The sequence below is a fragment of the Ralstonia sp. UBA689 genome (genome assembly GCF_002298975.1).
Lineage (GTDB): Bacteria > Pseudomonadota > Gammaproteobacteria > Burkholderiales > Burkholderiaceae > Ralstonia.
This window is the reverse complement of the sequence record NZ_DBMV01000010.1, coordinates 114,192-171,862: the sequence shown is the minus strand read 5'-3', so window position 1 is coordinate 171,862 and position 57,671 is coordinate 114,192. Positions and strand designations below refer to the sequence as shown.

At 64.1% G+C, this 57,671-nt stretch carries 46 protein-coding genes, 1 tRNA gene and 1 pseudogene (2 of these 48 cut by a window edge); 30 read left to right on the top strand and 18 right to left on the bottom strand.

What is annotated here, in order from left to right; translation table 11 throughout:
• Positions 1-1,750 carry the 3' portion of a UvrD-helicase domain-containing protein gene (locus B4F51_RS05440; protein WP_296224073.1) on the top strand. 614 nt of this gene lie to the left of the window's left edge, so only the last 1,750 of its 2,364 coding nucleotides appear in the window; the start codon falls outside the window, past its left edge; its stop codon occupies positions 1,748-1,750.
• Positions 1,751-1,774: 24 nt separating this feature from the next.
• Here B4F51_RS05440 and B4F51_RS05435 read toward each other — a convergent pair whose 3' ends face one another.
• From B4F51_RS05435 to B4F51_RS05420, 4 genes are all read right to left on the bottom strand, one after another.
• Positions 1,775-2,572: a BPSS1780 family membrane protein gene (locus B4F51_RS05435; protein ID WP_296224072.1), complete on the bottom strand. Its 798-nt coding sequence runs from the start codon at positions 2,570-2,572 to the stop codon at positions 1,775-1,777.
• Positions 2,563-3,567, bottom strand: a complete 1,005-nt coding sequence (locus tag B4F51_RS05430; RefSeq protein WP_296224071.1) for a homoserine kinase — start codon at positions 3,565-3,567, stop codon at positions 2,563-2,565. Before B4F51_RS05430 ends, B4F51_RS05435 begins: the two co-directional genes overlap by 10 nt.
• Positions 3,568-3,648: 81 nt before the next feature.
• Positions 3,649-4,071 (bottom strand): hypothetical protein, encoded by a 423-nt coding sequence (locus tag B4F51_RS05425; RefSeq protein ID WP_296224070.1) that lies wholly within the window; start codon positions 4,069-4,071, stop codon positions 3,649-3,651.
• An 83-nt stretch (positions 4,072-4,154) separates the two neighbouring features.
• Positions 4,155-5,066: a TIGR00730 family Rossman fold protein gene (locus B4F51_RS05420; protein ID WP_296224069.1), complete on the bottom strand. Its 912-nt coding sequence runs from the start codon at positions 5,064-5,066 to the stop codon at positions 4,155-4,157.
• A gap of 4 nt (positions 5,067-5,070) precedes the next feature.
• Between B4F51_RS05420 and polA the strand changes: the two genes are divergently transcribed.
• The 4 genes from polA (at position 5,071) to B4F51_RS05400 (ending at position 11,318) form a co-directional block, all read left to right on the top strand.
• The gene (gene polA / locus B4F51_RS05415; protein WP_296224068.1) at positions 5,071-7,887 is read left to right on the top strand and encodes a DNA polymerase I; all 2,817 of its coding nucleotides are present in this window, start codon (positions 5,071-5,073) and stop codon (positions 7,885-7,887) included.
• A gap of 188 nt (positions 7,888-8,075) precedes the next feature.
• Complete coding sequence (locus tag B4F51_RS05410; protein WP_296224067.1) at positions 8,076-9,401, top strand: NAD(P)/FAD-dependent oxidoreductase; 1,326 nt, start codon at positions 8,076-8,078, stop codon at positions 9,399-9,401.
• A 103-nt stretch (positions 9,402-9,504) separates the two neighbouring features.
• On the top strand, positions 9,505-10,383 hold the full coding sequence (locus tag B4F51_RS05405; RefSeq protein ID WP_296224066.1) for a dienelactone hydrolase family protein: 879 nt from the start codon (positions 9,505-9,507) through the stop codon (positions 10,381-10,383).
• Positions 10,384-10,511: 128 nt separating this feature from the next.
• Complete coding sequence (locus tag B4F51_RS05400) at positions 10,512-11,318, top strand: ZIP family metal transporter (protein ID WP_296224065.1); 807 nt, start codon at positions 10,512-10,514, stop codon at positions 11,316-11,318.
• Between the two features lie 67 nt (positions 11,319-11,385).
• On the opposite strand, the gene B4F51_RS05395 is transcribed toward B4F51_RS05400, so the two are convergent.
• The 3 genes from B4F51_RS05395 to B4F51_RS05385 form a co-directional block, all read right to left on the bottom strand.
• Positions 11,386-12,276 (bottom strand): sulfurtransferase, encoded by an 891-nt coding sequence (locus tag B4F51_RS05395; protein ID WP_296224064.1) that lies wholly within the window; start codon positions 12,274-12,276, stop codon positions 11,386-11,388.
• 22 nt (positions 12,277-12,298) lie between these two features.
• Positions 12,299-13,273 (bottom strand): DMT family transporter, encoded by a 975-nt coding sequence (locus B4F51_RS05390; protein ID WP_296224063.1) that lies wholly within the window; start codon positions 13,271-13,273, stop codon positions 12,299-12,301.
• 73 nt (positions 13,274-13,346) lie between these two features.
• Positions 13,347-14,450 carry an aromatic ring-hydroxylating oxygenase subunit alpha gene (locus tag B4F51_RS05385; protein ID WP_296224062.1) on the bottom strand — a complete coding sequence of 368 codons (1,104 nt, stop codon included), beginning with the start codon at positions 14,448-14,450 and terminating at the stop codon, positions 13,347-13,349.
• 431 nt (positions 14,451-14,881) lie between these two features.
• On the opposite strand from B4F51_RS05385, the gene B4F51_RS05380 reads away from it, so the two are divergent.
• From B4F51_RS05380 to folE2, 4 genes are all read left to right on the top strand, one after another.
• Positions 14,882-15,169, top strand: coding sequence for an exodeoxyribonuclease VII small subunit (locus B4F51_RS05380; RefSeq protein WP_296224061.1), 288 nt, complete (start codon positions 14,882-14,884; stop codon positions 15,167-15,169).
• On the top strand, positions 15,166-16,065 hold the full coding sequence (locus tag B4F51_RS05375) for a polyprenyl synthetase family protein (RefSeq protein ID WP_296224060.1): 900 nt from the start codon (positions 15,166-15,168) through the stop codon (positions 16,063-16,065). The genes B4F51_RS05380 and B4F51_RS05375 overlap by 4 nt, the downstream gene beginning before the upstream one ends.
• Positions 16,066-16,122: 57 nt before the next feature.
• Entirely contained in the window at positions 16,123-18,033 is a 1,911-nt protein-coding gene (gene dxs / locus B4F51_RS05370) for a 1-deoxy-D-xylulose-5-phosphate synthase (RefSeq protein ID WP_296224059.1), read from the top strand.
• A gap of 243 nt (positions 18,034-18,276) precedes the next feature.
• A complete protein-coding gene (gene folE2 / locus B4F51_RS05365; RefSeq protein WP_296224058.1) occupies positions 18,277-19,083 on the top strand; it encodes a GTP cyclohydrolase FolE2 in 807 nt (268 codons plus the stop codon).
• Between the two features lie 46 nt (positions 19,084-19,129).
• On the opposite strand, the gene tsaD is transcribed toward folE2, so the two are convergent.
• On the bottom strand, positions 19,130-20,173 hold the full coding sequence (tsaD, locus tag B4F51_RS05360; protein WP_296224057.1) for a tRNA (adenosine(37)-N6)-threonylcarbamoyltransferase complex transferase subunit TsaD: 1,044 nt from the start codon (positions 20,171-20,173) through the stop codon (positions 19,130-19,132).
• Positions 20,174-20,269: 96 nt separating this feature from the next.
• Here tsaD and B4F51_RS05355 point away from each other — a divergent pair, with 96 nt between their 5' ends.
• The 3 genes from B4F51_RS05355 to dnaG all read left to right on the top strand — a co-directional run bounded on the left by B4F51_RS05355 (position 20,270) and on the right by dnaG (position 23,928).
• A complete protein-coding gene (locus B4F51_RS05355) occupies positions 20,270-21,496 on the top strand; it encodes an NAD(P)/FAD-dependent oxidoreductase (protein ID WP_296224056.1) in 1,227 nt (408 codons plus the stop codon).
• A 130-nt stretch (positions 21,497-21,626) separates the two neighbouring features.
• The gene (locus tag B4F51_RS05350; protein WP_296224109.1) at positions 21,627-22,076 is read left to right on the top strand and encodes a GatB/YqeY domain-containing protein; all 450 of its coding nucleotides are present in this window, start codon (positions 21,627-21,629) and stop codon (positions 22,074-22,076) included.
• A 40-nt stretch (positions 22,077-22,116) separates the two neighbouring features.
• Complete coding sequence (gene dnaG, locus B4F51_RS05345; RefSeq protein ID WP_296224055.1) at positions 22,117-23,928, top strand: DNA primase; 1,812 nt, start codon at positions 22,117-22,119, stop codon at positions 23,926-23,928.
• Positions 23,929-24,034: 106 nt separating this feature from the next.
• On the opposite strand, the gene B4F51_RS05340 is transcribed toward dnaG, so the two are convergent.
• The gene (locus B4F51_RS05340; RefSeq protein WP_296224054.1) at positions 24,035-24,415 is read right to left on the bottom strand and encodes a hypothetical protein; all 381 of its coding nucleotides are present in this window, start codon (positions 24,413-24,415) and stop codon (positions 24,035-24,037) included.
• Here B4F51_RS05340 and rpoD point away from each other — a divergent pair.
• The 7 genes from rpoD (at position 24,408) to B4F51_RS05305 (ending at position 33,332) form a co-directional block, all read left to right on the top strand.
• Positions 24,408-26,729 (top strand): RNA polymerase sigma factor RpoD, encoded by a 2,322-nt coding sequence (rpoD, locus tag B4F51_RS05335; RefSeq protein ID WP_296224053.1) that lies wholly within the window; start codon positions 24,408-24,410, stop codon positions 26,727-26,729. The genes B4F51_RS05340 and rpoD overlap by 8 nt on opposite strands.
• Before the next feature lie 124 nt (positions 26,730-26,853).
• Positions 26,854-26,932: transfer RNA gene (locus B4F51_RS05330), tRNA-Ile, on the top strand.
• Between the two features lie 704 nt (positions 26,933-27,636).
• A complete protein-coding gene (locus B4F51_RS05325; protein ID WP_296224052.1) occupies positions 27,637-29,232 on the top strand; it encodes a DUF2957 domain-containing protein in 1,596 nt (531 codons plus the stop codon).
• Between the two features lie 75 nt (positions 29,233-29,307).
• The gene (locus B4F51_RS05320) at positions 29,308-30,579 is read left to right on the top strand and encodes a DUF2957 domain-containing protein (protein ID WP_296224051.1); all 1,272 of its coding nucleotides are present in this window, start codon (positions 29,308-29,310) and stop codon (positions 30,577-30,579) included.
• An 88-nt stretch (positions 30,580-30,667) separates the two neighbouring features.
• A complete protein-coding gene (locus tag B4F51_RS05315) occupies positions 30,668-31,492 on the top strand; it encodes an OmpW/AlkL family protein (protein WP_296224050.1) in 825 nt (274 codons plus the stop codon).
• Between the two features lie 112 nt (positions 31,493-31,604).
• Positions 31,605-32,108, top strand: a complete 504-nt coding sequence (locus B4F51_RS05310) for a hypothetical protein (RefSeq protein ID WP_260801908.1) — start codon at positions 31,605-31,607, stop codon at positions 32,106-32,108.
• Positions 32,109-32,318: 210 nt separating this feature from the next.
• Complete coding sequence (locus B4F51_RS05305) at positions 32,319-33,332, top strand: MBL fold metallo-hydrolase (protein WP_296224049.1); 1,014 nt, start codon at positions 32,319-32,321, stop codon at positions 33,330-33,332.
• A gap of 15 nt (positions 33,333-33,347) precedes the next feature.
• Here B4F51_RS05305 and B4F51_RS05300 read toward each other — a convergent pair whose 3' ends face one another.
• The 3 genes from B4F51_RS05300 to B4F51_RS05290 are packed head-to-tail and all read right to left on the bottom strand — an operon-like array spanning position 33,348 to position 39,693.
• Positions 33,348-34,625: a branched-chain amino acid ABC transporter substrate-binding protein gene (locus tag B4F51_RS05300; protein WP_296224048.1), complete on the bottom strand. Its 1,278-nt coding sequence runs from the start codon at positions 34,623-34,625 to the stop codon at positions 33,348-33,350.
• Between the two features lie 23 nt (positions 34,626-34,648).
• Positions 34,649-37,972 (bottom strand): acetyl-CoA carboxylase family protein, encoded by a 3,324-nt coding sequence (locus B4F51_RS05295; RefSeq protein ID WP_296224047.1) that lies wholly within the window; start codon positions 37,970-37,972, stop codon positions 34,649-34,651.
• A gap of 17 nt (positions 37,973-37,989) precedes the next feature.
• Positions 37,990-39,693 carry an AMP-binding protein gene (locus tag B4F51_RS05290; protein WP_296224046.1) on the bottom strand — a complete coding sequence of 568 codons (1,704 nt, stop codon included), beginning with the start codon at positions 39,691-39,693 and terminating at the stop codon, positions 37,990-37,992.
• Between the two features lie 201 nt (positions 39,694-39,894).
• Here B4F51_RS05290 and B4F51_RS05285 point away from each other — a divergent pair, with 201 nt between their 5' ends.
• Positions 39,895-40,605: a TetR/AcrR family transcriptional regulator gene (locus tag B4F51_RS05285; RefSeq protein WP_296224045.1), complete on the top strand. Its 711-nt coding sequence runs from the start codon at positions 39,895-39,897 to the stop codon at positions 40,603-40,605.
• Here B4F51_RS05285 and B4F51_RS05280 read toward each other — a convergent pair.
• Positions 40,589-41,404, bottom strand: a complete 816-nt coding sequence (locus tag B4F51_RS05280; protein ID WP_296224044.1) for an MBL fold metallo-hydrolase — start codon at positions 41,402-41,404, stop codon at positions 40,589-40,591. The genes B4F51_RS05285 and B4F51_RS05280 overlap by 17 nt on opposite strands.
• Before the next feature lie 253 nt (positions 41,405-41,657).
• Between B4F51_RS05280 and B4F51_RS05275 the strand changes: the two genes are divergently transcribed.
• Positions 41,658-43,139 carry a DEAD/DEAH box helicase gene (locus tag B4F51_RS05275; RefSeq protein WP_414706681.1) on the top strand — a complete coding sequence of 494 codons (1,482 nt, stop codon included), beginning with the start codon at positions 41,658-41,660 and terminating at the stop codon, positions 43,137-43,139.
• Positions 43,140-43,164: 25 nt separating this feature from the next.
• Here B4F51_RS05275 and gluQRS read toward each other — a convergent pair whose 3' ends face one another.
• Together gluQRS and B4F51_RS05265 are read right to left on the bottom strand one after the other, a co-directional pair.
• Positions 43,165-44,118 (bottom strand): tRNA glutamyl-Q(34) synthetase GluQRS, encoded by a 954-nt coding sequence (gluQRS, locus tag B4F51_RS05270; protein WP_296224042.1) that lies wholly within the window; start codon positions 44,116-44,118, stop codon positions 43,165-43,167.
• A gap of 79 nt (positions 44,119-44,197) precedes the next feature.
• Positions 44,198-45,100: a LysR substrate-binding domain-containing protein gene (locus tag B4F51_RS05265; protein ID WP_296224041.1), complete on the bottom strand. Its 903-nt coding sequence runs from the start codon at positions 45,098-45,100 to the stop codon at positions 44,198-44,200.
• Positions 45,101-45,207: 107 nt separating this feature from the next.
• Here B4F51_RS05265 and B4F51_RS05260 point away from each other — a divergent pair, with 107 nt between their 5' ends.
• Together B4F51_RS05260 and B4F51_RS05255 are read left to right on the top strand one after the other, a co-directional pair.
• On the top strand, positions 45,208-45,906 hold the full coding sequence (locus tag B4F51_RS05260) for a pirin family protein (RefSeq protein WP_296224040.1): 699 nt from the start codon (positions 45,208-45,210) through the stop codon (positions 45,904-45,906).
• 71 nt (positions 45,907-45,977) lie between these two features.
• Positions 45,978-46,550 (top strand): flavodoxin family protein, encoded by a 573-nt coding sequence (locus B4F51_RS05255; RefSeq protein ID WP_296224039.1) that lies wholly within the window; start codon positions 45,978-45,980, stop codon positions 46,548-46,550.
• Positions 46,551-46,737: 187 nt separating this feature from the next.
• On the opposite strand, the gene B4F51_RS05250 is transcribed toward B4F51_RS05255, so the two are convergent.
• Positions 46,738-47,586, bottom strand: a complete 849-nt coding sequence (locus B4F51_RS05250) for a sulfurtransferase (RefSeq protein WP_296224038.1) — start codon at positions 47,584-47,586, stop codon at positions 46,738-46,740.
• Between the two features lie 150 nt (positions 47,587-47,736).
• Here B4F51_RS05250 and dnaE point away from each other — a divergent pair, with 150 nt between their 5' ends.
• The 4 genes and pseudogenes from dnaE (at position 47,737) to B4F51_RS05230 (ending at position 52,377) form a co-directional block, all read left to right on the top strand.
• On the top strand, positions 47,737-51,255 hold the full coding sequence (dnaE, locus tag B4F51_RS05245; RefSeq protein WP_296224037.1) for a DNA polymerase III subunit alpha: 3,519 nt from the start codon (positions 47,737-47,739) through the stop codon (positions 51,253-51,255).
• 129 nt (positions 51,256-51,384) lie between these two features.
• On the top strand, positions 51,385-51,585 hold the full coding sequence (locus B4F51_RS05240) for a hypothetical protein (RefSeq protein WP_296224036.1): 201 nt from the start codon (positions 51,385-51,387) through the stop codon (positions 51,583-51,585).
• 129 nt (positions 51,586-51,714) lie between these two features.
• On the top strand, positions 51,715-52,020 hold the full coding sequence (locus B4F51_RS05235; protein WP_296224035.1) for a hypothetical protein: 306 nt from the start codon (positions 51,715-51,717) through the stop codon (positions 52,018-52,020).
• A pseudogene (locus B4F51_RS05230) lies at positions 51,984-52,377 on the top strand (glycosyltransferase). The gene B4F51_RS05235 and the pseudogene B4F51_RS05230 overlap by 37 nt, the downstream one beginning before the upstream one ends.
• 75 nt (positions 52,378-52,452) lie before the next feature.
• On the opposite strand, the gene B4F51_RS05220 reads toward B4F51_RS05230, so the two are convergent.
• Positions 52,453-53,226 (bottom strand): glycosyltransferase family 2 protein, encoded by a 774-nt coding sequence (locus B4F51_RS05220; protein ID WP_296224032.1) that lies wholly within the window; start codon positions 53,224-53,226, stop codon positions 52,453-52,455.
• Between the two features lie 10 nt (positions 53,227-53,236).
• Here B4F51_RS05220 and B4F51_RS05215 point away from each other — a divergent pair, with 10 nt between their 5' ends.
• From B4F51_RS05215 to B4F51_RS05205, 3 genes are all read left to right on the top strand, one after another.
• Positions 53,237-54,478, top strand: coding sequence for an O-antigen ligase family protein (locus B4F51_RS05215; RefSeq protein ID WP_296224031.1), 1,242 nt, complete (start codon positions 53,237-53,239; stop codon positions 54,476-54,478).
• A 92-nt stretch (positions 54,479-54,570) separates the two neighbouring features.
• Complete coding sequence (gene msbA, locus B4F51_RS05210) at positions 54,571-56,238, top strand: lipid A export permease/ATP-binding protein MsbA (protein WP_296224108.1); 1,668 nt, start codon at positions 54,571-54,573, stop codon at positions 56,236-56,238.
• A 46-nt stretch (positions 56,239-56,284) separates the two neighbouring features.
• Positions 56,285-56,881 carry a peroxidase-related enzyme gene (locus tag B4F51_RS05205; RefSeq protein WP_296224030.1) on the top strand — a complete coding sequence of 199 codons (597 nt, stop codon included), beginning with the start codon at positions 56,285-56,287 and terminating at the stop codon, positions 56,879-56,881.
• Positions 56,882-56,895: 14 nt separating this feature from the next.
• Here B4F51_RS05205 and B4F51_RS05200 read toward each other — a convergent pair whose 3' ends face one another.
• A protein-coding gene (locus B4F51_RS05200) for a LysR family transcriptional regulator (protein WP_296224029.1) crosses the window boundary here: on the bottom strand, positions 56,896-57,671 show its 3' portion. 124 nt of this gene lie beyond the right edge of the window; 776 of the gene's 900 nt are visible here — the last part of the coding sequence; its start codon lies beyond the right edge, outside the window — the gene reads right to left on this strand; the stop codon is at positions 56,896-56,898.

Genomic DNA, 57,671 nt, shown 5'->3' with positions numbered 1-57,671 from the left:
GCATTACCAGCGGCGTTTCAAGCACATCCTGGTCGACGAGTTCCAGGATACGAACAAGCTCCAGTACGCCTGGCTGAAGATCCTGGCAGGCTTGGGCGAGCCGGGTGTCACGCCCAACGCCATCTTTGCCGTGGGCGATGATGATCAGAGTATCTACGCGTTTCGCGGTGCCAACGTCGGCAATATGGTCGACTTCGAGCGCGAATTCCGCGTTGAGCACCGCATCAAGCTGGAGCAGAACTACCGTTCGCATGGCCACATTCTCGATACCGCCAACCACCTGATCGCGCACAACACGCGCCGCCTGGGCAAGAACCTGCGCACCGACGCCGGCCATGGCGAGCCCGTGCGCGTCTACCAGGCCGCCACCGATGGGCAGGAGGCCGGCTGGATCGTCGACGAGATCCGCGACCGCATCGCCGCCGGCACGGCGCGTTCGGAAATCGCCATCCTGTATCGCAGCAACGCGCAGTCGCGGGTGATCGAGCACGCGCTGTTTTCGGCGGGCATCGCCTACAAGGTGTACGGCGGCCTGCGCTTCTTCGAGCGCGCGGAAATCAAACATGCGCTGGCGTATCTGCAGTTGCTGGAGAACCCGGACAACGATGCTGCATTCGGTCGCGTGGTCAACTTCCCGGCGCGTGGCGTTGGGGCGCGCTCGTTGGAGTTGCTTCAGGATGCAGCCAAGCTTTATGGCGTCTCGCTGGCGGCCGCGGTGCCGTATCTGACCGGCGCGGCGGGCACGAAGCTGTCGGCCTTTGTGCGTCTGGTCGAGCAGATGCGCGCGGATACGCGCCAGATGACGCTGCCCGAGATTGTCCAGCACGTCATCCACGCCAGCGGCCTCATCACGCATTACCAGGGCGAGAAGGAAGGCCTTGACCGCATCGAAAACTTGCAGGAATTGGTGACCGCTGCGCAGGCTTTCGTGGCCGAAGAGGGCTACGGCGTGGATGCCATCGCCACCGCATTGCCGATGCGGCATGACGCGCTGGTCCGCATCGAGGGCGGCGAGAACGATACCGTCTCCGAACTCGTCACCGACGAGACGCCCGCCGAGATGACCCCGCTGGTTGCCTTCCTGACGCACGCCTCGCTGGAGGCCGGCGACAACCAGGCGCAAGCCGGCCAGGACGCCGTGCAGCTCATGACGGTGCACGCGGCCAAGGGGCTGGAATTCCACGTCGTCTTCATCACTGGGCTGGAAGAGGGTTTGTTCCCGCACGAAAACAGCCAGATGGAGGCCGACGGCCTGGAAGAGGAGCGCCGCCTGATGTACGTGGCCATCACGCGGGCACGTGAGCGGCTCTATCTTTCGTTCGCGCAAAGCCGTGTGCTGCATGGCCAGATTCGCTACCACATCCGCTCGCGCTTCTTCGACGAGCTGCCGGAGGAAACGCTTAAGTGGCTCACGCCGCAGCACAGCGGCTACAACGCCACGCGCCGTGCGCAGAGCGAAAGCGCCTGGGGCAATGATTGGTTTAAGCGCCCGCAGCGCGGCGACGAAGATGCCTACACTGGCACCCGCCCGACCGGCGGCATGGATACCGGCAAGAACTACGCCGATGCCAAGCGTGCGGCCGAAACAGGCTTCCGCGTCGGCCAGTCGGTGTTCCACAACAAGTTCGGGGAAGGCGTCATCACGACGCTGGAGGGTGAAGGCGCCGAGGCGCGCGCCCATATCAAGTTCAACCGCCACGGCACGAAGGTGTTGGCGCTGGGCATTGCCAAGCTGGACCCGATCAACTGAGCATCGATCGGGGCGGCGTGCAGGTCAGGCCGTCGTGTCGGTGGCCTGGCCGGCGGCTTGCGTCACGTTGAAGCAGCCGCGGTAGGTGGCATAGAACGAGCAGTACAGCACCGCCATCACCAGAATCCGGTACGGTGTGGCGATCAGCGGCGCAATGTTGTTGGCGCCACTCGATGCAAACAGCGCGTCGATGAACAGAGGTATCGCGATCAGCAGGATTGCGAACAGCGCACCGTACAGGATGAACGCCGCGCGGTTGCGCCACACGGCCATCCAGCTGAAGAACAGCGCCTTGCCCACCGGAATGCCGTGCCAGGCTACCAGCAGCGGCGCAAACCAGAACAGCACCGCCACCGGGATGTACAGCACCGAGCCCATGACCATGGCCAGATAGAACTCGCGGATGGCGTCGGTGGTGAGCGGCTTGTCGCTGACCACCGTCATCAGCGTATCGACATCGACCAGCGTCATCAGGATGCCGCTGACGACCAGCACCAGCACGCCGTAGATCCCGCCCAGCTTCAGCAGCCCGCGCATCGCGTCCTTGCCGTATGAGCGGAAGCCCGCAATGAGCGACGTCGGGCCGATGCGCTTGCCCGCCACCGTATCGCGGCACGCCGACATGAAGCCGACGAAGATGGCCGGGTTCAGCAGCAGGATCGCGAACACACCGATGGGCGGCATCAGCAGCATCAGCAGGTTGACGGCAAACAGGTAGATGAACAGCAGCAACAGGAACCCGATGGGGTTCTTGCGGAACAGCCACGCACCCTGGCGCAGCCAGACGTAACCCTGCTTGCCGGAGACTTCGATCAGTTGCATGGTTGGGGGAGATCCAGAGTCAGCCCATCGGCCCGCACCCGCTCGCGCAGCACGCGCTCGAAGTGGGTCGGGTCATGCGGCTTGAGCAGTTCGGCATCGCGCGGCAGATAGAAATCCCACAGGCGCGATACCCAGAAGCGGTAGGCCGCCGCGCGCAGCATGTCCTGCCAGTGCCTCGTTTCGGCATCGGTAAAGGGGCGCACGGCGTGATAGGCGTGCAGCATGGCACGTGCGCGCTCGGCATCGAGCACGCCGGTGGCAAGGTCGATGCACCAGTCGTTGACTGTCACCGCCACGTCGAACAGCCATTTGTCGACGCCTGCGAAGTAGAAATCGAAGAAGCCGCCCAAGCGCTCCGGGTGGCCATCGGCTGCCGGTTCGAACAGCACGTTGTCACGGAAGAGGTCGCAATGGCATGGGCCCTCGGGCAACGCAGCGTAGTCGGTGCTGGCGAAGAAGCGTTGCTGATGCGCGAGTTCGTTTTCCAGCAGCGTGCGGGTGTCGCCGTGCACGAAGGGCACCACGTCGGGCACCACCTCGTTCCACCAAGGCAGGCTGCGCAGGTTGGGCTGGTGGCGCGGGTAGTCGCGTCCGGCCAGGTGCATGCGCGCGAGCATGTCGCCGACGATGGCGCATTCAGATACCGTCGGCGCCAGGTTGGAACGGCCGGCCAGGCGCGTCACGATGGTCGCCGGTTTGCCCTTGAGCATGCGCAGGATTTCGCCGTCGCGCCCCGGAATCGGCGCCGGCACGCTGATGCCGTGCTGCGCCAGGTACCGCATCAGATACAGGTAGAACGGCAGTTGCTCGAAGGTCAGGCGCTCGAACAGCGTGACGACGTATTCATGTGTCTGACCATCCTTTTCCGTAGTCAGGAAGAAGTTGGAGTTTTCGATCCCGGAGGGAATGCCGCGAAACGCGCGAGCGGTGCCCACATCGTATTGATCCAGCCAGAGGGAGATCTCGGCGTCGGAGACCGGGGTGAAAACAGCCATGCTTCAGAAAAGGGAAACGGGTGAAAGAAAAGGCGCGGCAAGCGCGTGTTGCCGCGCCGGCACGCCCTGCGAGCGTTGCGTTCAGAACTTCAGGACGTTGACCGAGGGTACGCGGTCGATGTCGCCGCGCTCACGGATGCGCGGCGAGCTGTCTTCGGGTTTGCTCAAATTGTAGGACGTACCCATGCCCGATTTGACATAGATGTCCGGCGCCTGGCCCTTCTGGAAACGGTATTCCTCGACCTGCGTGCCGTCGTTGTCGCGGTATTCGAAGCTCGGCTTGACTGGCGCGTTGTGGATCGCGCCCTTGGTCGGCTTGGCGATCGGCTGGTTGTTGATGGCCTTGACGTCGGGCAGGTCCAGGCCGGCGCTGTCCTGCGTCACTTCAGCGTGCGCGGGCAGGGCCAGGCAAAAGACGGCGCCCGCGGCCAGCCCTGCGTGGCGCATCAGGAGCGCGATGCTGGCGAGGCGGGGGGCGGAGGGCGGGTGAAGCAGCGAATCCATGATGGACTCCAGCGAGTGATCCGGAAACGTGCATTCTAACAGTCGGAACCCCTCGCCATCGTCCATCCGGAAGCCGTCGATCGTCACAGGTAGAACATCTCTTCCTTGGGCGGAATCGGCGAGGTGCCTTCGCGCTTCTCGTAGAACTCGTAGACAGCGTCGAGCGCGTCCTTGGGCTCGTCGACGATGCGCATGATGTCCAGATCGTGCTCGGCAATCAGGCCCATGGGAAGCAATGTATAGCGGAACCAGTCGAGCAGGCCCTTCCAGAAGCGGCTGCCGAACATCACCACTGGCACGCTGCGTGATTTGCCGGTCTGGACGAGCGTGAGCACCTCGGCCAACTCGTCCAGCGTGCCGAAGCCGCCCGGCATGACGATGAACGCATCGGAGTTCTTCACGAAGGTGACCTTGCGCGTGAAGAAATGGCGAAAGCGCATCGAGATGTCCTGATACGGATTGCCCTGCTGCTCGTGCGGCAGTTCGATGTTCAGGCCCACGCTGGCCGACTTGCCGCTGTGCGCGCCCTTGTTGGCCGCTTCCATGATGCCGGGGCCGCCGCCGGAGATGACGGCGAAGCCCGCGTCCGAGAATAGGCGGGCGATTTCGATGGTGCGCTCATAGTAAGGGGAATCCTCGCGCAGGCGCGCGCTGCCGTAGATCGAGACGGCCGGACGGATCTCCGAGAGGTACTCGGTCGCCTCAATGAACTCTGCCATAATCGTGAACATCTGCCAGGAGGCGCGCGCTTTCTTTGCGGTGGCGCGTTCCTCGTCGGCGAGTGCTCGCAGGCTGGGGATCATCTTGCGGTCGGTGCGGCCGTGTGCGGCGTCGGATTTGGCGGAGGCAATCTCCACCGGACGGTCCGCGCCCACCGTCACGTTGACGTCCATGTCGGCCGCAGACACGTCAGCAGCCTGCTTCGCCACGCCGCCTTCTGCGGCGCCGCCATTGTTGGAAACGCCCTCGGGCGTTCCAGTCACATTAGAGTCCATGGGAATGTCGCAAAGTCAAGAAACGCTGTTGCTCGTCGATGGCTCGAGTTATTTGTACCGTGCTTATCACGCACTGCCCGACTTGCGTAATGGAGAAGGGTTTCCTACGGGGGCCATCTACGGCATCGTGAACATGCTGCGCAAGCTGCGCAACGACTACCCGGCCAAGTATAGCGCTTGCGTTTTCGACGCTAAAGGCAAGACGTTCCGCGACGAGATGTATCCCGCCTACAAGGAGCATCGCGCTCCGATGCCCGACGATCTGCGCGCGCAGATCGAGCCCATCCACGAAGCCGTGCGCGCGCTGGGCTGGCCCATCCTGGTGGTCGACGGCGTGGAGGCTGACGACGTGATCGGCACGCTGGCCGAACGGGCAACCCGGGAAGGCGTTCGAACCATCGTCTCGACGGGCGACAAGGACCTTGCCCAACTGGTGAATTCGCACGTCACGCTGGTCAACACGATGACGAACGAGACGCTCGATCCGGCCGGCGTGCAGACCAAGTTTGGCGTACCGCCGGAACGCATCGTCGACTATCTCTCGTTGATCGGCGACACGGTGGACAACGTGCCCGGCGTGCCCAAGGTGGGGCCGAAGACCGCCGTGAAATGGTTGACTGAATTCGGCACGCTCGACAACGTCATTGCCCGTGCAGGCGAGATCAAGGGGGTGGTGGGCGACAACCTGCGCAACACGCTCGACTGGCTGCCCAAGGGGCGCGAGCTGCTGACCGTGAAGGTCGACTGCGATTTGTCCGAGGAAGTGCCCACGTTCGACGCGCTGGTCGACGGAGGTGAAGATAAATCGAAGCTCGTCGATTTCTTCAGCCGCTACGGCTTCAAGACCTGGCTGCGCGAGGCCTCTGGCGAGGCGCTGCCCGACACGCGCAGCGTGGGTGCCGCACGCAAGGCCGCGACGCCCGTCAAGAATTACGCCGGCGAGGCCGCTGCGCAGCAGCAGGCCCAGGCCAGCCTGTTCGACGCGGAGGCCGCTCCCGCCGAGGTCAAATACGAGACCGTCATCACTGAGGCTCAGCTCGAATCGTGGATGCAGTTGCTGGACGAGGTGGACCTCGTCTGCATCGATACTGAGACAACGTCGATTGACCCGATGCAGGCGCAACTGGTCGGCATTTCGCTGTCGGTCACGCCGGGGCAGGCGTGCTACATCCCGGTTGCGCATCGCGGCCCGGACGTGGCGGGGCTCGATGGTGCCGCGCAACTCTCGCGCGATACCGTGCTCGCACGCATGAAGACCTGGCTCGAAGACGACGCGTGCAAGAAGGTCGGCCAGCATCTGAAATACGACGCGCACGTGTTCGCCAACCACGGCATCGCGCTGCGCGGCATTGAGCACGACACGATGCTGCAATCGTACGTGCTTGAATCCCACCGCAATCACGGCATGGATGCTCTGGCCGAACGCGTGCTGCACCTCAAGACCATCACCTACGAAGAGGTGTGCGGCAAGGGTGCATCGCAGATCGGCTTTGATGAAGTGCCGCTCGATCGCGCCACCGAATACGCCGCCGAGGATGCGGACATCACGCTGCGCCTGCATCGTGCGCTGTACCCTAAGGTGGCCGCCGACGACAAGCTCGACTACGTCTACAAGCAGATCGAGATGCCCACCTCGATCGTGCTGCAGAAGATGGAGCGCAATGGCGTGCTGGTCGATGGCGAACGCCTTGCCAGGCAGAGTGCCGAGCTGGGCCAGCGCCTGCTGCAACTGGAAGAGCAGGCCCACGCGCTGGCAGGCCAGCCGTTCAATCTGAATTCTCCCAAGCAGATCGGCGAGATCTTCTTCAACCAGTTGAAGTTGCCGATCATCAAGAAGACCGCCAGCGGCGCGCCGTCGACCGACGAAGAGGTACTGCAGAAGCTGGCAGAGGACTACCCGCTGCCCAAGCTGCTGCTCGACTACCGGGGCTTGGCCAAGCTCAAGTCCACCTACACCGACAAGCTGCCGAAGATGGTGAACCCGCGTACAGGTCGGGTCCATACCACCTACGGTCAGGCCACCGCCGTGACGGGGCGTCTGGCCTCGACCGATCCGAACCTGCAGAACATTCCGGTGCGCACGGAAGAAGGGCGGCGCATTCGTGAAGCCTTCATCGCGCCCGAGGGTAGCGTCATCGTCTCGGCCGACTATTCGCAGATCGAGTTGCGCATCATGGCCCATCTGTCGCAGGACGAAGGCCTGATGCGTGCGTTCCAGGAAGGCCAGGATGTGCACCGCGCGACTGCCGCTGAAGTCTTCAGCGTCACGCCCCTGGAGGTGACCGCTGACCAGCGGCGCGTTGCCAAGGTCATCAACTTCGGCCTGATCTACGGCATGAGCGCGTTCGGGCTGGCGAGCAACCTCGGCATCGGCCGCGATGCCGCCAAGCTCTACATCGACCGCTATTTCGCCCGCTACCCCGGCGCCGCGCGCTATATGGACGAGACACGCCAGACCGCGCGCGAGCGCGGCTACGTGGAGACGGCCTTCGGACGCCGCTTGTGGCTGCCCGATATCAACGGCGGCAACGGCCCCCGCCGGCAGGCTGCAGAGCGCGCCGCCATCAACGCGCCCATGCAGGGCACGGCGGCGGACCTGATCAAGCTCTCCATGTTGGCCGTGCAGGGCTGGCTGGAAGCCGAGGCCATGCGCGCGCGCCTAGTCATGCAGGTGCACGATGAACTGGTGCTGGAAGTCCCCCAGGATGAACTGGGCGCGGTGCGCGAGCGCCTGCCGGAACTGATGTGCGGCGTAGCAACGCTGCGTGTGCCGCTGGTCGCCGAAGTGGGCGTGGGCGCCAACTGGGAAGAAGCCCACTGATGCCGTGACGGCCTGTCCGTTCCACAAGGTGTGGCGCGCCTTTTCTTGCCAAGGCAGGCTGCGAATGGCTGTGGCATGCACTTCGGATGATCTGTCATATCTGGCGGCCCGGGGTTGCGGCGCGTTTTGCGTTGCAGCAGACTGCATCTGAACGATCACGTGATTCCGAGCATTCAGAGGAGAAACACATGGCAGCGCAGGCGGATAGCGCGGGTGGGCCGCGCATTGTGGTGGTCGGTGGCGGTGCCGGCGGGCTGGAACTGGCGACGCGGCTGGGCGACAAGCTCGGCAAGCGCGGTGCGGCACAGGTCGTCCTGGTCGACCGCAACCCGACGCATATCTGGAAACCGCTGCTGCATGAAGTCGCTGCCGGCAGCATGGACCCGAATACCCACCAGCTCGAATACGCCGCGCAGGCACGCTGGCACGGCTTCGAGTTCCAGCAGGGCGAACTGAAGGCGCTCGACCGCGCCACCAAGTCGGTCACCGTCTCCGGTTGCCTCGATGCCGATGGCACCGAGGTGCTGCCCGAACGTGCCATTGGCTACGACGTGCTGGTGCTCTCCATCGGCAGCGTGACGCATTTCTTCGGCGTGCCGGGAGCGGCTGAGCATGCCATTGCATTGGACACGGCGCAGCAGGCCGAGCGCTTCCGCCGCAAGCTGATTTCGGCCTGCATGCGCGCGCAGAACCGCGTGGGCGATGCCGGGCCGCAGGTGGATGTCGCCATCGTCGGCGCGGGCGCCACGGGTGTGGAGCTGTCGGCCGAACTCCGTAACACCGCGCACGTGCTGGCAGCGTATGGGCTGCACAAGCTGGACCCGCGCCGTGACATCCGCATCCACCTGATCGAGGGTGGGTCGCGCATCCTGCCCGTGCTTTCCGAGCGCGTGTCGGCCGAAACCACCAAGCTGCTGCACAAGCTGAATGTGGACGTCATCACCGGCGAGCGTGTGACGGAGGTCACCGCCAACGCCGTCAATACGGCCAGCGGCAAGTCCATCCCGGCCGACCTGACCGTGTGGGCGGCGGGCATCCGTGCGCCTTCGGTGCTGGGCGAGCTGGGGCTGCCGGTCAACAAGCTGGGGCAGGTCGTCGTCTCGCGGACGCTGCAGGTGGAAGGCGACGATGCCATCTACGCCTTTGGCGACTGCGCAAGCTGCCCGTGGCCCGAGAAGCAGATGAGCGTGCCGCCGCGTGCGCAGGCAGCGCACCAGCAGGCCACCTACCTGTACAACGCTTTGCGCCGTCGCCTGGACGGCAAGCCGGTCGAGCTGTTCGCCTTCCAGGATCTGGGCTCGCTCGTCTCGCTCGGCCATTTCAGCGCGGTGGGCAGCCTGATGGGCGGGTTGATCGGTGGCTCGATGTTTATCGAGGGCCTCATGGCGCGGCTGATGTACACGTCGCTGTATCGGATGCACGTACTGGCGCTGCACGGCTGGGTGCGCATGTCGCTCGATACCGTGACGCACTGGCTGCGCAGCAAGACGAATCCGCGGGTCAAGCTGCATTAGTCAACCGAACCGGATGCAATGCGCCCCGCTCGGTGGCGATGGATCTGGTCCGGTAGACTGGCCGCTTCGTTTACCGTAACCGCCCAACGGCCAGGAGAGTGCGATGCAGCTTGAAACGGAAGTGGAGAGTCTGGTACCCGGCCGCAGCTTCGACCGCCGCGGCTTCATGAAGACGGCGCTCGGGTCGGCGTTTGCGGCGGCGGTGCTGCCGGTGTCGGCGCAGGCCATCAAGACGGATTTCAACGGGCTCACGGCGGGCGAGGTGATGGTGCCCGTGGGCGACTTCAAGATGCCGGCCTATCGCGCCCAGCCCGAGGGCAAGACGAAGTTGCCGGTGGTGATTGTCGTCAGCGAGATCTTTGGCGTGCATGAGTACATCGCCGATATCTGCCGGCGCTTTGCCAAGCTCGGCTACCTCGCCATCGCGCCGGAGCTGTTTGTGCGCCAGGGCGATCCGCGCGCCTACGGCACCATTCAGGAGGCCGTTACCAACGTGGTTTCCAAGGTGCCGGATGCCCAGGTGGCGGGCGATCTGGATGCGACGGTGGCCTGGGTCAAGGAGAACGGCGGCGATCCGGCGCGCATCGGCATCACCGGCTTCTGCTGGGGCGGGCGCCAAGTCTGGCTGTTTGCTGAGCGTAGCCCCGACATCAAGGCCGCCGTAGCGTGGTACGGGCCGCTGAAGGGCAATCCGACGCCGCTGCAGCCGGTTTCCCCCATCGACAACGTGGATGACTTAAAGGTGCGCGTGCTGGGCTTGTACGGCGCGAAGGACACCGTGATCACGGAGGATGTCCGCAATGCCATGAAGGAGGCGTTGGAGAAATCCAAGAACCTGAAGGCGCGCGCCTCGCGCATCATCGTCTATCCGGATGCCGGCCACGCATTCCACGCCGATTACCGCCCGAGCTATGTGAAAGCCGACGCAGAAGACGGCTGGAAGAAGTGCATTGCCTGGTTCAAGGACCACGGCGTCGAATAAGCACTTGTCCACCATGTACGAAAGGCCCCATGCGGGCCTTTTGTTTTTGCGCTGCTGGCAAAGGTGACAAAAGGGGCATACAATGCGTCCCTTCTTGCAACTCTGTTGCGTTTATAGGTGCGCGCCGCATGGCCCTCGATTCCACCCTGTTAGGCATTCTCCTGGCCACCGCGCTGTCGGGCATCGGCAGCATGATGGGTGCTGCCGTGCTATCGCTGACCGTGCTGGCGCGCGTGGTCGACCGTATGGTCAGCTTTTCCGTCGGAGTGTTGCTGGCCACCTCGCTGCTGCACTCGCTGCCCGAGGCCTTCGAAGCGCATCGCGGTGTCCAACCCAATACGCACGCGCTGTTCGCCACGCTGCTGGCGGGGCTGCTGGGCTTCTTCCTGCTGGAGAAGATCTCGCTGATCCGCCACTCGCATCACTACGAGGGCGACGGCCACGGCCATCACCACGGGCACGACCGCCAGGAGGCCGGCCGCAGTGGCCTGATGATCCTGGTGGGCGACGGCCTGCACAACTTCTCCGACGGCATTGTCATCGCCGCCGCATTCCTGGCCGACATCAAGGTCGGCATCGTCACCGCGCTGGCGATTGCCGCGCACGAGGTTCCACAGGAGATCGGCGATTTCATGGTGCTGCTCAACGCCGGCTTCTCCAAGACGCGTGCCTTCGTCTACAACCTGATCTGCAGTGTCTGCGCGCTGGTGGGCGCGGTGCTTGGCTACTACCTGCTGGATCGGCTGACGTCGTGGATTCCGTATGTGCTGGTGGTGGCCTCCAGCAGCTTCCTCTACATTGCCGTGTGTGATCTGATGCCGCAGATGAAGCGCAAGCCGCGCTGGAAGGAGTCCGCCGTACAGATCGCGCTGATCATCGCGGGCATCCTGATGATCTTCCTGCTGACGGACGGCCTGCACGGCCACGCGCACTGAACCGCAGGCGCCATCCAAACAAGAAGCCCGGTCGCTGCCGGGCTTTTTGCTGCGTGCGATGTTGCGCTTAGGGGTTTGGCCCAGTCGCCACCGGGCGCGATGGGTCGCTGCACCATTCGCTCCATGAGCCCGCGTAGAGGGCGGCGCCCGTCAGGCCGGCGATTTCCATGGCGAGCGCATTGTGGCAGGCGGTCACGCCCGAGCCGCATTGCAGCATCGTGTCTTCGGGTTTGGTGCTGGACAGCACGGCAGCAAAGTCGGCACGCAGCTGTTCGGCCGGCTTGAAGGTGCCGTCGGCCTGCAGGTTGTCGCGAAAGAAGCGGTTGCGTGCGCCGGGGATGTGGCCGCCCACTGGGTCCAGCGTTTCGTTCTCGCCGCGGTAGCGGTCGGGGGCGCGGGCGTCGATGACGATCTTGTCGGCATGCCCCAGGTATTTCTGCACGATGTCGGCCGTCACCAGCGGCGCGAGCGATGGCTTGCGCGCCAGGTTGCCGGGCGTCGCATTGAGCTGCGGCTCGTCGGGCACGACCTTGTCAACGGGATAGTGCGCAGCCTCCCAGGCCTGCAGGCCGCCGTCGAGCACGGCCACATCGGCATGGCCGACCCAGCGCAGCAGCCACCACAGGCGCGCGGCATACATGCTGCCCTGACGGTCGTAGGCAACGACCTGCGTATCGTCGTTTGCGCCCAGCGCCTGCAGCCGTGCCACGAGGGCTTCGGCATCGGGTAGCGGGTGGCGGCCGTTGGTGCCGGTCTTGGGGCCGGACAACTCGTTGTCGAGGTGTAGATAGAACGCGCCGGGAATATGGCTGGCGCGATACGCATCGCGTCCGGCGGCAGGGTTGGCCAGGTCGAAGCTGCAATCGATGACGACGATGGCAGTGGGCGCGCTTTGCTGCAATGCGGCCAGTTGAGACGCGGTGATCAGCGTGGTGTAGCGAGCGTGTTGTTCGCTCATGGCGACAATCTCCAGGGATCGATCAGATTTCCGGGTGAATCTCGGCTTCCGGGCCCGACACGGCGGTCTGCGGCGTCGGATGCTCGGTGCCCGACTGGCGGGCGCGCATGACCGTGGTGACGATGCCGCTGCCGATGATGAGCGCCATGCCCATCCACGACAGCGCATTGAGGTGATCGTGCCACAGCAGCATGCCCCAGCCGCTCGCAAAGACAATGCCGGTGTATTGCAGGTTGGCTGTCAGCAACGTATTGCCGCGCTTGTAGGCGCGTGTCATGGCGGTCTGGCCCAGGGTGGCCAGCAGGCCCACTGCGAGCAGCAGGCGGGCTGTGTTCCACGTATGTGGTTGCGCACCGCCGATCAGCATCCACACGCCGCCGGCAATTGCACTCACCAGCGAGAAGTAGAAGACGATGCGCGCCTCGTTCTCGCCCAGGTCGCCAAGTTGCCGCACCTCTACATAAGCCAGCGCTGTGAACACGCCCGATACCAGCCCGACCATGCCGCCCGTCATCTGCGAGGGGCCGACGCTCGGCTGCAGCAGGCAGATGACGCCGATGAACGACATCAGGATGGCCGCCACCATCTTGCGGTCGGCGCCGCCGGTTTTGCCGGCCAGCGTGGCGCCCGCGCCGATGATCAGCGCAATCCACACCGGCGACATGTAGTTCAGCGTCATGGCCGTCGCCAGCGGCAGCAGGCTGATCGACGTGAACCACAGCAGCAGCGACGTCACCCCGAACACGCTGCGTTTGATATGCGACGTGAGGTAGGGGGTGCGGATGCCCGCGCCTGTTTTGGCCAGGATCGCGCCCATCACGATCATGCCGATCACGCTGCGGTAGAAGACGATCTCACCCGTGCTGTAGTGCGCCGAGGCGAGCTTCACGCACACACCCATCGCCGAGAAGGCAAACGCCGCAAGCACCATCCACAAGGATTGACGGGACGAACTGGCAGACCTTTCGGCAACTTGGGTTGTGAGATCGGTGGACATGGGCAAGACGAAAAAAACGGTGCAGGCCACATGGCTGCACCGTTCGTATTGTGACGCGGAAGGCGGCGGATGCCTACGGTCGGTAATCCATGACGCGTCGATACCACTCGTGGAAGTGCTGCATGCCGTCTTCCATGGGCGACTGGTAAGGGCCGACCTCGCTTATGCCGCGCTTCATCAGCGCCAGGCGGCCGGCATCCATGCGCTCGGCAATCTCATCGTCCTCGATACAGGTTTCCATGTAGGCGGCGCGCTCGGCTTCGACGAACTCGCGCTCGAACAGGACGATCTCTTCTGGGTAATAGAACTCGACCACATTGCGTGTCTTGGTCGGCCCCAGCGGATGCAGCGTCGAGATCACCAGCACGTTCGGGTACCACTCGACCATCACGTTCGGGTAGTACGTCAGCCACACCGCGCCGTACTTGGGCATCTCGCCGTTGTTGAAGCGCAGCACGGCGTCGTGCCACTTCTGGTACGTGGGCGAGCCCGGTTTGCGCAAACCTGCGTGGATGCCGACCGTCTGCACGCTGTGCCACTCGCCGAATTCCCATTCCAGGTCGTCGCACGAGACGAACTGGCCGAGACCGGGGTGGAAGGGCACAACGTGGTAGTCCTCCAGATAGACCTCGATGAAGGTCTTCCAGTTGTAGTTGCAGTCGTGCACCTCGACGTGGTCGAGCATGTAGCCAGAGAAGTCGAGATCACGGGCCACGCCCAGGCGGGCGAGGTCGTTGCGCACGTCACGTTTGCCCTCGAACAGCAGGCCGTTCCAGTTCTGCAGCGGCGAGCGCGACAGGTGCACGCACGGTTGCTGCTCGAAGTGCGGCGCGCCTAGCAGGTCGCCCTTGAGGTCGTACGTCCAGCGATGCAGCGGGCAGACGATGTTCTGGGCATTGCCTCGCCCATTGAGCATGATCGCCTGGCGATGCCGGCACACGTTGGAAAGCAGTTCGACGCCGTTCGGATTGCGCACCAGCACGCGGCCCTCGGCCTCGGCGGCAAGCGTGTGATAGTCGCCAACTTCCGGGACCATCAGCTCATGGCCCACGTAGCCGGGGCCATGTTTGAACAGACGTTCGATTTCAGTTTGATACAGCGCCTCGTCGAAGTAGGCAGAGACGGGCAACTGGGTTTCAGACGGCACCAAGTTCAGTGCGGTGCTGAGATTGGACATTATCCCCACTCCCAATAACGGTGAAAGCAGTGAACAACCCAACCATCGAAAAAATCGATATGGATATGGGAAAGAAGAACGCCATCGACTGGTGGCCCAGGGTCTGTTGATCTATGAAATGAGCGCCCGCTGGCCCCCGCTTGGGCCAGCGCCATACGTTTCATGGGTCAGCAGACCCAACCGCCATGCGGAGCGGCGTGCGCCGGTCCGGCCTTTGGAGGAAGGCGGGATTGTACCCCAGGGGCATTGATAAGCCCCTGATTTTTGTCGTCTTTCGGCGAGCGGGCCGGCCATCGTCAGCCGTTCATCATCACCAGAATGGCCGCCCCGGGCCGCCCTGAGCTACCGTCAATGACCCCGTGTCATGTGCGCAGAACGCACGCGGAATTGCCGTAAAATGTCGGATTCTCCTTTTCTGATTCGCAATCGGCATGCCCCGTGCCCCAGGCGTTGCTTCGAGCGACGCACCCGCCTCCCAATCCGCCACGCCGGCTTCGTATGAAGCGGCCATGGCCGAACTCGAAACCCTCGTTGCAAGCATGGAATCCGGCGAATTGCCACTGGAGGCCTCGCTTGCGGCGTATCGCCGCGGGGCCGAACTGGTCAAGTATTGCCAGCAGGTGCTGGAGCGTGTCGAGCAGCAGGTGCGCGTGCTGGACGGCGATGCCCTGAAGCCGTTCGGCGACGACAGCAACGCGAACGAGCAGGGCGACGCATGAGTGATTTCGCCCAATGGATGGCGTCTGTGGTCGCGCGGACGGAAAACGCGCTGGAAAGCGCCTTGCCGGCCGAAACCGCGGCGCCGCAACGTCTGCATGCCGCCATGCGCTACGCCACGCTGGGCGCCGGCAAGCGCGTGCGCCCGCTGCTGGCGCATGCTGCCGGTGCGCTGGGTGAGGCATCGCCCGAGGCACTCGACGGCGTGAGCTGCGCGGTGGAAATGATCCATGCCTATTCGCTGGTTCATGACGACATGCCATGCATGGACGACGACGACCTGCGCCGCGGCCGCCCGACTGTGCATCGCGCCTATGATGAAGCGACGGCCCTGCTGGTGGGTGACGCGCTGCAGACGCAGGCGTTCATTGTGCTGGCCGAACTGGATGCGGTCAGTCCGGCGACGCGTGCAGTGTTGGTGAGTGAATTGGCGCGAGCGTCCGGCTCGCTCGGCATGGCCGGTGGTCAGGCGATCGATCTGCAAAGCGTGGGCATTGCTCTGTCGCAAGATGCTCTGGAGGCGATGCATCGCATGAAGACTGGCGCGCTGCTGCGCGCAAGCCTGCGCATGGGGGCGCTGTGCGCCGGAGTGAATGCCGCCGCGCTGGAGCAGGTGGATGCTTACGCGCGTGCCGTCGGCCTGGCGTTCCAGGTGGTCGACGACATCCTCGACGTGACAGCCGATACCGCCACGCTGGGCAAGACTGCTGGCAAGGACGAGGCCAACGACAAGCCGACTTACGTGTCCATCCTCGGGCTGGATCGGGCACGGGCGCTGGCCGATGAGTTGCACGCTGCAGCGGGTGCGGCCGTGGCACAACTGGCCCGCGAACTGGGCGAAGCGCGCACCCTCCGGCTGGCCGAGATGGCCGACCTGATCGTGCGACGTGGCCACTGAACAACATTGCGACAGGGTTAGAACCCTTCGCCCAAACGCCCTGAGCGGCGGTCCCACATGACGTACGAACTTCTCAACACCATCGACGATCCGGCCGACCTGCGCCGACTGGACCGCCGCCAGCTCGGGCCCCTGGCCGACGAGCTGCGCGCCTTCGTGCTCGATTCCGTCTCGCAGACGGGCGGTCACCTGTCGTCTAACCTGGGCACGGTGGAACTGACCATCGCGCTGCACTACGTCTTCAACACGCCGGAAGATCGCATCGTGTGGGATGTCGGCCACCAGAGCTATCCGCACAAGATTCTCACCGGCCGTCGCGAGCAGATGCCGACGCTGCGGCAGTTGGGCGGCATTTCCGGCTTCCCGCGCCGCAGCGAGAGCCCATACGACACCTTTGGCACGGCGCACTCGTCCACCTCGATTTCCGCAGCGCTGGGCATGGCCCTGGGCGCCAAGACCAACGGAGAGAACCGCGTTGCCATCGCCGTGATCGGCGACGGCGCAATGAGCGCCGGCATGGCCTTCGAGGCCATGAACAATGCGGGCGTCTACAAGGACTTGCCGCTGGTCGTTGTGCTCAACGACAACGACATGTCGATCTCGCCGCCGGTGGGTGCGCTTAACCGCTATCTGGCGCGTCTGATGAGCGGCCAGTTCTATGCGGCGACCAAGAAGGGGGTGGAGAAACTGTTGTCGGTGGCGCCGCCGGTGCTGGAGTTCGCCAAACGCTTCGAAGAGCACGCCAAGGGCATGCTCGTGCCCGCCACGATGTTTGAGGAATTCGGCTTCAACTACATCGGGCCGATCGACGGACACGATCTCGAATCGCTTGTGCCAACGTTGCAGAACATCCGCCAGCGCGCTCTGGAAGGCGGCGGGCCGCAGTTCTTGCACGTGGTCACCAAGAAGGGCCAGGGCTACAAGTTGGCCGAGGCCGACCCGATCCTTTATCACGGCCCCGGCAAGTTCAATCCGCAGGAGGGCATCAAGCCCGCCGCGCGCCCGGCCAAGGTGACGTACACGCAGGTCTTCGGCCAATGGCTGTGCGACATGGCTGCCGCCGACAAGCGCCTGGTCGGCATCACGCCCGCCATGCGCGAGGGCTCGGGCATGGTGGAGTTCGAGCAACGCTTCCCCGATCGCTATTACGACGTCGGCATTGCCGAGCAGCACGCTGTCACCTTTGCTGGTGGCCTGGCGTGCGAGGGGTTGAAGCCTGTCGTTGCCATCTATTCGACGTTTCTGCAGCGCGGTTACGACCAGTTGATCCACGATGTGGCGCTGCAGAACCTGCCGGTGGTGTTTGCGCTGGACCGCGCGGGCCTGGTCGGCGCGGACGGTGCCACGCACGCGGGTGCGTACGACATTGCCTACCTGCGCTGCATCCCCAACATGATGGTGATGACGCCAGCCGACGAGAATGAATGTCGCCAGCTTCTGAGCACGGCTTTCTCGCAGGATTGCCCGACGGCGGTACGCTATCCGCGCGGTGCCGGCACGGGCGTGGCGGTGCAGCCGACGCTGGAGCCGCTGCCGCTGGGCAAGGCCGAAGTGCGTCGCACATCGACGGCCCCGGCGGGCCAGCGCGTCGCGATCCTGGCGTTTGGCTCGATGGTCGCGCCAGCCCTGGCGGCCGCCGAGCGCCTGGATGCAAGCGTGGTCAATATGCGCTTCGTCAAGCCGCTGGACGTGGCCTGCGTGCTGGATATGGCGCGCACGCACGACTACGTGGTCACCGTGGAAGAGGGCTGTGTGATGGGTGGTGCCGGCAGCGCCTGCCTGGAAGCGCTGGCCGCCGCAGGCGTGGCCACGCCTGTGCTGCAACTGGGGCTGCCCGATCGCTTTATCGATCACGGCGACCATGCCGTGCTGCTGGCGCAATGCGGGCTGAGCGCCGACGGCATCCTCGCTTCGATTCGCGAGCGGTTTGCCGTGCAGCCGCGGGCAGTCGTGCCGCGCGTCGCTTAAATCACCTGCGCTGATAGGCAGACCCAATCACCCGTATTGCGTTTGCGGGTTTGAGTAGTTGACTGCAGAGGTGGGAAATTTCCCTTACACTCCGCCAGTCCAATTTGTGAATTGTGTGCGCAGTCGCGGGATGGGTCGATTGGATCACTTGAGGAGTGATCGTCTTCAATCCGATTCCGCGGTTTCACACTCGTTGCGTACCGGCCGACTGCGATGGCCGGGCGACCGTAAAGGAAACCGATCATGAACGATATGAACCCGGCTTTCGCGATGCCGGATGTGCAGTCCAGCCACGATACCCGCCAGATTCCCATTCAGCGTGTTGGCGTGCGTGGCGTGCGTTACCCGATGTCGCTGCTGACCCCATTGGGCGTGCAGAACACCGTCGGCACGTACAACCTGGACGTGCACCTGCCCGCCGACCAGAAGGGCACGCACATGTCGCGCTTCGTCGCGCTGCTCGAAGAAGAGCGCGAGCCGCTGAACCTGGCGCAATTCCAGCTCCTGCTGGAAAAGATGCTGGAAAAGCTCGAAGCCAATGCCGGCCGCATCGAAGTCCACTTCCCGTATTTCGTCAGCAAGACGGCGCCGGTGTCGGGCGTGCAGTCGCTGATGGACTATGAAGTGACGATGATCGGCGAAGTGCGTAACGGCCACACCAAGGTGCGCGTCAAGGCGCTGGTGCCTGTGACGAGCCTGTGCCCGTGCTCGAAGAAGATTTCGCAGTACGGCGCGCACAACCAGCGCTCGCACATCACCATCGACGCCGAGTTGGCGGCCGATACGCCGGTTGAATCGCTCATTCGCATGGCCGAAGAAGAAGCGTCGTGCGAGTTGTGGGGCCTGCTCAAGCGCCCGGACGAGAAGTTCGTCACTGAGCGCGCATACGAAAACCCGAAGTTCGTGGAAGACCTGGTGCGCGACATCGCCATGCGCCTGAACCAGGACGACCGCATCGTCGCCTACACGCTGGAAGCCGAGAATTTTGAGTCGATCCACAACCACAGCGCCTATGCGCTGATCGAGCGCGACAAGCGCACCGACAAGTAATCGACGCCGTGCCCAAAGAAAAAGCCGCTCAACTGAGCGGCTTTTTTCATGCTTGCTGGATACGAATGTCCTCGAGGTCCCAGCGTGGCGTAACGCCGTAGCCGTAGCCGTCCTGCACTTGGGTGGGGTCTGCCTGCAGCCGCATCGCGCCGGCAAAGGCGATCATCGCGCCGTTGTCGGTGCAGAACTGCAGGTCGGGGTAATAGACGCGCAGGCCGCGCTTTTTGCCCTCGGCGTTCAGGCTATCGCGCAACTGGCGGTTGGCGCCCACACCCCCGGCGACGACGATGCGCTTGAGGCCATGCTCGCGTGCGGCGCGCAGAGTCTTCTTGACGAGCACTTCGACGATGGCGTCGACAAACGCGCGCGCGAGATCAGCGCGCGGCTGGTAGCAGGTTTCGCTGTCGGTCAGATTGAGCTTGCGCACCTGTGTGAGCACAGCGGTTTTCAGGCCGGCGAACGAGAAATCGAAGTTGCCCGAATGCAGCATCGGCCGGGGCAGGTCAAACACGCCGGGGTTGCCGAATTCCGCTAGACGCGAAACGGCCGGGCCGCCCGGATAGCTGAGGCCGAGCAGCTTGGCGGTCTTGTCGAAGGCCTCGCCGGCCGCGTCGTCGAGTGTTTCACCAAGTAGCGTGTATTGGCCGACGGCATCGACGCGCATGAGTTGCGTGTGCCCGCCCGATACCAGCAGCGCCAGGAACGGAAACTCTGGTCGCTCCGCCTCCAGCAGCGGCGAGAGCAAATGCCCCTCCAGGTGATGCACGCCCACCAGCGGCTTGCCCAGCGCAAACGCCAGCGCATTCGCCACCGAGGCGCCCACCAGCAGCGCGCCGGCCAGCCCCGGGCCCTTTGTATAGGCGATGGCGTCAATGTCCGCGCGCGTGGCGCCGGCTTTGGTCAGCACGTCTTCCAGCAGCGGAATCACGCGACGGATGTGGTCGCGCGAGGCCAGCTCCGGCACCACGCCCCCATATTCGCGGTGCATGGCGATCTGCGAGTAAAGCGCATGCGCGCGCAGGCCAGCTTCGGTGTCATACAAGGCGACGCCGGTTTCATCACAGGAGGATTCGATGCCTAGAACCAGCATGGCAGGCGGGGTGCGAGGAAAAGCAATGGGAAGGCCGCCGAAGATAGCACAAGTTAAAATGCGCGGTTTCTTTAAGAATAGGGCGGCGCAGCCATCATGATGCGGTGCGATGTAGCGGTGATCGGCGCGGGCGCGGCCGGGATGATGTGCGCGGCCGTGGCCGGGCAGCGCGGCGCACGCGTGGTGCTGGTCGACCACGCCACCAAGCTGGCCGAGAAGATTCGCATCTCCGGCGGCGGGCGCTGCAATTTCACCAACATCAACGCAGGGCCGGCCAACTACCTGTCGAACAACCCGCACTTCTGCCGCTCTGCGCTGGCGCGGTACACGGCGCAGGACTTCATCAACCTCGTTTCCAGCTATCGCATTCCCTATCACGAGAAGCACAAGGGCCAACTCTTCTGCGACGACAGCGCGGAAGACATCATCCGCATGCTCGAAGCCGAGTGCGAGAAGGGCAATGTGATCTGGCGCACCGGCTGCTCGATCGCCGAGGTCGGCAAGGCCGGCGATGCTTACCGCCTCATCACCAGCGCTGGCGAGATCGTCGCCGATAAGCTGGTTATCGCCACCGGCGGGTTGTCGATCCCGAAGATCGGCGCGACCGATTTCGGGTATCGCGTTGCGCGGCAGTTCGGCATGAAGATTGTCGAGACGCACCCGGCGCTGGTGCCGCTCACCTTCAGCGCCGAGCATTGGGCGCCGTTTGCGGCGCTTTCCGGGGTGTCGATGGAGGTGGACGTGACGGTTGCACAGCCGTCCGGTGCGGGCAAGGGCAAGAGGGGCGGCGCTACAACGTTCCGCGAAGATCTGCTGCTGACGCATCGAGGTCTGTCCGGTCCGGCTGTGCTGCAAATCTCCAGCTTCTGGAATTCGGGGCAGCCGCTCATCATCGATCTGCTGCCGGACACCGATGCCGCGCAGTGGCTGTGCGAAGAAAAGTCCGGCTCGCGCAAGCAAGTCGGGACCGTGTTGGCGCAGCGCTTGCCGGAGCGCGTTGCGCAGGCGTGGTGCGCTACGCATGGCGCCAACGCGCACGCGCCGATTGCCGAGCTGCCGGACAAGCTGCTGCGCGCTCTTGGCGGCGCGCTCAATCGGTGGGAGTTGACGCCTTCCGGCAGCGAGGGCTATCGCAAGGCCGAAGTCACGCGTGGTGGAGTCGATACGCGTGCGCTCTCATCGGCCACTATGGAGGCGCAAGCCGCATCCGGCCTGTACTTCATCGGCGAGGTGGTCGACGTGACCGGCTGGCTCGGTGGCTACAACTTCCAGTGGGCGTGGGCGTCGGCCGTGGCGGCGGGGGAGGCCGCTTCCGCTCAGTGACCCCACCGATCGCCCCAAGAACTGCCTCGGTTCTGTGCTACGATCAGTGATCCAATTTTTCAAGTTTGCAACCCGCTGGGCCAGCCGCCTGAGCGGGTTTTGCCGTTTATCGGAGTTCGGAATGTCGCAGATGTCCCTCAAGGCACAGATCACGGAAGACATGAAGGCTGCCATGCGCGCCAAGGAAATGGAGCGTCTGGGCACGATCCGCCTGCTGCAGGCCGCCATCAAGCAGCGAGAAGTGGATGAGCGCATCGAGCTCGATGACGCCGCCGTGCTGGCCGTGGTCGACAAGATGATCAAGCAGCGCAAGGATTCCATCACCGCGTTCCAGCAAGCCGGCCGCGACGATCTGGTCGCCAAGGAAGCCGCCGAGGTGACGGTGCTGCAAGCCTACATGCCGGCGCAACTGTCAGAAGCCGAAGTCGACGCCGCTGTGCGCGACGCTGTCGCTAAGGCGGGCGCCGCCGGCCCGCAGGACATGGGCAAGGTGATGGGCATCCTCAAGCCGGCCCTGGCCGGCCGTGCCGACATGACGCAGGTTTCGGCACGCGTGAAGGCCGTGCTGGCCGGCGCCTGATCTTCGGTTCGACTCGCATCACCACAGGGGTGCACTCCGCGTGATCCCGCAGCCGTTCATTGACGATCTGCTCAACCGCGTCGACATCGTCGACGTGGTTGGCCGCTACGTGCAATTGAAGAAGGGCGGCGCCAACTTCATGGGGTTGTGCCCGTTCCATAACGAGAAGTCGCCGTCGTTCTCGGTGTCGCCCACCAAGCAGTTCTATCACTGCTTCGGCTGTGGCGCGCACGGCTCGGCCATCGGTTTCCTGATGGAATTCTCCGGGCTGTCGTACGTGGAGGCGATCAAGGATCTCGCGCAGTCCGTGGGCGTGGTGGTGCCGGAAGAACGTGGCGGTCTGCCGCCCGCCGCCCGCGCCGAGCAGCAAGCCAAGACCGTCGCGCTCGGCGATGTCATGGCGCGCGCTAGCGACCACTACCGCAAGCAACTGCGCGGCGCCCCCAACGCCATCCAGTACCTCAAGGGCCGTGGTCTGACGGGCGAGATCGCCGCGCACTTCGGTCTCGGCTATGCGCCCGACGATTGGCAATCGCTCGAAGCCGTGTTTGGCCCGTATCGCGAAGACGCCACCGCCGCGCCGCTTATCGAAGCTGGTCTCGTCATCGAAAGCGAGAAGACCGGCGCCGACGGCTCGCATCGCCGCTACGACCGCTTCCGCGATCGCATCATGTTCCCTATCCGCAATACCAAGGGCGTGGTGATCGGCTTTGGTGGCCGGGTGCTGGGGCAGGGCGAGCCGAAGTACCTCAACTCCCCCGAAACGCCGCTGTTCAGCAAGGGCACCGAACTCTACGGCCTGTTCGAGGCGCGCACCGCCATCCGCGAGTTCGACTACGTGCTCGTGGTCGAGGGCTACATGGACGTCGTCGCGCTGGCGCAGCTCGGGTTCGCCAATGCCGTGGCAACGCTCGGTACTGCCTGCACGCCTATCCACGTGCAGAAGCTGCTGCGGCAGGTCGATACCGTCATCTTCTCGTTCGATGGGGATTCCGCTGGCCGCCGCGCCGCGCGCCGTGCGCTGGAAGCCTGCCTGCCGCACGCCACCGATAACAAGACCATCAAGTTCCTGTTCCTGCCGGCCGAGCACGATCCGGACTCCTTCGTGCGCGAGGAGGGCACCGAGGCGTTCGCTCGCGAAGTGCACAACGCGATGCCGCTTTCGCGCTTCCTGCTGCAGGCCGTGACCGAAGACCTCGACCTGCGCCAGCCCGAGGGCCGCGCCCGCGCCCAGTACGAGGCCAAGCCGCTGCTGACGGCGATGCCCGCCGGCGGCCTGCGCCTGCAGATCGTGCGCGGCCTAGCCGAGATGACCGGCACCACACCCGCCGATATCGAGGCCCTGTGCGGCCTGCGCAGCAACCCCGCCCAAGCCGGTCGCATGACGCAGAAACGCCCGCGTGTGGCGCGCACGGCACCGACCGCGCTGGAGCAGAAGCTGCTACGCCTGCTGATGCGCTATCCGGTGCTGGCCGCCCGGCTCGATACCGACGCACGCGCGCAGTTGACAGCGCCCACATTGCCCCAAGGTGAGGTATTGGCAGGCTTGCTGGCCGAATGTGATGCCACAAGCCCCGACATGCACTTTGGCGCCTTCGTCGAGCGCCTTGGGCAGACTCCACACGCCGAAGCCTTTGCTGGGCTGCGTGTGGCAGTGCTCGAAGACGACATCGAGTTCGAGCCGGCCTTGCTGGAATTCGATACGGCCGTGCAGAAGATGCTCGCCGAGCCGCTCAAGCGCGAACTGGAGATGCTGCAGCGCAAAATGGAAGGCGGCCATGCAAGTGACGACGACAAGGCGCGCATGCGCTGGCTGGTGGGCGAGATCAGCCGCCGCAGGCAGCTCGTGTAGCGCATACGGCGCAACACAGGCCCAGACGGGGCGGGCGATTGTGGGTAGCCCCTTGATTTTTCAGGCGAAAACCCGATTTTCGTTTAGACCGGCTGGGTCTGGCGTGCTAGAATAGCCGGTTTGGATTGCAATACCTTTTTCCCATTTTTGGGGGAGTGAGCGTGCCCATGGTGAAGGTGAAGACCTCCGCGAAGGCCGGTTCCAAGGCCAGTCCTGCTTCTGTTTCTGCCACGCGATCCTCATCGGCGCGCGGCTCCGGAGGAGGAAAGACTACAGCGGGAACGGCGAAAGTCGCGAATGGTCGGACCCATATGGGGCAGGCGGGATCGACAGGAGTTAAGGCCACTGCGCCGGCAAAGACGGGGAAAACCCAGCCGCGCCAGACCGCCGATATCACCGTCGCCGCCAAGACTGTCAAACCGACAGCGCGCACAAAGGGCGCGATCCAATCTTCAACCTCAGGCAAGGTCTCGACGTCGATGAGCACGAGCGCCAGACCTGGCGGCAAAGAAGCCGCTTCCGTCGCACTCAAGGGCAAGACAACCACCGTGGCGAAATCGAAAGTTACCGAAGTCGAGAGCAAGCAGGCCACTGCCAGCGCACGCGCAACCAAGACGGGTACCGCTCGTACCAGCACCGCAGCCAAGCCGACCAAGGCGGCCGCGGAAGAGGCCAAGCGCACCGCCCAGGCAGAGACCACTCCCACCCCAACTCCTCCTGCGCCCCGTGCATCGGTGGCAGCCGAGCCCAAGAAGCGCGGCCGCAAGCCGAAGGCCGAGACGCAGGCAGACGACGACAGCAGCACGGACGTGACTGAAGAATTTGACACCCCCGCCGCTCCGGCACCGAAATCCGAGAAGTTGAAGGCCCGTGACCGCAAGGCCAAGGAAAAAGCTCTGCTGAAGGAATTCGCTGCCTCGCAGCAAGGCGGTTCGGAAGAAGAGCTCGAGGCTCGCCGCCAGAAGCTCAAGGCGCTGATCAAGCTGGGCAAATCGCGCGGCTACCTGACCTACGCTGAAATCAACGACCACCTCCCCGACGACATGGTCGACGTGGAGTCGATGGAAACGTTGGTCGCCACGCTCAACGACATCGGCGTTGCCGTGTACGAGCAGGCCCCGGACGCCGAAACGCTGCTCCTGAACGACAACGCGCCTTCCGTGACAACGGAAGAAGAGGCTGAAGAAGAAGCCGAAGCCGCGCTGTCGACGGTTGACTCCGAATTTGGCCGCACGACCGACCCGGTGCGCATGTACATGCGCGAAATGGGCACAGTCGAGCTGCTGACGCGCGAAGGCGAGATCGAGATCGCCAAGCGCATCGAAGCCGGCCTGAAGGACATGGTCATGGCCATCTCGGCCTGCCCGGTCACCATCTCCGAGATCCTCGCCATGGGCGAGCGCGTCGCCAAAGACGAAGCCAAGATCGACGAGTACATCGACGGCCTGATCGACCCGAATGCCGAAGCCGAGGCCGCCGCCGAGGAAGAAGAGGAATTCGAGGAAGAGGAAGCCGAAGAGGAAGGCGACGAAGAAGACGAGGACGATGAGGGCGCAGGTGCCGCTGCGGCCTCGGCCCGTCAACTCGAAGAGCTCAAGCAGGCTGCCCTGGTCAAGTTTGGCGTGATTGCCGACCAGTTCGACAAGATGCGCCGTGCGTTCGAGAAGGAAGGCTACAAGTCCAAGCCGTATGTGAAGGCGCAGGAGGCCATCCAGGCTGAACTGATGTGCATCCGCTTCACCGCACGCAATGTTGAACGTCTGTGCGACACGCTGCGTGGCCAAGTGGACGAAGTGCGCAAACTTGAGCGCGCCATCCTGAACATCGTGGTCGACAAGTGCGGCATGCCGCGTGGTGATTTCGTCTCCCGCTTCCCGGGCAACGAAACCAACCTCAAATGGATCGAGTCGGTGGTGGCTGACGGCAGGCCGTACAGCGCCATTGTCGAGCGCAATGTGCCGGCTGTGCACGAACTGCAGCAGAAGCTGATCGACCTGCAGGCGCGCGTGGTGTTGCCGCTGACCGAGCTCAAGGACGTCAACCGGAAGATGTCCGAAGGTGAGCGCCGCGCCCGCGAAGCCAAGCGAGAGATGACCGAGGCCAACCTGCGTCTGGTGATCTCGATTGCCAAGAAGTACACGAACCGCGGCCTGCAGTTCCTCGACCTGATCCAGGAAGGCAACATCGGCCTGATGAAGGCGGTGGACAAGTTCGAATACCGCCGCGGCTACAAGTTCTCGACGTACGCCACGTGGTGGATCCGTCAGGCCATCACACGCTCGATTGCCGACCAGGCACGCACCATCCGTATTCCGGTGCACATGATCGAGACGATCAACAAGATGAACCGCATCTCGCGTCAGATCCTGCAGGAAACCGGCAACGAACCGGATCCGGCAACGCTGGCCGAGAAGATGGAGATGCCGGAAGACAAGATCCGCAAGATCATGAAGATCGCCAAGGAGCCGATCTCCATGGAAACGCCGATCGGTGACGACGACGACTCCCATCTGGGTGACTTCATCGAGGACACGAACACGCTGGCCCCGGCCGAAGCGGCGCTGCATGGCTCCATGCGCGGCGTGGTGAAGGACGTGCTCGACTCGCTGACGCCGCGCGAAGCTAAGGTGCTGCGCATGCGCTTCGGCATCGAGATGAGCACTGACCACACGCTGGAAGAAGTCGGCAAGCAGTTCGACGTGACTCGCGAGCGTATCCGCCAGATCGAAGCCAAGGCGCTGCGCAAGCTACGCCACCCGAGCCGCTCCGACAAGCTGAAGAGCTTCCTGGAAGGTAGCTGATCGTGCACCAAGTGATGCTGGAAGGTGGGTTTCACAGCCCACTTTCCGGTAAAATCACATGCGGCCCGGCCTAACCCGCCGGGTTTCTTTTTTTTGCCGGTTGCCCGCTCGGGCACCGTTCTTCGGGCCTCTAGCTCATGCTTGGTTAGAGCAGCGGACTCATAATCCGTTGGTGCCGGGTTCGACTCCCGGGGGGCCCACCATCTTTCCTGTTTCAATCGGCTGCCACGCCGGTTACATTCAGCAGTTTTTCGTTGTTTGCATAGGGGCGCATCGGGATTGCGTCTCGCTGTTGCATATTCTCTGTGAAATATATCGGTTTCGACATAATCCGATAATGTCGCAACATGCAGACATGCTTCCCCCTCGTTTGGGGGGTGGGTTTAAAACACTTCAAACGAAACGAATTCATTCCCTCGTTTGAAATGGTGCTGAACCGCGCCGCACTTGCTGGCGCGGGGCATTGCAGGCAATGTTTTGAATGAAATCTCTATTTACTTCACACTCTGTGCGGACCATAGTGGCATGCATAACGATAAGTAAATAGCCAGTAGCGTACCCTTCGGAGACACAGGATGTTACGCATTCAAAACGGGTCTTTCCAGCATTCCGCTTGTGCGCGTGCCCACGTGCGTCATCATCATCGCGGCGAGCTGGGTTTCCGGCGTTAGCTGCAGCACCCCCGACTGGTTTTGACATCGGCACTCAGCCGATCCGTGCGTTACGCGAGTTAACGCACGCGATAAAACACGTCCGTCGTTTCTATTGAATTGCAGGTCGATCTGCCGACGGGGGCAGATTGTGCGCTGCCGGCTGTCGCACGCCGGCAGGCGGGGTATTGGCTGGCGTATTAGTTGATATTTGCCGGCCCAAAACACAACGAGTTTCAGAACCCGAGGAGGGAACCATGGGTAGTCAACGTCATCTTTTTGTTGCCATAGCAACCAGTTGCATTGTGGCGATGCCGTTCATCGGCGGGTGTGGCGGGGCGGATGATCCTGGCGCGTCGAATGTCGCCCAGTGTTCGGGCAGTTCCTGTCCGCCCAGCGGTCCGGATACGACGCCGATCACGCCAACGAGCCTGTGCCCGGCCGCACTGGATTACACGACCACCTACACCGGTGGCTCGGGCAGCGGCGAGTACATCAAGGTCAAGTTCGATACGAGCAAGAACACGTACCAGATGCAGTTTCTGGAGTCGTCGGTGCCGACCTCGGCGGGGCAGATCAACACGACCCGCAAGGGGTTGACCATCGATGGCACGTTCGTCCATCCGACCAACTTGCCGACGCCTGAGCAGAACCGCTGCGCCTTCGTGCTGCAATCGGGCAAGACGGCGGACAACAGCTACGCGATCACCGTCAATCCGCAAGACCCGCCGATGCTGTTTGTCGGTCAGGGCATCGTGGGGGGCGGCATTCCGGGGGCGACCATCCAATTCGACGGCATCCAGCCGATTCCCGGCGTCGTGATTGGCGCGGTGCCGTCGCGGACGTTTGATTTCTATCCGTTCCTGGGCTTCTCCCAGACCGTGACCGATTTCTCGCAGGTGGCGGGGCGCTACAACCAGGTTGGCGTGCACGTCACGCCCACGGGCTCCGGCAGCCAGACCTCCACACCGCAAGGCTGGCAACCCGACGCCGTCAACTGGACGCAAACGTTGAATGCCGACGGCACGTGTACGGCAGAAGGGATCGACTATTCCTGCCACACGACGGGCACGCCGTGGACGCTGCGTCAGAACGCCGATGGCTCGCAGGACAACGTGTTCGTCAGCAACCCGACCAGCAGCAGCGTGCCGTATCCGTATGTGGGCCAGGTCTCGCCGCTGGTGCTGCTGGCGCCAAGCCAGGCCAAGGGCATTCTGATTGCCGGCAAGCTCAACGGGCAGGTGGTGCCGGTGGTGATCCGTGTCGGCTACTCGCATAGCGATGCCACCAACCTGCTGGCTTCGGTGGCGGATGATCAGATCGGCATCTCGATCCTCTCGCCCGCAACGGCGATCCCGGCCAACGCGCTCAAGGGTGGCTATGTCGGGGCGACCAGCGGCTCGGCTTGCGGCGTGGTCACCAACAACGGCCCGAGCGGTGCACCTGCCAGCGGCAACGGCTTGAACGCGACGATCGATCACCCGGAACTGTCGGGCTCCTTTAGCGGCGGTTTCTTCCACGCCAATGCCGGCAACTGCAGCGACGGCACAGCCGTGTCGACACTCGCCGCCAACTACACCTCGACGCTGTTCCAGAACGGCACGGCGGCCTTCATCAACCCGCTTACGTCACGTGTGACGGCGCAGTTCGGGCTCGACTACACGCAAAACGCGCCGGGCAAGTTGATCGTGACCGCGCAGAACGACTTCAACGCGCAAGGAGCCAGCGGCAACGTTGCGCTGTTCAAGGCGGGCGATACGGGCGTAGCGGTCAAGGTGGGCAACGTGTACGCAATGCTCATGAACAACAACAAGTACAACCCGTTCTTCACGGTCGGTGCATTCGTCCAGTGAGGCGCGCATCAACGCAACAACCAGCGGCGGCGCCCAGCGCTGCCGCGCTTGAACAACAACATGGAGGAGACGCAAATGCAATGGCGTAAATGGCTGGTCGCGCTCGCGTGCGCACCGATCGTAACGGCGCTCTTGACGGCATGTGGCGGTGGTGGAGATGATCCGCCGCCCCCGGTGATCCAACGCCTGTGTCCGCAGGCCATCGACTACAACACTGTCTTTACAGGCGGCTCGGGCTCGGGCGAATTGGTGAAGGTGCAGCTCGACACCAGCAAGATGACATACCAGATCACGTATCTGGCTTCGCCGGTCCCGCTCAAGACCGGCACTGTGGCGCCCACGCGCGACGCTGCGCCCAACAACGTGCAAGCCGGCACGCTCACGCAGGAGACCGCGCTGCCGACTGAGAAGCTGAACCAGTGCGCGTTCCGCCTGAACAATGCAAGCCTCGATCCGAGCCGTCCGGCGCGGTTCTTCCTGGGGCAGGGCGTGCTGGGCGGCACGATCCCCGGGGCGACGATCCAGTTCGACGGCATTGTCGGCGTGGGCAAGATTCCGCAAACCACGTTCCCGTATTACCCGTTCATCAGCTTCTCGAACACCGAGACCGATCTAAACAAGATCGCGGGCAACTACAACCAGCTCGGCTACCACCAGGTGCCGTCGCAGAACTTCTCGCAGCAGGCGGTCGATGCGCGTTTCACCATCAACGCGGACGGCACCTACACCGAGTGCGACAACCTGGGCGTGAAGAACGGCGGGGCGTGCCTGACGTCAAGTGCGACGGTCAACCAGAAGCTGACGCTGCGCGGCGATGCGCCGGCCTTCACCACGCTGAACTATCAGCCGCAGGTGCCGGCAACGGTGTCGTCGCTCGATCCGACCAAGGCAGGCAAGGGCGTGATGATCGTGGGCAAGCTGTATGGCCAGCTCGTGCCGATCTTCATTCGCGTGGGTGCGGCCAATTCCGATCTGACGGCTGGACCCCCGGTGGCGGATGACGAGTCCGGCATTTCCATCATGGCGCCGGTCGGCAACATCGCGCAGGGCTCGCAAAACGGCGAGTACACCGGCGTGGACAGCACGTTCAACTACCGTGCGACCGCACTGATGGCCGCGCAGGCGACGATGCTCGATCCGTTCAACGCGTCGCAGGCTGCGCTCACGCGTCCGCTGAATCTGGACTTCACGCAAACGGTACCGGGCGTGATCCGCACCACGCAGACGAGCGCACCGGCCGGCTCGGGCCCGACCGGCAAGCTGATCTTTACCGGCAAGACCTTCGGCTTCCTGGATATGAGCGATGCGAAGAACCCGTACTTCACGGTGGGCGCCTTCGTGCAGTGACGTTTTTCGGAAAAACACGCCACGGGGCGCGGCATGCATCGTCCAGAGTCGCGCCGCGCCCCGCTCAGAACAAACAGGAGGAAGCATCATGAAACAACTGACTGTCGCATTGATGGCGGCTTGCGCATCCGCGGGCGCCATGGCGCAGCAGGCAGGCGACAACGTGGTCACGGTAGGTTGGTTCCACATTGCGCCGCAAGACTCGAGCAACAACCTGACCACCAGCGTGATCAACGCGCCGATCAATGATCCGCTGCGCTTGCCGGGCAGCTTCACGTCGCCCAACAGCGGCCTGCACGTCAACAACGCCGATACGCTGGGCATCACGCTCACGCACTTCTTCAGCGACAACATCGCGCTGACAACCATTGCCGGCGTGCCGCCGGAGTTCAAGCTGACCGGGCGCGGCGTGATCCGCGCGCCCGGCCCGGCCGGAGCATTTGGCCACGTGGATCTGGACGACCCATCCAACCAGCCCGCCGTGCGCAAGGCGCGCCAATGGAGCCCGGGGGTCATCCTGCAGTACTACTTCGGGCAGGCTCAGTCGAAGTTCCGGCCGTTTGTTGGGGTCGGGGTCGTGTACAGCTTCTTCACCAACATCGAGCTGAACCCGAACTTCTCGGCAGCGGTGAACCGCGAACTGGGCAGCGTGTTGGCGGCAGGGGCGGGCAAGCCGGGGCCGACGTACGTAGAGGGGAAATCGTCTGCGTCGTGGTCGGCCATCTTCAACCTGGGCGCGAGCTACGCGATCAACGATCGCTGGTCATTGACGGCCACCGTGTCGTACCTGCCGCTCAAGACCGAGGCCGCCACCCTCATCAAGGCAGCCGATGGCACCACGCTGGCCACCACCAAGACCACGCTGAAGGCTAATCCGATCATCACGTTCCTTGGAGTGTCGTACAAGTTTTAGCCGGGCGTTGGCTGTCTGCGCCTGGCTAATTGGCGCGGCGTGAATCGAGCGGGAACCGGTTTGCGCCGCATTCTGAAGGCGGTTTCAACCGTCAGTTCTAGTGAGGCAATAAATGAGCACACGTAAAGTCGTATCTCTTGCAGTTGCACTCGCACTTGCCACCGTAGCAGCCACACCCGCACTTGCCGTCACCGTTTCGCGTGTCGATGGTCAAGCCATGAACCCAAATGGCGAGCCGTTCTCGGTGACCGGCCAGACCACGCTGTCCAAAGGCTCCATCAGCGCCAATTGCACAGCGACCTTCACCGGCACGATCACGCCTACGGGCATCGTGAACATCACGTCCACATCGTTTACCGGCGGCGGGACGTGCGGCCTCATCTCGGGAACGGCCAGCAGCTCCAACCCGTGGACTGGCCAGGCCGACAGCACCACCCAGCTGTCGATCAACAATGCGGCGGTCAACGTGTTCCTGCTGGGTAGCTGTGGGCCGAGCAAGGTCGTGACCGCCTGGAACGATCCGAACTCGTCGCTCACGTTCACCAATGCGCTGCTCACGCCGGACTGCACGGTGAGCGGCACGGTGGTGTCGACGCCGAAGTTCCACGTGCAGTAAGCACGTACCCGATTGACGGGCGGTTGCGCAGCCGCCGTCGATTGGCATGAAGCAGGGGCCCGGCATGTCGGGCCTTGTTTCTTTGGCAAAGATCGTCCTTCTCTGGGCAATACCCCTGTCGCCAGTGGCGACAACGCAATGTGCTGGGCGGTGGCATGATCCCGCTTTCGCCGCTGCACCGGGGCAGCGGTCTTTCCCAGGAGCCAAGACATGCGTTTGCTCACCTCTGCCGCCGTGGCCGCCGCGATGGCGGCGTCCATCGGATTTGCTCACGCCCAAACCGCAGCATCGGCTGTGGCTGCCACCGCTGTCAGCACCGCCGCCACGCAGCAACGTACCCAGGTGCCCGGCTATTACCGCATGGCGCTAGGCGACGACGTTGTGACCGCGCTCTATGACGGCTATACCGATCTGCCCGCTAAGACCCTGCTTGGCCTGAACGCCCAATCGGTGCAGAGCCTGCTGGCACGGATGTTCGTATCGAACACGCCGGGCATGCAGACGGCGGTGAACGGCTTCCTGATCGACACGGGCGCCAAGCGCATCCTTGTCGATACGGGTTCGGGCACGTGCTTTGGCCCGACGATGGGCGGCCTGGCCGGCAACGTGCGCGCGGCGGGCTATCAACCCGAGCAGATCGACGCCGTGCTGCTGACCCACCTGCACCCGGATCACGCCTGCGGGCTGCTGACGCCGCAGGGCCAGCCGGCCTTCCCGAATGCACAGGTCTACGTGGCTGAGCCGGAGGCGGATTTCTGGCTGAGCGAGACGATTGCCGCCTCCAAGCCGAAGGACATGCAGCCGTTCTTCAAGATGGCGCAGGATTCGGTGGCGCCGTATGCAGCGGCCGGCAAACTCAAGCAGTTCAAGCCGGGTGACGAGGTGGTGCCGGGCGTGCGCTCGGTGGTCGGCAAAGGCCACACGCCGGGTCACAGCGGCTATCTGTTCGCTTCCAAGGGCCGCAGCCTGCTGGTGTGGGGCGACATCGTGCACAGCCATGCGGTGCAGTTCCAGCACCCGGAGGTTGCGTTCGAATATGACGTCGATCAGAAGCAGGCGGTCGCCACCCGGCGCAAGCTGTTTGCCGAGGCGGCGCGGGACAAGCTGTGGGTGGCTGGTGCGCACCTGCCGTTCCCCGGGCTGGGGCATGTGCGTAAGGACGGCAAGGCGTTTGCGTGGGTGCCAATCGAGTACGGCCCGCTGCGGGCGGACCGGGCGGATTGAGCCCGGATTGTTCCGTCAAGCCCCTGCCGGCCGCTTCATCTTGCAGGTGGTCGGCAGGTCCAGGTCCTTGGCGGCGGTCGTGCTCTCGGTCTTGTGGCCCCACTGGGTGCCGTCGTAGCCGACCTTGACGGTTTTGCCGTCCACCGGTGCGATCGTCGACACGACTTGCGGCAGCAGCAACTGGTGATCGATCTTGCGCATCTTGACCTCGCCGAGGAAACTCGGTTTTTCCATGTCCTCCAATGCCAGCGCAATCTTGAGCGGGTCGGTGGAGTTTGCCTTGCGGATGGCGTCGGTCACGAGTTCGACGGCAAGCACGGTGCGCGGGGCAAAGTGTTCGCCGGCTGGCGTCTGGCGTACGCGCGCATCCATTTGCATTAGTTGCGCGTTGCCGTTGCCGGGCGTCCACTCGGACACCCACGTCACCTTGCCGATCTTGGCTTGCGACACCGCCAGCACCGTGCCCGGCGCACCTGCGCCGCTATGGTTGAGGTAGCGCGCGTTGTAGCTCATGTCTCCGGCGGCCTTGACGAGCAGGTTCAGGTCCTGCCCCCAGTTGCCTGTGAGGATCGTGTCCGCGCCGGTCGCCTTGGCCTTGGAGGCGTAGGGCGCGAAGTCCTTCACCTTGCCGATCGGGTGCAGCGTCTCGCCCGTGAACTGCACGTCGGGGCGCGCTGCCGAGATCATCTGCTTGCCCAGTGACGCCCACAGCCGGCCGTGTGCGTAGTCCTGGTTCAGCGAATAGACCTTGTGGATGTCGGGCTGCGTCTTCACAAAGTTGGTCAGCGCGCGCATCTTCATGGCCGTGTTGGCCTCGGTGGCGAAGTGCCAGAAGCTGCAGTGCGCGCCGGTCAGATCCGGGTCGATCGAGGCGTAGTTGATGATCAGCACGCGTTGGGTCGGATTGCGTTCGTTGTGCTTGGTGGCGGCGTCCACCATGGCCGCCACTACGGACGAGCCAGACCCGCCGGTGAAAACGATCTTCGCGCCGGCATCGATGGCGCTTTGCAGCGCCGACAGGCTGTCCTGCGTCGACAGCTTGTTGTCGTAGGTCGTCAGTTCGTAGCGTGCGCCGTTCAGCACCCCTCGCGGCTGCGCGTTGGCATCGTCGATGGCCAGCTTCAGATTGGCCAGGAATTGTTCGCCCACATTCGAGAGAGGGCCGCTCAGCTGGTCGATGAACGCGATCTTGATCGGCGCAGGTTCAGCAGCGTGAGCCAGCGGCGCGCCAAGCATGGCGGCCGCGCAGGCCAATGCGGACAACGGACGGGCAAAGCGGGTCGATGCGGGCATGGCTCCTCCTTGTGTGTTTTCGTCTACCAGGTATCGATGAAGCGGCGCGCGGCCGGGTCGCGCGCGTGGCGCGGTGGCGCAGGTGGCGCCGATTGCAGCCCGCGCAGCAGCCAGCGGCGCGTATCGGCCGGGTCAATCACGGCGTCGATCTCCAGATAGCTGGCGATGTTGAGCGCGCGGCCTTCCTCATAGGCTGCGTTGACCATCCTGCGGAACAGCGCCTCGCGCTCGGCGGTGTCTTCTACCGCTTCGAGTTCCTTGCGGTAGCCAAGGCGGATGGCGCCTTCGATGCCCATGCCGCCGAATTCGCCACTCGGCCACGATGCCGTGAAGAACGGCGCATGGAAGCCGCCGGCCGCCATCGCCATGGCCCCGAGGCCGTAGCCTTTGCGCAGGACGACGGTAAAGAAGGGCACGCGCAGATTGCCGGCCGTCACGAACATGCGGCTGACATGGCGCACGGTGGCCGTCTTCTCCGCTTCCGGCCCGACCATGAAACCCGGTGTGTCGCACAGCGAAACGATGGGCAGGTCGAATGCGTTGCACAGTTGCATGAAGCGCGACGCCTTGTCGGCCGCCGCCGAATCGATGGCGCCGCCCAGATGGCGGGGGTTGTTGGCGATACAGCCGAAGGCGCGGCCCTCGATGCGGATCAGCGCGGTGATGATGCCGACGCCGAAGGCCTGGCGCAGCTCCAGCACCGAGCCGGTATCGGCCAGCGCTTCGATCACGGCGCGCATGTCGTAGCTGCGCATGCGGTTTTCGGGAATCACGTGGCGCAGGTGGCGGCCATCGGCAGCGTCCCAGTTGGCAAGCGGCCCCTGGAAGTAGCTCAGGTAGCGGCGCGCGGCCTCCACGGCTTCAGTCTCGTCCTCGACCAGGACGTCGATCACGCCATTGGGCGCCTGCGTGCTGACCGGGCCAACCTCCTCGGGGGCATACACCCCAAGGCCGCCGCCCTCGATCATGGCCGGGCCGCCCATGCCGATGGTTGCGTCGCGCGTGGCGATGATCACGTCGGCACAGCCCAGCAGTGCTGCGTTGCCGGCAAAGCAGCGGCCCGACACGACGCCAACCGTGGGCACCAGCCCCGACAGGCGAGCGAAGTGGATGAAGGTCGGGCAGTCCAGACCGCTGACGCCGCGCTTTTCGGTATCGCCCGGCCGGCCGCCGCCACCCTCGGCAAACAGCACGACCGGCAGCTTCCATTGCTGCGCCAGTTCCAGCGCGCGATCGGTCTTCTTGTGGTTGAAGGTGCCCTGCGTGCCGGCCAGCACGGTGTAGTCGTAGGCGAGCACCATGCAGCGCGCGTCCTGGTCGGCGAAGTGCTTCGCGTTGACTGTGCCGATACCGGTGATGATGCCGTCGGCCGGCGTCGAGCGAATCAGGTCGTCGAGCGTGCGCCGCTGCCGTTGCGCTGCAATCGCCAGCGCGCCGTATTCGATGAACGAGCCGGCGTCGCACAACTGCTCGATGTTCTCCCGCGCGGTGCGCTGGCCGGTCTTGCGGCGGCGCGCAACGGCGTCCGGGCGGTGCGTATCGAGGCCGAAGGCGTGGCGGTCGATGACAGCCTGCAGGTCGGAGCGGATGTGGTCGAGGTCGACTTCGGCAGCGGTTGCGGTGTCGTCGCGCTGTTCGTCATTGGGCATCAGGACGACCAGCGACTGCCCCTCGCGCACCGTAGCCCCGGTCTGCGCGCAGACCTGCAGCACGTGCCCGGCGGCCGGTGCGATGACAACGTGCTCCATCTTCATCGCCTCGAGCACAGCCAGCACATCGCCGCGTGCGACGGTGGCACCCGCTTCAACGCTGATCTGGATAAGCGCGCCATCCATCGGTGCCGTGAGGAGTTCTGCGTCGTCCGGAAGGTCGGTGGTCAGCGATTCGCCGGCGTCTTCGCTGGCGGCGGTCGTGGACGCAGCATGCAGCGCCGGATGCGCGCGACCGTTGGTATTGGCGAGGTCGGCGAGCTTGCCGTCGAGGAACTGCGTGTGCACGGCGTTGGCCTGTACCGCTGCGTCGCTCAGCAGGTCCTGCAGCAGCCGCTTGTTGGTGGCCAGCCCTTCGATACGAAACTCGCACAGCGCGCGGTACGTCTGTGCCAAGGTTTGCGCATAAGTGCCATGCGATGCGTGGACGATCAGTTTGGCCAGCAGCGAATCGAAGCGCGGGTTGGGGCGGTAGCCCGCATAGCCGCACGTGTCGACGCGCACGCCGGGGCCGTTGGGCGGCTCGAACGCGGTGAGCGTGCCGGTGGACGGATGCGGCTGGCCGGACGCATCGAGCGTCTCCGCGTTGATGCGCACCTGGACAGCATGCCCGCGCGGACCGATCGGCTGGGCGAGGCCGAGTTCCGCCAGTGACGCGCCTTGCGCCAGCGCCAGTTGCGTCACCACCAGATCGACACCCGTCACCATTTCTGTGACCGTGTGCTCGACCTGTACGCGCGGGTTGGCCTCCATGAAGTAGAACGCGGCGTGCGAGGTGCCTGCCGCTTCCACGAGAAACTCGAAGGTGCCGATGCCGCAGTAGCCCGAAGCTTTGGCGAGCGTCACGGCGGCTTGCGCGATGCGCATGCGCAGCGCTTCGTCCAGCGCGGGGCTTGGCGCGATTTCGATCAGTTTCTGGTGGCGGCGCTGCAGGCTGCATTCGCGCTCGCCCAGGTGCGAGACGTTGCCATGCGCATCGGCCACGATCTGGATTTCGATATGCCGTGGCGCGGGCACGAGCTCTTCTACGTAGACGTCGCCGCTGCCGAACGCTGCGGTGGCTTCCGACACGCAGCGCGCGTACGCTTCGGGAATCGCCAGTGCGTCGTGCACGGCGCGCATGCCGCGCCCGCCGCCGCCGGCCACGGCTTTGATCATCATGCCGTGCGACGGGGGCAATACTGCAAAGAAGGCCTGCGCATCTTCCAGCGAAGTTGCGCCCCGCGTACCGTTGACGATGGGAATGCCGGCCTCGTGCGCGAGCGCCCGTGCGCGTGCCTTGTCGCCGAACACGTCCAGCACATGCGGCGCCGGCCCGATGAACTGTACGCCGGCCTGCGCGCACAGGCGCGCGAAGGCGGCGTTCTCGCTCAGGAAGCCGTAGCCGGGATGGATGGCATCCGCACTCACTGCGCGTGCGGCAGCCAGGATGGCCTCGCCGTCGAGGTAGGCGCGCGGCCCCGTGCCTGGCAGCGGTACGGCTTCATCGGCGCGCAGCAGATGCAGCGCCGGATGCAGCGGGTCATGATCGTCTTCGGAATAGACGGCGACGGAAGGCAGGCCAACCGTGGCGGCTGCACGGGCAATGCGAATGGCGATCTCGCCGCGATTGGCGATCAGCAGTTTGCGAAACGTCATGTAAGAGGTGAGTAGCGTTAAATCCGTTCGGCCAGCGGGGCGAGATCCTGCTTGCGTACCTTGCCCGTGGCCGTGAGCGGAAGCGCATCGACAATGCGCACGACGGGGACTTTGTAGACGGCCATGTTCTCCCGGCACCAGCCGGTGAGCGTCGCGTCATCCAACGTGCCAACGGCCTCCGGGCGCAGCATCACGAAGGCAACGGGGAGCTGGCCGCGCTGTTCGTCGCTGCGGCCGACCACGGCGGAACCCAGCACGGCGGGGTGCTTGCCCAGCATGGCCTCGATTTCGGCCGGGAACACGCTCATGCCGTTGACCTTGAGCATCTCCTTGCGGCGGCCGAGGTAGTGGATGTAGCCGTGCTCGTCGATACAACCGATGTCGCCGGTGTGAAACCAGCCATTGCGCAGCGTCTGTGCATTGGCCTCGGGCTTGTTCCAGTACCCCTTGAGCAGCGTAGGCGCGCGTACGCACAGCTCGCCCTCGGCGCCGATCGGCAGCAGCTCGTGCGTGTCGAAATCGCAAATCTTGAAGTCGGTGCCCGGCACCGGCAGGCCCACGAAGATCGGCTGTGAACGCAGGTCGAAATCGTCGTCCTGCATGCCGACCGTGAAGCTGTTGCAGGTTTGCGTTTCCGTCATGCCCCAGGCGCTCTCGGCCATCATTGAGCCGGTGAGCGCGCGCCAGGCGCGGCGGTATTCCGGATTGAGCTTCTTCACGAACGACGACACGCCGATATGACGCAGCGAGCGCAGGTTGTATTCCTGCACGCGCGGGTGCGCCATCACCTCGGCCGCGCTGTCGACCAGCATTGAACCGTTGGTCACGCGATAGCGCTGCACGCCTGCCATGAACGCCTCGGCGTCCCAGCGCGCAAGCAGCACCAGCGGCACACCGAGGAAGGCGGGGAGAATCAGCCCGGTGTTTTCGCCTGCAATCCAGAACTGCGGATAGAAGCTGAGCATGACCGTGCCCGCATCGGTGCGCAGCGATACGGCGGAGAATGCGGCCGCCATGTCCACCATGTCGCCTTGGGTGTGAATGCAGCCCTTGGGCAGGCCCGTTGTGCCGCCCGTGTAATTGAGCGCAGCCATTGCATCGAGGGAGGCGGGCGGAAGTGGAATCGGCACGGTCTCTGTCAGGGCCGGCATCAGGTCGATCGCATCGTCACAGGCGAGTGGTGGCTCGGTGAGTATCGCCGGGAGCGGCAGCGTTGGCTGCGCGGGCATGACGTCCGCATAGTGCGTGACAAAGACGTGCTCAAGCGACGTCTCTGCGCGCACGTCGCGCACCAGGGGCATCAGGCGGTCCAGTGCGACGATGGCGCGCGGCGTGGCGTCCGTCAGCGCATGCATCAGCTCGGCGCGTTGCGACAGCGGGCTGATCGGCACGTAGACAGCGCCGAGCTTCAGAATGCCGAAGAACACCGCATTGAACTGCGGGCAGTTCGACAGGAACACCGCCACCCGGTCGCCCGCGCCAATACCGTGCTGTGCGAGCAGGGCGGCGAAGCGGTCGCTCAGGTCGTCGAGCTGGGCGAAGGTCGTGTCGTGGCCGTAGAAGTGGATCGCCGGCCTGTCCGGCGTGGTGCGCGCCCAGTGACGCAGGTATTCGGTGAGGGGCGCGCGCCCGATCGGATATTGGGGTTCGCGCGGGGTATCGGCCGGCCACGCGCGCGTCCAGAGCGCGCGAACGCGGCCGAGGTACTCGGACTCGTCCATCAGCAAAGCTTGTCTCCGTTGGGTTGTGCAGTGCGTGCGCAAGCAGATGCCGCACTGTCTATACTGATTGGTAAATTTTTATACCAACGAGTAGAAATATAGAAAGCCTTCCTTGATGCGTCAAGCATCCCAGAGCGATAGGCACGCCACGATGCGCGCACGCCACGGCGCGTTCGCAGGCGGCGTGCGAAAATGTCCGCCATGTCCACCGTCCGCAAAACCACCGTTTCCGACGTGCAATCACCTGCTGAAACCGAGGCTCCTGAAGCCCCCGGCACGACCACGCCGGTCGCGCGCCCGCATATCGCCGAGCGTCAGGAGGCCCGTCGCCGGCAGATTCTCGACACCGCTGCGCAACTCTTTTTCACCAAGGGCTACGCCGGCATGACGATGAGCGATCTGTGCAGTGCGCTGGGCGTGACCAAGCCGGCGGTGTACTACTACTTCACCGACAAGTACGAGATTTTCGACATCCTGTGCCGCGAGGCCGCGCAGATCTGCCTGTCGGCCATTCGCGAGACATCCGACCCGGCGCTGCCCGTGCGTGAGCGGCTGCAGGCCTGCCTTCTGGAGATGGCGCGCCGCTGCATCGTCTGCCACCACGCTGCGGCACTCACGTACCGCGACCGGCAATACCTGCGGCCCGAAACGGTGGAGTGGCTGCACGGCATGTCGCGTGCGTACTACCGCGATCTGTATGCGCTGTTGGACGAGGGCAAGCGTGCCGGCGTATTTGAGTTTGGCGATGCGCGCGTCGCGGCGCATGCGATGGGCGGCGTGATGGGCTTCATGTACACGTGGCATGACCCATCACGCATCGACTCCGGTGTGCTGGCGCACGAGTTGTCGCGCGCCATGATGAAGATCATCCTGCCGGCAGCCCCCAGCCCGATCGTTACACCCGCGTCTTGAGATGCGCGCCTGCCGGCGTTTTCGGCAGTGCGGGCAGGCGGAAGACTTCCGGCGTCATCAGGTCGATGCCGCAGTCTAGCGTTTCCACCCAGTCGATAAAGCGCTTGACCATGGCCGGCCCACGGAAGGCCTGGCCGTGCTGCGGCACGATCCATTCGATATCGAGCCCGCGCACCATCTGGGCCCACAGGCGGCACACGCGGTTGCCGCTCATGTAGCGGCGGTGGAAGGGTGCCATCAGTGGCAAGTGCGCGTCGAAATCTTCCACGGGCTTGGCGGCCACGTTGGCGTGCACCATCGACGCCCCCAGGTCTCCCGAAAACAGGATGCGCGATACTGGGTCGTAGAACTGGAAGTTGCCTTCCGAGTGCAGGAAGTGCGCCGGCACCGCCAGCACATGCGATTGCCCCAGCGGGATTGCCGTGCCCATATCAGGGATCGGCACGATGCGGCCGTCGGTCTTGCCGACGTTGCAAAAATGCGGCAGGAAGCGCTCCCACACGCGCGAGATGAGGATGTCGCAGCTCGAACTCGTAAGCCAGCGCCCGGCCGAGGCGACGATATCCGGGTCCGCATGCGAGGCCAGCACGTAGTCCAGTTGCTTGGGCGGAAAGTACTTGTTCATCGCCAGGAAGAGCGCGTTGTACGTCATCTGGCCGCCCGGGTCGATCAGCGCGCCGTGGCCGTGGTCAACGATGAGGAACTGATTGGTCTGCACCGGCAGGTCGTCATCATCATCGACCAGGTCGGAAAACATCAGGCAGACGTGCTCGAGCGTTTCATAAAGTGTGGTGACCATGGGGCAGTGGGGCGCAGGTTGGAATGCCGCGATGGTCGCCCAGTGCCGGAGTGGGCCTCTTGATCCGTATCAAGTCGGATGTGGCGTTGGCGCTGGCTTGCCTGTGCCGGTTATCCGGCCCGCGCCCATCCTCACGTGATAAACTTTTGATTTTTAACGCTTTGCGCGAGCCGCACGCGGGGTTTTCCGCTTGGGTCTGGCGCGCCGCCATGCCAACCGGCATGCCGCATCTCCCCCTATGAATACTGCAACGATGTCTGAAGCGTCTGAAGCGCCGGCCAATGAATCGGTGACATTCGACAGCTTCGGCCTGCATCCGGACGTCCTCCGCGCGCTGACCGAAAGCGGTTACACCAAGCCCACACCCATCCAGGCCGCCGCGATTCCGGTGGTCACCGCCGGCCGCGACGTCATGGGCGCCGCGCAGACCGGCACCGGCAAGACCGCCGGCTTCTCGCTGCCGATCATCCAGAACCTGCTGCCCGACGCCAACACCAGCGCGTCGCCGGCGCGCCACCCGGTACGGGCGCTGATCCTCACGCCCACGCGCGAACTGGCCGACCAGGTGTACGACAACGTCGCCAAGTACGCGAAGTACACGGCGCTGCGCAGCGCGGTCGTCTTCGGCGGTGTCGACATGAACCCGCAGACCGAACAGTTGCGCCGCGGCGTGGAGATCCTCGTCGCCACGCCGGGCCGTCTGCTGGACCACGTGCAGCAGCGCAGCGTGAACCTCTCGCAGGTGCGCATGCTGGTGCTGGACGAAGCCGACCGCATGCTCGACATGGGTTTCCTGCCCGACCTGCAGCGCATCATCAACCTGCTGCCGGCGCATCGTCAGACGTTGCTGTTCTCGGCCACGTTCTCGCCCGAGATCAAGAAGCTGGCCGCCAGCTACCTGCGCCACCCGCAGACGATCGAAGTCGCGCGCAGCAACGCCACCGCCGAGAATGTCCGCCAGGTCATCTACACCGTGCCGGACAACCACAAGCAGGCTGCGCTCGTGCACCTGCTGCGCCAGCGCGCAGACCAAGGCCTGCCGCGCCAGTGCATCGTGTTCTCCAACAGCAAGATCGGCTGCTCGCGCCTGGCGCGTGCGCTGGAACGTGAAGGCGTTAACGCTAACGCCATTCACGGCGACAAGACGCAGACCGAGCGTATGCAGACGCTCGAAGCCTTCAAGCAGGGCACCGTCGACGTGCTGGTTGCCACCGACGTGGCAGCGCGCGGCCTCGACATCTCGCAGATGCCGTGCGTGATCAACTTCGATCTGCCGTTCAACGCTGAGGATTACGTGCACCGTATCGGCCGCACGGGTCGTGCCGGCGCCTCGGGCGATGCGTTATCGCTGTTTGCGCCGGGCGATGAGCGCCTGCTGGCCGATATCGAGAAGCTGATCAAGCGCAACCTGCCGCGCGAGCAATTGGAAGGCTTTGACCCGACTGGTGAACAGGCCCGTGACCGCGAACGCCGCGAGCGCGACGAGAAGCGTGCCCGCGCCGAGGTGCGCCGCGCCCGCGAACGTGACGAGCGCAATGGCGCTCGCGTGCTCGACCATACGGTGGTGCGCCCGGCCTTCCGCCCGTCGGATGATCCGTTCTTCAACCGCCCGTACGAATCGAGCGTGCCGGCCGAAAGCGCAGAAGCCGCCAAGCCGGCACAGCCGGCCGGCCATCCGCGTAGCGCCAAACGGCCGATTGCGGCGCTGCTCGGCGGCGTGCCGCGCAAGCGTTAAGACGCAGCGCTGAAAGCGGCGGCGATCACGCCGCCGGGGCCAATCGTGCAAGGCGATTGGCCCAGGCCGGGACGGCGTCCCGGTAGAACTCCTCCACATCGTCTGCCCGAATCTCCAGCCCCAGATGTCGCGCCGCTTCGGTCAGTGCTGCCAGCGGCTCGCTGCGGCTGATGGCGCGTGCGCCGGTCTGCTTGCTGAGCTTTTCGCCGTCGGCATTGACCACCACCGGCACGTGCAGGTAACGCAGCGCGGGTAGCCCCAGCAACTGCTGCAGATAGATCTGGCGTGGCGTCGAGTCGAGCAGGTCGGCCCCGCGCACCACGTCCGTGATGCCCTGCGCGGCGTCGTCCACCACCACCGCAATCTGATACGCCCACATGCCGTCGGCGCGCTTGAGCACGAAGTCACCCACGGCTTTGGCCAGATTCTGGCATTGCGTGCCTTGCCAGCGGTCGTTGAAGCAGATGGTGGCGGCGTCGGCGTCGGCGTCGGGCACGCGCACGCGCCAGGCGCGCGGCTGGCGGCCATGCAGGCCGTCGCGGCAGGTGCCGGGGTAGATGAGGGTTTGGTGGCGCAGGTGGCCGTTGGCGTCGATGGTGGTGACGGAATCGGCGATCTCGCGGCGTGTGCAGCCGCATGGGTAAAGTTTGTCGATGGCCTGCAGTTGCGCAAGCGCTGCCTCGAAACGCTGTAGATGCGCGCTTTGCCACTGCGGCGTTTCGTCGGGAGTCAGCCCAAGAGCCTCCAGCGAGGCCAGGATGTCGCGGTCGGCACCGGGCACGTTACGCTGGAAGTCGATGTCTTCGATACGCACGAGCCAGGTGCCGCCGTGCACGCGCGCATCGAGCCAGCTCGCCAGCGCGGTGACCAGCGAACCGATGTGCAGCGGCCCGGTGGGCGAGGGCGCGAAGCGGCCGCGGTAAGGGCCGCGCGCCCCAGTGGCGGATGTGTCGGAAAAATCGAGATTGGCTTGGGACAACGCAAAGCTCCAGGCGCGGCAGATGAACCGATGCCGTTATTTTGCGCGATTTCTCCCGCCATCAGCGCCATCGTCACAGCTACTGCATCAGCAGGGCCTGGGCCAGGCGCGGGTCCTCGAGCTTCTCGACCCACCATTGCAGCGCCTTGCCGCGCATGTTGTTGCGCCAAGCCACCTGGAACGTGCCCGCACGACGGTCTTCGGTGGTCTCCTTGGCAATCAGCACGCCGGAATCGAGGTACGGCTGCGCCAGTGGCACCGGCAGCCAGCCGCAGCCCAGGCCGCGGATCTGCGCCTGCACCTTGTCGGCCATGGTCGGCACGACCAGCGTGTCCTGTCCGGCCATGATGCCGATCGTGCGCGCCGGCAGGTTGCGTGACGTATCGCCAACGGCGACGATGCGGTGGCGCGTGATGGCGTTGGCCGGCAACGGCTCCTCCATCTGTGCGAGGGGGTGGTGAGCAGCCACCGCGAACACAAAGGGAATCTCGCCCAGCGTGCGCGTCTGGATGCCCTGCACTTGCATCACCTGTGACGGCCCAAGCAGCAGATCGGCGCGGCCCGAAAGCAGGGCGTCCCACGTGCCGGCCAGCACCTCCCGGCTGAAGCGCAGGCGAGTGGCGGAGTTCTCGGCATAGAAATCCTGGATGACGGGCATGAGTGCACGAAAGTGCACGAGGTCGTCCACCACGATGGTCAGCGTGGCTTCCCAGCCGGTGGCCAGGCGCTTGACCCGGCGGGCGAGATCGTCGGCGGCCTGCAGCAGGTGGCGGCCTTCGTCGAGCAACTCGCGGCCGGCGGGGGTCAGCTCCGCACGGTGGCGGCGGCGGTCAAACAGCAGCACATCCAGGTCGTCTTCCAGCTTGCGCACCACATAGGTGAGCGCGGAAGGCACCTTGCCCAACTCGTGCGCGGCGGCTGCAAAGCTGCCCTTGCGTTCAATCGCGTCCAACACTTCCAGGGATTCCAGGGAAAGAGCCATTATTCAGAATTTTTGACTGGATAAATCAAAGCCGTGCGGCTTAACTATAGGCAATCTGCGTACCATTCACACATCAACGCAGTCATTTGGATAGGAGATTCATCAAAATGATTGAAATTCGACCCTCCCAGGAGCGCGGCTATGCAGACCACGGCTGGCTGAAGTCGTATCACAGCTTCTCGTTTGCCGATTACATGGACCCGGAGCACATTCAGTTCGGGCCGTTGCGCGTCATCAACGAAGACCGTGTCGCGCCCGGCATGGGCTTCGGCACGCATGGTCACCGCGACATGGAGATCATCAGCTACGTGCTTGATGGCGAGCTCGCGCACAAGGACAGCATGGGCAACGGCAGCGTGTTGCGCCCCGGTGACGTGCAACGTATGACCGCTGGGACCGGTGTGCGTCACTCCGAGTTCAACCACGCGCAGGACCAGACCACGCACTTTCTGCAAATCTGGGTGCTGCCCGCGCAATTGAACCTCACGCCCGGCTATGAGGAGCGCCACTTTGACGCGCAGGCCAAGCGCGGCAATCTGGCACTGATTGCCAGTGCCGATGGCCGCAACGACTCGGTCAAGGTGCATCAGGATATGGCGCTTTACGCCGGTCGTTTTGACGGCGCGGAAACCGCCACGTTGCCGATTGCCGATGGCCGCCGTGCCTATGTGCATGTCGTGCGCGGCAAGGTCGACGTCAACGGCAAGACGCTCTCCGGCGGCGATGCGGCCAAGCTGACGCAGGAGCAGGCCGTCACGCTCTCGCGCGGCGAAGACAGCGAAGTGCTGGTGTTCGATTTGCCGTAATGTTCTCGGCGCACGCTAGGTGCGCCGTTTCTTTTCTGTTGTCCAGTTGTTCCAACCCCAAGAGGATTCCCATGGCACGAGTTGCAGTCGTTTATCACAGCGGTTATGGCCACACCAAGAAGCAGGCCGAGGCGGTGTTCGCGGGCGTGCAGAACGCTGGCGCCGAGGCGCACCTGATTTCGGTGGCCGACGTCAATGACGACACCTGGGCGCTGCTGGCCGGCGTCGATGCCATCGTCTTCGGCGCACCGACCTACATGGGCGGCGTGTCGGGCGACTTCAAGAAGTTTGCCGATGCCTCGTCCAAGGCATGGTTCACCGGTGCGTGGAAAGACAAGGTGGCTGCGGGCTTTACCAACTCCGCGTCCATCAATGGCGACAAGTACGCGTCGATTCAGTACCTGTGGACGCTGTCGCAGCAGCACGGGATGATCTGGGTGGGTACGGGCATGATGCCGGCCAACAGCAAGGCTGCCACGCGCAACGACATCAACTACATGGGCGGCTTCGGTGGCGCGCTGTCGCAGGCGCCGTCGGATTCGAGCCCGGAAGAGGGGCCGCTGCCCGGTGATCTGGAAACCGCCAAACTATTCGGCGAGCGCATCGTCGGGGTGACCAAGCAGTTTGTGCGCGGCCGCCAGTAAGCGAGCAAGCCGTTCAAAGAAAAACGCCGGCGTGTCCGGCGTTTCTTTTTCTTGGCTGGGCAGCGTCAGAACCGCGTGCCCGTTCCGCAGAACATGCCACGATTGGAGCCGCCCGCGCAGTTGGCCGAGCACCCGCCCAGCGCCACAAGCCCCAGCATTGTGGCGAGGAGGGCGATAGCAAGACGCTTCATGCGGCGGCGCGCGCCTGCTGATCCGCACAGTGCGGGCAGCGCTGACCGGGGACGTAGTCGACGGATTGCTGTTCTTCCGGCGTCACCACGGCGCGGCAGGCGAAGCATTGCTTGGGGCCGGCCGGCAGCAGGTCGGCATTCAGCGCTGTGCGGTGGTCGAACACGAAGCAATCGCCGTCGTAATGGGCGCCACCCACTTCCTCGAAATATTTGAGGATGCCACCTTCGAGCTGATAGACGCGCTCGACGCCGATTTCCTGCATGTGGATCGCCGCCTTCTCGCAGCGGATGCCGCCGGTGCAGAACGACACGACCGTCTTGCCGGCAAAGTCGTCCTTGTGCGCGGCAATTGCGGGCGGGAACTCGGTGAACTTCTTGAGGTTGTATTCGACGACGTTCTTGAATGTGCCGACGGCGACTTCGTAGTCATTGCGCGTGTCGAGCATCACCACGGGGCGGCCCTCGTCGTCGTGGCCCTGATCGAGCCAGCGCTTGAGATCGGGCGGCGCAACCGACGGCGCACGGCCGTCTTCCGGGCGGATCAGCGGGTGGCGCATGGTAATGATTTCTTTCTTCATGCGCACCAGCAGGCGGCGGAACGGCTGGTGGTCCGACAGGCTTTCCTTCGGGGCCAAGTCAGCAAAGCGCGCATCGGCGCGCAGCCAGTCGACAATGCCGTCGATTGCCTCGCGCGAGCCGGCCAGGAAGATGTTGATGCCCTCGGGTGCCAGCAGCACGGTGCCCTTCAGGTCGCGCGCCTGGCATTCGGCCAGCAGGGCGGGACGCAGGGTTTCGCGGTCATTGAGGGTGACGAATTTGTAAGCGGAAATATTAACGATCTGCATGTGCTGCCGCGCCGTTTTTGGGGCGCGTGGATAACCCGTTGATTCGTAAGCCGAAATTATAGCCGCCCAAGCCGCCGCGCGGGTTTGCTGTACATCAATCGGGCATGTGCCGAATGCTTGGCCGAAGGTGCCACCCGGTACAATACGCGGATGAATTCGCCGCGCTTCGTCCACCTCCGTCTCCATTCCGAATACTCCGTCGTCGATGGCAACGTCCGTCTGGACGATGCCGTTAAGGCCGCCGCCAAAGACGGCATGGGCGCGCTGGCGCTCACTGACCTCGCCAACGCCTTCGGGCTGGTGCGCTTCTACAAGGAAGCGCGCGGCAAGGGTGTCAAGCCCATCGTCGGCGCCGACGTGTGGGTCACCAATCACGACGAGCGCGACAAGCCCAGCCGTCTGCTGCTGCTGGTGCGCAACAAGCAGGGTTATCTGAACCTCTGCCAATTGCTGGCGCGTGCATGGCTATCGAACCAGCATCGCGGCCGTGCCGAGATTGCCCCCGAGTGGTTCGACGAGCCCGGCGTGGAGGACGCGCCGCTGGCTTCTGGCCTGCTGGCGTTGTCCGGCGCGATGAGCGGCGATATCGGCATGGCGCTCGCCAATGGCAACGAGGCGCTGGCACGCAAGCTAGCGACGCACTGGTCGGGTGTGTTTCCGAACGCGTTCTATATCGAGTTGCAGCGCGCCGGTCACGCCGGCACCGAGGCGTACATCCAACAGGCCGTGAAGCTGGCCTCGGCGATGCATCTGCCGGTGGTTGCCACGCATCCGGTGCAGTTCATGACGCCGGACGACTTTACCGCGCACGAGGCGCGCGTCTGTATTGCGGAAGGCGACCTGCTTGCCAACCCGCGCCGCACCAAGCGTTTCACGACGGATCAGTATTTCAAGACGCAGGACGAGATGTGCGCGCTGTTCGCCGACGTCCCGTCTGCGCTGGCCAACGCGGTGCAGATCGCGCAGCGCTGCAACCTGACGCTGGAGCTGGGCAAGCCCAAGCTGCCGCAGTTCCCGACGCCGGATGGCATGTCGCTGGACGACTACCTCGTCCATCTGGCCAAGGAAGGGCTGGAAAAGCGCATGGAAATGCTGTTCCCCGATGAGGCGGTGCGCGAGGCCAAGCGGCCCGAGTATTACGCTCGCCTGGAGTTCGAGACTGGCACCATCATCAAGATGGGCTTCCCGGGCTACTTTCTGATCGTTGCGGACTTCATCAACTGGGCCAAGAACAATGGCGTGCCGGTGGGGCCGGGTCGGGGTTCGGGTGCCGGTTCGCTTGTGGCGTATGCGCTGGGTATTACCGATCTGGACCCGCTCAAATACAACCTGCTGTTTGAGCGCTTCCTGAACCCGGAACGTGTGTCGATGCCTGACTTCGACATCGACTTCTGCCAGCACGGCCGCGATCGCGTCATCCAGTACGTCAAGGAAAAGTACGGCAAGGACGCCGTCTCGCAGATCGCCACCTTCGGCACCATGGCCGCCAAGGCTGCCGTGCGTGACGTCGGTCGCGTGCTCGATCTTGGCTACAACTTCGTTGACGGCGTGGCCAAGCTGATCCCGTTCAAGCCGGGCAAGCTCGTCACGCTGGAAGAGGCCAAGAAGGAAGAGCCGCTGCTGGCCGAGCGCGAAGCCAACGAAGAAGAGGTCAAGCAGCTCCTGGAACTCGCACAGCGCGTGGAAGGCATGACGCGTAACGTCGGCATGCACGCGGGCGGTGTGCTGATCGCCCCGGGAAAGCTGACCGACTTCTGTCCGCTTTATACGCAGGGCGGCGAAGATGCGGGCGTCGTCAGCCAGTACGACAAAGATGACGTGGAAGCCGTCGGCCTGGTCAAGTTCGACTTCTTGGGCCTGACCACGCTCACCATCCTCGACTGGGCCGAGCGCTACATCCGCATGCTCGATCCGTCCAAGGCGGATTGGAACTGCAGCCACATTCCGCTGACGGACAAGAAGGCGTTCGACATCCTGAAGACGGCCAACACGGTGGCCGTGTTCCAGCTGGAAAGCCGCGGCATGCAGGGCATGCTGAAGGACGCCAAACCTGACCGCTTTGAGGACATCATCGCCCTGGTAGCGTTGTATCGCCCAGGCCCGATGGACCTGATTCCGAGCTTCTGCGCGCGTAAGCACGGCCGCGAGAAGGTCGAGTACCCCGACCCGCGCGTCGAGCCGGTGCTCAAGGAGACCTACGGCATCATGGTCTACCAGGAGCAGGTGATGCAGATGGCGCAGATCGTGGGCGGCTACTCGCTCGGCGGCGCCGATTTGCTGCGCCGTGCGATGGGTAAAAAGAAGGCCGAAGAAATGGCCGAGCACCGCGCGCTGTTCCGCGCGGGTGCGGGCAAGGACGGGCTGTCCACCGAAAAGGCCGATGAAATCTTCGACTTGATGGAGAAGTTCGCGGGCTACGGCTTCAACAAGTCGCACGCGGCCGCCTATGCGCTGCTGGCGTATTACACGGCGTGGCTCAAGGCGCATCACCCGGCCGAATTCATGGCAGCCAACATGTCGCTCGCCATGGACGACACCGACAAGGTGAAGATTCTCTACGACGACGCCCGAGGCAAGAACGGGCTCACCGTGCTGCCGCCGGATATCAACGCAAGCCAGTACCGCTTTGCGCCCACTGACGCCAAGACCATCCGCTACGGCCTGGGCGGTGTGAAGGGCAGCGGCCAGGGCGCGATCGAAGACATCCTGCGGGCACGCGAAGACGGCCCATTCAAGGATCTGTTCGACTTCTGCGAACGCGTCGACCGTCGCCAGGTCAATCGCCGCACGATCGAAGCGCTGGTGCGCGCTGGCGCTTTCGACGGCCTCAACAACAACCGCGCGCAGCTGCTCGCTTCGATCGGCCTGGCCATGGAAGCCGCCGAGCAGAAGGCAGCGGCCGCCAACCAGGTGTCGCTGTTCGATCTGATGAGCGGCGACGATGCCGAGCAGCATCGCCCCGAACTCGTCGACGAGCCGGCCTGGTCGACCAAGCGCAAGCTGCAGGAAGAAAAGCAGGCGCTGGGCTTCTATCTTTCCGGTCACCTGTTTGATGAGTGCCGCGACGAAGTGCGCCGCTTTGCGCGCACGACGCTGGCGGACCTCGCCCGTGAGGTGACCGACAAGGGCAATGGCGGCGGCTACGGTAACCGCGATGCGCGCAACAAAACCGTGGCCGGCGTGATCGTCGGCCAGCGCACCCAGATGACGCAGCGCGGCAAGATGCTGATCGTCATGCTCGACGATGGCTCTGCCAGCGAGGCCACCGAGGTGACGGTCTTCAATGAAGTCTTCGAAGCCAATCGCGCACTGTTCAAGGAAGACGAAGTGCTGATCGTCCAAGGCAGCGCACGCCACGACATGTTCACCGGCGGCGTGCGCGTGACGGCCGAGTCGGTCATGGATCTCGCGGGTGCCCGCGCCAAGCATGCCGATGCGGTCTGCCTGGTGTTCAACGGCAATGCATCGACCGAACGCCTGCGGGAACTGCTCACGCCGCATCTGGCGACTGTGACGCCTGGAGTGCGCGTGCGCATCAGCTACTCCATGGACGGTGCACAATGCGAGGCGGTGCTTGGCGAGCAGTGGCAGGTGACGCCGTCGGACGAGGCGCTGGCGGCATTCCGCAATGCGCTGTCGGGCGATAGCGTGCAGATGCTCTACCTGTGAAGCATCGCCGCCGGGGCAGCGTGTTCTGGCCTGCGGATGCGTCCTGGACTTCCGAACATCGCGATGCAAAGACAACGCCTCCTTTTTCACCTGACGCACTTCTTGCGAGGTGGTATCGAGACCGCTCTGGTGTCGCTGCTAACCTCGCTGGACCGGAGCCGCTTCGAACTCGGTTTGACGCTCACCTATCCGACAGAGGCGCTGGAGCGCCACTTCCGCGAGCTATTGCCACCTGATGTGAAGCTCCACGTCTTGGCGTCCGAGGCGTGGCTATCGCACGGTCGTCAACTGAAGATGGGGGGGCCGTTGGGGCGGCTGGGCAAGGTTTGAGGAGGTGCTGCTGCCGCTGGTGCGTAAGCTGCTTGTCAGCCGGCGCTTTCGCGAAATCTCGCGCCACTGTGATTTGGTGATCGACTACGTTTGTCGCTGTTGCGTCTGACCGGGCACCTGCCAGTGCCGATGATCGGCTACTCGCATTTCAGCATCGCGCACCTGGAGCGCGCGAATCGACGCAAGCTGTGCAGGTTGCGACGGCAGTGCGTCGCACACTATGACGCCATAGTCACGCGGACCGACAGCATGTTGCGCGATGCGCGGGCGCTGATCCCAGAGGCCGCAGGCAAGTTCATCCGCCTCTACAACGCCGTCGACCTCGATCGCATCCGCGTGTGCGCGCTGGATGCGGTGGACGTGCCTGCGGCGCCCTATACATTGGGTCGGTGGGGCGGATGGAAGAAAGCCAGAAAGACTTCATCACGCTGCTAAAAGCCTATGCACTGCTGGTCAAGGACGGGGTGCCGGAGTTGTTCGTGTTAGTAGGGGACGGCGCGTCACGCAAACAGCTGCAGGCCCTCGCGTACGAGCTCGGCATCGCGTATTGCATCGTTTTTGTTGGCTTCCAGCCCAATCCTCATGCTTGGATTCGTGGCATACGACTGATGGTGTTCAGCTCCAAGATGGAAGGGGTGCCACGTGCTTCTGGAGGCGCTTGCTGTGGGGCGGGTTGTCGTTAGCACCGATTGCCCGACCGGGCCGCGCGAGATCCTGGCAGACGGCAAGGCTGGGCTGTTGACACCGGTCGGCGATGTACGAACGCTTGCGGATGCGATTAGGCGGGGCTAGGCTGACGCGTCACGGCTGGGGCGCGCGGCCAGGCACATCGAGCAGAAGGGTTTCGGTCAGACCGGCACCGCGTTTTCAGCGCATGTGCGGACCGGCTGATTGGCGCGCCTGTACCTGAAGCAGCCACAGCTTGACGTACTTGTAATAACTGGCCTGGCCGTTCATCAGTGCTACGCCAAGCCCTTGCCCGCCGTCGAGAAAGCCGCGCCGCAACAGGTAGGTGCGCAGAAAGGCCCACATACCGTGCAGCATTGCGCTAGCGGGCGTTGCCGTCTTGCCGCGGGCAAAGGCCTGCTGGGCACCGAGCGTGGAGTATTGGTCGACCTTGCGCAGGACCTGCGAGAAGTCGTCGTAGGTATAGTGCAGCAATGGCATGCGGAGTTGAGCGACAGGGCCCTCGGCGATCACGCTCTCGTGTACTAGGTCATCGGTGAAACAGGCGCGACCGCGCTTGAAAAGCCGCGTTACCCGGTCGGGATACCAGCCACCATGGCGGATAAAGCGGCCGCAGAAGCGCGACAGCCTGGGCATGTCGTAGACATCTGCGCGGCCCGAATCTATCGCTGCCAGGATTTCGTCGCGCAATTTTGGCGTGACGCGCTCGTCGGCGTCTATGGACAGCACCCATTCGCTGTCCGCTTTCGACAGTGCAAGATTCTTCTGCGGACCGAAACCTGGCCATGAGGCGGTTTCGAAGACCTCGGCGCCGAGGCTGCGGGCAAGTGCCACCGTGCCGTCAGTGCTGCCTGAATCCACTATAATCGCGCGGTTGCACCAGGACACGCTTTCCAAGCATTCCCGGATATTGTGTGCCTCGTTTTTGGTAATCAGTACGACTGAGATGTTCATAGGGTTTCAAATGGAATTCCGTACGACGAGGTTGACCCCCTGGGTTGGCGGGATCATTCTGCTCTTTCCGATTTTGCTGCTGTGCGTGCCGCGCGGAGCAGGCATTTTCATCGGCGCCACTGTGCTGTTTGCGGTGCTATCGGGTCGCGGTCTGGGCCAGGCATGGCGGACGTGCCACGCTGAGCTGTGGCCTCTTGGGGCCGCTATTCTAGCGGTACTCGTTGTGCTGCTTCTCTCCCGGCAGCACTTTGGCGTGCCGTGGAGCGAGATGGATAACCCCTCACGCCTGTTGCTGGCATTGCTGGTGTGTCTTGTCGTTGTGTATGCGAGGCCGAGTTCGGACTGGCTCTGGCGGGGCATCAACATTGGGCTTGCCTCCGCTCTTGTTGTGGTCGTGTTTCAGCGATTCGTTCAGGGCATAGATCGCCCTTCGGCCTGGATCCAAGCGATTGCGTTTGCCAACATGGTGGCGGCACTCGGGCTTGTCGGCTTTGTCCGGCCCGGTGTCGGCAGTAGGGCGCACATCGCGGCTTGGGTCAGTCTGGGGCTTGCCGGTGTGGTGCTGGTGTTAAACGGTACGCGCGGTGCGTGGCTGGCAATGTCGATTCCAGCGGTTCCGTTGCTATTCGTCAGGTATCCCTCACTGAGGGCAGCGAAGTTCCTGGCCGCGCTCATGGCCATCGTGGCTCTGGCCGTGACGCTGTATGCCGTGCCCGGCAGCCCGGTTGGCGAGCGTATCGATCGGGTCACCACCGAGATCCATCAATTTCAGAACGGCAATGAGAACAGTTCGGTCGGTGCGCGCTTAGCCCTGTGGGAAGTTGCAATCGATACGTTTCGTGCGCATCCCTGGCTGGGTATCGGCGCGAGCCAGTTCAACACGGCAGTGAAGGCCTCGCGGTTTTGTGCCGCTAACGGGAAGTCTGAGGTTTGCGTTCTCGGGCACGCCCACAATGACATTCTTGAGGCTGCGTCGACCATGGGCCTTCCTGGCTTGCTGGCGACGCTAGGCATCGTTATCGTGCCGGGCTGGCTCTTTGCGCAAGCGTGGCGGGCCGGCCGCCAAGCAAGCAATGTGAATGGGGAGCGTGTGGCGGCTGCCGGGCTTGCAGTTGTCGTGGCGAGTTTCATCAGCGGCCTGACCCAGGTCACCATGGCCCACCAGGCCAACGTGGTGTTCTATGCCGGCATCATCGGGCTCCTGCTGGGGCTCACCGTGGTGCAGACGAGATTTCCCCTGGAGCCAAAGTGAATCGAGAGAATCAAGCGCCCCCCCCGGGAAACCGTACGTTTGGGCGGGTCTGGGGCTACCTGCGTCCCGAGCTGACCGCCTTCATCCTGGCGATGGTCGCCATGGGCGTGGTGGCCGCCACGGAAGGGATCATTCCCAAGGTCGTGAAGGACCTGCTGGACCAGGGCTTCGGCGGTGAATACGCTGGCAAGCTGTGGCAGGTGCCTGCCATGCTGGTGGGCATTGCCGTGGTGCGCGGCGTGGCGCAGTTTGCGTCGACCTACCTGCTGAGCCTGGTGTCGAACAAAGTGCTGCTGAACCTGCGCATGAATATGTTCGAGCGCCTGCTGCAGGCGCCGGCGTCGTTCTATCAGCGCAATACGGCGGCGTCGATCATCAATGCCGTGATCTTCGAGGTCAACCAGGTGCTGCAGGTGCTCACGGGCGTGTTCATCACGCTGGTGCGCGACTCGATGACGGTGCTGGCACTGCTGATCTTCCTCTTCTATACCAACTGGCGCCTGACGCTGGTGGTGGCGGTGATCCTGCCGATCATCGGCCTCTTGATGTCGCGTATCAATCGCCGCCTGCGCTCGCTTAATCGCGAAAGCCAGAACCTGACCAACCAGGCCGCCTACGTGGTGGAAGAGGCAGTCGGTGGCTACAAGGTCGTCAAGCTGCACGGCGGCGAAGCTTATGAATCGCTGCGCTTCAACGCCATGACCAACCGCCTGCGCGGCTACGCCATGCGCGTGGCCGTGGCCGGTGGCCTGAACCAGCCGGTGACGCAGTTCCTGGCGGCGCTGGCGCTGTCTATCATCCTGGCCATTGCCATGATGCAGGCGCAGGCCAACCAGACTACGGTCGGCGGCTTTACCGGTTTCGTGATGGCGATGCTGTTGCTGATCTCGCCGCTCAAGCACCTGACGGATGTGAACCAGCCGTTGCAGCGCGGCCTGACTGCGGCCGAGTTCATCTTCGGTCTGATTGACACGCCGATCGAACCGCAGGAAGGCGGCAAGCACATCGACCGTGCTCGCGGCGACATCCGCTTCGATCGCGTCACCTTCCGCTACGGCCAGGACGGCCGCGCAGCGCTCGACAACGTCGACCTGCACGTCAAGCCCGGCGAGGTCGTGGCGCTGGTGGGTCCCTCGGGCAGCGGCAAAACCACGCTGGTGAACTTGCTGCCGCGTTTCTTCGACCCGACCTCGGGCACGATCTCGCTCGATGGCGATGCGTTGTCCGACCTGTCGCTGCAGGACCTGCGCCGCCAGATTGCCTTCGTGAGCCAGGACGTGGTGCTCTTCAACGACACCGTTGCCGCCAACGTGGCCTACGGTGCGCGCGACCCTTCCGAGATCGATATGGCGCGCGTGCGTCGTGCGCTGGAAGCCGCGTACCTGACCGACGTAGTCGACAACCTGCCCGAGGGCGTCGACACCAACATCGGTGACAACGGCTCCAAACTCTCCGGCGGCCAGCGCCAGCGTCTGGCGATTGCCCGCGCCATCTACAAGGACGCGCCGATCCTGATCCTGGACGAAGCGACCTCCGCACTCGACTCCGAATCCGAGCGCCAGGTGCAAGCCGCACTCGAATCGCTGATGCAAGGCCGCACGACGCTGGTGATCGCACACCGCCTGTCGACCATCGAAAACGCCGACCGCATCGTCGTGCTGGAGCACGGCAAGATTGCCGAAGCCGGAACGCACCGTGAACTCATCGACCGCGATGGGTTGTATGCTGGACTCCATCGCATCCAGTTCGCCACGCAGTAACCCCTCAGGGCGGCGTGCGCAAGATGCTCAAACCAAAGGAGACATCATGACGACCACCACGCCGCCCATCAGCCGGTTCCCCGTTCCGGAACTGGCCGACATTCCCGTCGACATCCGCGCGCGCATCCTCGAAGTGCAGGAGAAGGCCGGCTTCGTGCCCAACGTCTTCCTCGCGCTATCGCACCGGCCTGATGAGTGCCGCGCCTTCTTCGCCTACCACGATGCGCTGATGCTGCGCGAAGGCAGCAGCCTCACCAAGGGTGAGCGCGAAATGATCGTGGTTGCCACTTCCGGCGCCAACCAGTGCCTGTATTGCGTGGTCGCGCACGGCGCCATTCTGCGTATCTACGAGAAGAACCCGCTCGTCGCCGATCAGGTTGCCGTCAACTACCGCAAGGCAGACATTTCTCCGCGCCAGCGCGCCATGCTCGATTTTGCGATGAAGGTTTGTACGGCATCGCACACCGTCAACGAATCCGATTACGACGCGCTGCGCGTGCACGGCTTTGACGATGAGGACATCTGGGATATCGCCGGCATCACGGCGTTCTTCGGTCTGTCCAACCGCATGGCGAACGTGATCTCGATGCGGCCGAACGACGAGTTTTTCGTGCTGGGTCGCCTGCCGCGTGAGAAGAAGTAGGCCCGTGGGCCGCGCTACGCCGTCAGCTCGCGCAGCGCTTCGAGCAGCTTGACGGCGGGGCTGGGCAGGATGCCGTGGCGACGCCTGAACGCAGTGAGCGTACGGCGTGCCACGAGGCCGGGAATCGGCAGCGGTTCGATCACCCCGGCACGGCGTTCTGCATCGATCATGGGCTCCGCCATCCAGCTCAGGAAGCCGGAACGCGCCACGAGGCTCTTGAGCGCCGTCACCGAGCGCGTTTCCACCACGATGTTGGGCAAGCTCAGGCCCGCGGCCTCGAACACCTGCCGCATGTGTTCGTACGGCCCGGTGCCGCGCGGCGGAACGGCCCACGGCGCAACCAGCGTATCGGCCAGCGTAAGCGCTGGACGCTTGCGCAGCGGATGCTCGGGCGATGCCACGACGAAGCTGGCGTCCTCCCATCGGCAATCGGCGATGGCGATGATCTCGTCCGTATCCGGCATCGCCATCGAGAGCGCCAGGTCGATCTCGTGCTTGACGAGACCTTCGGCCAGCCGGTCCCACACGCCTTCGAGGATCTCCACGCGCAGGTTCGGCCAGCGCGCCACCACGGTGCCCACCGCCAGTGGCAGGATGTAGCTGGCGATGCTGCCCACTGCGCCAACGCGGATGGTGCCCTTGGCGAGGCCGCGCATGGCATCGATCTCTTCACGCGCGTAATCGGCTTCGCGCTGCAGCAATGAGGCATGCGGCAGCAGCGCCTCTCCGATCGCCGTCAGCTGCATGCCTTTGGAGTGCCGCTCGAACAGCGGAGCGCCCACTTCGTCCT

Coding starts and splice junctions, on each gene's coding strand:
- B4F51_RS05435 (WP_296224072.1), bottom strand. CDS start 2,572: ATGCAACTGATCGAAGTCTCCGGCAAGCAGGGTTACGTCTGGCTGCGC.
- B4F51_RS05420 (WP_296224069.1), bottom strand. CDS start 5,066: ATGGACTCTAATGTGACTGGAACGCCCGAGGGCGTTTCCAACAATGGC.
- B4F51_RS05320 (WP_296224051.1), top strand. CDS start 29,308: ATGCAATGGCGTAAATGGCTGGTCGCGCTCGCGTGCGCACCGATCGTA.
- B4F51_RS05425 (WP_296224070.1), bottom strand. CDS start 4,071: ATGGATTCGCTGCTTCACCCGCCCTCCGCCCCCCGCCTCGCCAGCATC.
- B4F51_RS05255 (WP_296224039.1), top strand. CDS start 45,978: ATGGCACGAGTTGCAGTCGTTTATCACAGCGGTTATGGCCACACCAAG.
- B4F51_RS05220 (WP_296224032.1), bottom strand. CDS start 53,226: ATGAACATCTCAGTCGTACTGATTACCAAAAACGAGGCACACAATATC.
- B4F51_RS05385 (WP_296224062.1), bottom strand. CDS start 14,450: ATGTCCAATCTCAGCACCGCACTGAACTTGGTGCCGTCTGAAACCCAG.
- B4F51_RS05275 (WP_414706681.1), top strand. CDS start 41,658: ATGTCTGAAGCGTCTGAAGCGCCGGCCAATGAATCGGTGACATTCGAC.
- B4F51_RS05285 (WP_296224045.1), top strand. CDS start 39,895: ATGTCCACCGTCCGCAAAACCACCGTTTCCGACGTGCAATCACCTGCT.
- B4F51_RS05265 (WP_296224041.1), bottom strand. CDS start 45,100: ATGGCTCTTTCCCTGGAATCCCTGGAAGTGTTGGACGCGATTGAACGC.
- B4F51_RS05355 (WP_296224056.1), top strand. CDS start 20,270: ATGATGCGGTGCGATGTAGCGGTGATCGGCGCGGGCGCGGCCGGGATG.
- B4F51_RS05325 (WP_296224052.1), top strand. CDS start 27,637: ATGGGTAGTCAACGTCATCTTTTTGTTGCCATAGCAACCAGTTGCATT.
- B4F51_RS05215 (WP_296224031.1), top strand. CDS start 53,237: ATGGAATTCCGTACGACGAGGTTGACCCCCTGGGTTGGCGGGATCATT.
- B4F51_RS05350 (WP_296224109.1), top strand. CDS start 21,627: ATGTCCCTCAAGGCACAGATCACGGAAGACATGAAGGCTGCCATGCGC.
- dnaE (WP_296224037.1), top strand. CDS start 47,737: ATGAATTCGCCGCGCTTCGTCCACCTCCGTCTCCATTCCGAATACTCC.
- B4F51_RS05405 (WP_296224066.1), top strand. CDS start 9,505: ATGCAGCTTGAAACGGAAGTGGAGAGTCTGGTACCCGGCCGCAGCTTC.
- B4F51_RS05235 (WP_296224035.1), top strand. CDS start 51,715: ATGATCGGCTACTCGCATTTCAGCATCGCGCACCTGGAGCGCGCGAAT.
- B4F51_RS05390 (WP_296224063.1), bottom strand. CDS start 13,273: ATGTCCACCGATCTCACAACCCAAGTTGCCGAAAGGTCTGCCAGTTCG.
- dxs (WP_296224059.1), top strand. CDS start 16,123: ATGACGTACGAACTTCTCAACACCATCGACGATCCGGCCGACCTGCGC.
- folE2 (WP_296224058.1), top strand. CDS start 18,277: ATGAACGATATGAACCCGGCTTTCGCGATGCCGGATGTGCAGTCCAGC.
- msbA (WP_296224108.1), top strand. CDS start 54,571: ATGGTCGCCATGGGCGTGGTGGCCGCCACGGAAGGGATCATTCCCAAG.
- B4F51_RS05260 (WP_296224040.1), top strand. CDS start 45,208: ATGATTGAAATTCGACCCTCCCAGGAGCGCGGCTATGCAGACCACGGC.
- B4F51_RS05410 (WP_296224067.1), top strand. CDS start 8,076: ATGGCAGCGCAGGCGGATAGCGCGGGTGGGCCGCGCATTGTGGTGGTC.
- B4F51_RS05205 (WP_296224030.1), top strand. CDS start 56,285: ATGACGACCACCACGCCGCCCATCAGCCGGTTCCCCGTTCCGGAACTG.
- B4F51_RS05295 (WP_296224047.1), bottom strand. CDS start 37,972: ATGACGTTTCGCAAACTGCTGATCGCCAATCGCGGCGAGATCGCCATT.
- B4F51_RS05395 (WP_296224064.1), bottom strand. CDS start 12,276: ATGAGCGAACAACACGCTCGCTACACCACGCTGATCACCGCGTCTCAA.
- B4F51_RS05400 (WP_296224065.1), top strand. CDS start 10,512: ATGGCCCTCGATTCCACCCTGTTAGGCATTCTCCTGGCCACCGCGCTG.
- B4F51_RS05310 (WP_260801908.1), top strand. CDS start 31,605: ATGAGCACACGTAAAGTCGTATCTCTTGCAGTTGCACTCGCACTTGCC.
- rpoD (WP_296224053.1), top strand. CDS start 24,408: ATGAGCACGAGCGCCAGACCTGGCGGCAAAGAAGCCGCTTCCGTCGCA.
- B4F51_RS05290 (WP_296224046.1), bottom strand. CDS start 39,693: ATGGACGAGTCCGAGTACCTCGGCCGCGTTCGCGCGCTCTGGACGCGC.
- tsaD (WP_296224057.1), bottom strand. CDS start 20,173: ATGCTGGTTCTAGGCATCGAATCCTCCTGTGATGAAACCGGCGTCGCC.
- polA (WP_296224068.1), top strand. CDS start 5,071: ATGTCGCAAAGTCAAGAAACGCTGTTGCTCGTCGATGGCTCGAGTTAT.
- B4F51_RS05380 (WP_296224061.1), top strand. CDS start 14,882: ATGCCCCGTGCCCCAGGCGTTGCTTCGAGCGACGCACCCGCCTCCCAA.
- B4F51_RS05300 (WP_296224048.1), bottom strand. CDS start 34,625: ATGCCCGCATCGACCCGCTTTGCCCGTCCGTTGTCCGCATTGGCCTGC.
- B4F51_RS05250 (WP_296224038.1), bottom strand. CDS start 47,586: ATGCAGATCGTTAATATTTCCGCTTACAAATTCGTCACCCTCAATGAC.
- B4F51_RS05430 (WP_296224071.1), bottom strand. CDS start 3,567: ATGGCTGTTTTCACCCCGGTCTCCGACGCCGAGATCTCCCTCTGGCTG.
- B4F51_RS05375 (WP_296224060.1), top strand. CDS start 15,166: ATGAGTGATTTCGCCCAATGGATGGCGTCTGTGGTCGCGCGGACGGAA.
- B4F51_RS05280 (WP_296224044.1), bottom strand. CDS start 41,404: ATGGTCACCACACTTTATGAAACGCTCGAGCACGTCTGCCTGATGTTT.
- B4F51_RS05305 (WP_296224049.1), top strand. CDS start 32,319: ATGCGTTTGCTCACCTCTGCCGCCGTGGCCGCCGCGATGGCGGCGTCC.
- B4F51_RS05315 (WP_296224050.1), top strand. CDS start 30,668: ATGAAACAACTGACTGTCGCATTGATGGCGGCTTGCGCATCCGCGGGC.